35 protein-coding genes and 10 pseudogenes are annotated in these 48,706 nt (G+C 60.3%); 20 read left to right on the top strand and 25 right to left on the bottom strand.

Going from position 1 to position 48,706, the window contains the following annotated elements:
- Window positions 1-22: 22 nt before the first annotated feature.
- Window positions 23-1,082 (top strand): annotated as a pseudogene (locus tag BCA01S_RS38655) (PDDEXK nuclease domain-containing protein).
- A gap of 18 nt (window positions 1,083-1,100) precedes the next feature.
- Here the strand turns inward: BCA01S_RS38655 and BCA01S_RS35915 are convergent.
- Together BCA01S_RS35915 and BCA01S_RS32160 are read right to left on the bottom strand one after the other, a co-directional pair.
- Window positions 1,101-1,346 (bottom strand): annotated as a pseudogene (locus BCA01S_RS35915) (DUF1488 family protein); the annotation flags it as partial.
- Between the two features lie 1,216 nt (window positions 1,347-2,562).
- Complete coding sequence (locus BCA01S_RS32160; RefSeq protein ID WP_027780405.1) at window positions 2,563-3,507, bottom strand: LysR family transcriptional regulator; 945 nt, start codon at window positions 3,505-3,507, stop codon at window positions 2,563-2,565.
- A gap of 152 nt (window positions 3,508-3,659) precedes the next feature.
- On the opposite strand from BCA01S_RS32160, the gene BCA01S_RS32155 reads away from it, so the two are divergent.
- Entirely contained in the window at window positions 3,660-4,724 is a 1,065-nt protein-coding gene (locus BCA01S_RS32155; RefSeq protein ID WP_027780404.1) for an Ldh family oxidoreductase, read from the top strand.
- Between the two features lie 49 nt (window positions 4,725-4,773).
- Here the strand turns inward: BCA01S_RS32155 and BCA01S_RS32150 are convergent, their stop codons facing one another.
- Window positions 4,774-6,126 (bottom strand): MFS transporter, encoded by a 1,353-nt coding sequence (locus tag BCA01S_RS32150; protein WP_027780403.1) that lies wholly within the window; start codon window positions 6,124-6,126, stop codon window positions 4,774-4,776.
- A gap of 764 nt (window positions 6,127-6,890) precedes the next feature.
- Between BCA01S_RS32150 and BCA01S_RS38275 the strand changes: the two are divergent.
- The 3 genes and pseudogenes from BCA01S_RS38275 to BCA01S_RS39335 form a co-directional block, all read left to right on the top strand.
- Window positions 6,891-7,112, top strand: a pseudogene (locus tag BCA01S_RS38275) (IS110 family transposase); the annotation flags it as partial.
- Window positions 7,113-7,451: 339 nt separating this feature from the next.
- The gene (locus BCA01S_RS32140) at window positions 7,452-8,162 is read left to right on the top strand and encodes an IS6 family transposase (protein ID WP_156955154.1); all 711 of its coding nucleotides are present in this window, start codon (window positions 7,452-7,454) and stop codon (window positions 8,160-8,162) included.
- A 55-nt stretch (window positions 8,163-8,217) separates the two neighbouring features.
- Window positions 8,218-8,469 (top strand): annotated as a pseudogene (locus tag BCA01S_RS39335) (type 2 periplasmic-binding domain-containing protein); the annotation flags it as partial.
- Window positions 8,470-8,748: 279 nt separating this feature from the next.
- On the opposite strand, the pseudogene BCA01S_RS35905 reads toward BCA01S_RS39335, so the two are convergent.
- Window positions 8,749-9,117: pseudogene (locus BCA01S_RS35905) on the bottom strand (helix-turn-helix transcriptional regulator); the annotation flags it as partial.
- A gap of 28 nt (window positions 9,118-9,145) precedes the next feature.
- On the opposite strand from BCA01S_RS35905, the gene BCA01S_RS39330 reads away from it, so the two are divergent.
- Window positions 9,146-9,850: a CheR family methyltransferase gene (locus BCA01S_RS39330; RefSeq protein ID WP_244145933.1), complete on the top strand. Its 705-nt coding sequence runs from the start codon at window positions 9,146-9,148 to the stop codon at window positions 9,848-9,850.
- Window positions 9,847-11,679 carry a PAS domain S-box protein gene (locus BCA01S_RS39325; RefSeq protein WP_244145932.1) on the top strand — a complete coding sequence of 611 codons (1,833 nt, stop codon included), beginning with the start codon at window positions 9,847-9,849 and terminating at the stop codon, window positions 11,677-11,679. The genes BCA01S_RS39330 and BCA01S_RS39325 overlap by 4 nt, the downstream gene beginning before the upstream one ends.
- Window positions 11,680-12,015: 336 nt before the next feature.
- Here the strand turns inward: BCA01S_RS39325 and BCA01S_RS35895 are convergent, their stop codons facing one another.
- From BCA01S_RS35895 to BCA01S_RS32105, 4 genes are all read right to left on the bottom strand, one after another.
- The gene (locus BCA01S_RS35895) at window positions 12,016-13,248 is read right to left on the bottom strand and encodes an MFS transporter (protein ID WP_156955149.1); all 1,233 of its coding nucleotides are present in this window, start codon (window positions 13,246-13,248) and stop codon (window positions 12,016-12,018) included.
- A 156-nt stretch (window positions 13,249-13,404) separates the two neighbouring features.
- The gene (locus tag BCA01S_RS35890; protein WP_052369568.1) at window positions 13,405-15,276 is read right to left on the bottom strand and encodes an amidase; all 1,872 of its coding nucleotides are present in this window, start codon (window positions 15,274-15,276) and stop codon (window positions 13,405-13,407) included.
- A 62-nt stretch (window positions 15,277-15,338) separates the two neighbouring features.
- Complete coding sequence (locus tag BCA01S_RS35885; RefSeq protein WP_341807710.1) at window positions 15,339-16,625, bottom strand: D-amino acid dehydrogenase; 1,287 nt, start codon at window positions 16,623-16,625, stop codon at window positions 15,339-15,341.
- 107 nt (window positions 16,626-16,732) lie between these two features.
- Window positions 16,733-17,617 (bottom strand): LysR family transcriptional regulator, encoded by an 885-nt coding sequence (locus BCA01S_RS32105; protein WP_027780398.1) that lies wholly within the window; start codon window positions 17,615-17,617, stop codon window positions 16,733-16,735.
- Window positions 17,618-17,815: 198 nt separating this feature from the next.
- Between BCA01S_RS32105 and BCA01S_RS32100 the strand changes: the two genes are divergently transcribed.
- Both BCA01S_RS32100 and BCA01S_RS35880 read left to right on the top strand, forming a co-directional pair.
- Window positions 17,816-19,282: an N-acyl-D-amino-acid deacylase family protein gene (locus tag BCA01S_RS32100; protein WP_027780397.1), complete on the top strand. Its 1,467-nt coding sequence runs from the start codon at window positions 17,816-17,818 to the stop codon at window positions 19,280-19,282.
- Between the two features lie 309 nt (window positions 19,283-19,591).
- A complete protein-coding gene (locus tag BCA01S_RS35880; RefSeq protein ID WP_156955147.1) occupies window positions 19,592-20,320 on the top strand; it encodes an MBL fold metallo-hydrolase in 729 nt (242 codons plus the stop codon).
- A gap of 191 nt (window positions 20,321-20,511) precedes the next feature.
- On the opposite strand, the gene BCA01S_RS39685 is transcribed toward BCA01S_RS35880, so the two are convergent.
- From BCA01S_RS39685 to BCA01S_RS32065, 6 genes are all read right to left on the bottom strand, one after another.
- A complete protein-coding gene (locus tag BCA01S_RS39685) occupies window positions 20,512-20,736 on the bottom strand; it encodes an ATP-binding protein (protein WP_084167055.1) in 225 nt (74 codons plus the stop codon).
- 966 nt (window positions 20,737-21,702) lie between these two features.
- Window positions 21,703-21,966 carry a CoA transferase gene (locus BCA01S_RS39315; RefSeq protein ID WP_027780395.1) on the bottom strand — a complete coding sequence of 88 codons (264 nt, stop codon included), beginning with the start codon at window positions 21,964-21,966 and terminating at the stop codon, window positions 21,703-21,705.
- Between the two features lie 180 nt (window positions 21,967-22,146).
- The gene (locus tag BCA01S_RS32080) at window positions 22,147-22,983 is read right to left on the bottom strand and encodes an enoyl-CoA hydratase-related protein (RefSeq protein ID WP_062860195.1); all 837 of its coding nucleotides are present in this window, start codon (window positions 22,981-22,983) and stop codon (window positions 22,147-22,149) included.
- Between the two features lie 107 nt (window positions 22,984-23,090).
- A complete protein-coding gene (locus BCA01S_RS32075; protein ID WP_027780393.1) occupies window positions 23,091-24,362 on the bottom strand; it encodes a TRAP transporter large permease in 1,272 nt (423 codons plus the stop codon).
- 11 nt (window positions 24,363-24,373) lie between these two features.
- Window positions 24,374-24,907, bottom strand: a complete 534-nt coding sequence (locus BCA01S_RS32070) for a TRAP transporter small permease (RefSeq protein ID WP_027780392.1) — start codon at window positions 24,905-24,907, stop codon at window positions 24,374-24,376.
- Window positions 24,908-24,919: 12 nt separating this feature from the next.
- Complete coding sequence (locus tag BCA01S_RS32065) at window positions 24,920-25,951, bottom strand: TRAP transporter substrate-binding protein (protein WP_027780391.1); 1,032 nt, start codon at window positions 25,949-25,951, stop codon at window positions 24,920-24,922.
- 422 nt (window positions 25,952-26,373) lie between these two features.
- On the opposite strand from BCA01S_RS32065, the gene BCA01S_RS32060 reads away from it, so the two are divergent.
- From BCA01S_RS32060 to BCA01S_RS35875, 8 genes and pseudogenes are all read left to right on the top strand, one after another.
- A complete protein-coding gene (locus BCA01S_RS32060) occupies window positions 26,374-26,799 on the top strand; it encodes a MaoC family dehydratase (protein ID WP_027780390.1) in 426 nt (141 codons plus the stop codon).
- A gap of 44 nt (window positions 26,800-26,843) precedes the next feature.
- A complete protein-coding gene (locus BCA01S_RS32055; protein ID WP_027780389.1) occupies window positions 26,844-27,989 on the top strand; it encodes an acyl-CoA dehydrogenase family protein in 1,146 nt (381 codons plus the stop codon).
- A gap of 44 nt (window positions 27,990-28,033) precedes the next feature.
- Window positions 28,034-29,227: a CaiB/BaiF CoA transferase family protein gene (locus BCA01S_RS32050; protein WP_027780388.1), complete on the top strand. Its 1,194-nt coding sequence runs from the start codon at window positions 28,034-28,036 to the stop codon at window positions 29,225-29,227.
- On the top strand, window positions 29,224-29,667 hold the full coding sequence (locus BCA01S_RS32045) for a MaoC family dehydratase (protein WP_027780387.1): 444 nt from the start codon (window positions 29,224-29,226) through the stop codon (window positions 29,665-29,667). The genes BCA01S_RS32050 and BCA01S_RS32045 overlap by 4 nt, the downstream gene beginning before the upstream one ends.
- A 198-nt stretch (window positions 29,668-29,865) precedes the next feature.
- Complete coding sequence (locus BCA01S_RS32040; RefSeq protein ID WP_027780386.1) at window positions 29,866-30,759, top strand: helix-turn-helix domain-containing protein; 894 nt, start codon at window positions 29,866-29,868, stop codon at window positions 30,757-30,759.
- A 143-nt stretch (window positions 30,760-30,902) separates the two neighbouring features.
- Window positions 30,903-32,123 carry a glycoside hydrolase family 88 protein gene (locus tag BCA01S_RS32035; RefSeq protein WP_027780385.1) on the top strand — a complete coding sequence of 407 codons (1,221 nt, stop codon included), beginning with the start codon at window positions 30,903-30,905 and terminating at the stop codon, window positions 32,121-32,123.
- A 46-nt stretch (window positions 32,124-32,169) separates the two neighbouring features.
- The gene (locus BCA01S_RS32030; protein ID WP_027780384.1) at window positions 32,170-33,342 is read left to right on the top strand and encodes a fumarylacetoacetate hydrolase family protein; all 1,173 of its coding nucleotides are present in this window, start codon (window positions 32,170-32,172) and stop codon (window positions 33,340-33,342) included.
- Between the two features lie 216 nt (window positions 33,343-33,558).
- Window positions 33,559-34,532 (top strand): annotated as a pseudogene (locus tag BCA01S_RS35875) (LysR family transcriptional regulator).
- Window positions 34,533-34,619: 87 nt separating this feature from the next.
- Here BCA01S_RS35875 and BCA01S_RS39680 read toward each other — a convergent pair.
- The 6 genes from BCA01S_RS39680 to BCA01S_RS35860 all read right to left on the bottom strand — a co-directional run bounded on the left by BCA01S_RS39680 (window position 34,620) and on the right by BCA01S_RS35860 (window position 42,727).
- Window positions 34,620-35,048 (bottom strand): hypothetical protein, encoded by a 429-nt coding sequence (locus BCA01S_RS39680; RefSeq protein WP_027780383.1) that lies wholly within the window; start codon window positions 35,046-35,048, stop codon window positions 34,620-34,622.
- A gap of 37 nt (window positions 35,049-35,085) precedes the next feature.
- Window positions 35,086-36,819: an FAD-binding protein gene (locus BCA01S_RS35870; RefSeq protein ID WP_244145930.1), complete on the bottom strand. Its 1,734-nt coding sequence runs from the start codon at window positions 36,817-36,819 to the stop codon at window positions 35,086-35,088.
- Window positions 36,820-36,910: 91 nt separating this feature from the next.
- Window positions 36,911-38,239, bottom strand: coding sequence for an MFS transporter (locus BCA01S_RS32010; RefSeq protein WP_042320137.1), 1,329 nt, complete (start codon window positions 38,237-38,239; stop codon window positions 36,911-36,913).
- A gap of 115 nt (window positions 38,240-38,354) precedes the next feature.
- A complete protein-coding gene (locus BCA01S_RS32005) occupies window positions 38,355-39,131 on the bottom strand; it encodes an enoyl-CoA hydratase/isomerase family protein (RefSeq protein WP_027780381.1) in 777 nt (258 codons plus the stop codon).
- The gene (locus tag BCA01S_RS35865; protein ID WP_156955145.1) at window positions 39,128-40,756 is read right to left on the bottom strand and encodes an acyl CoA:acetate/3-ketoacid CoA transferase; all 1,629 of its coding nucleotides are present in this window, start codon (window positions 40,754-40,756) and stop codon (window positions 39,128-39,130) included. The genes BCA01S_RS32005 and BCA01S_RS35865 overlap by 4 nt, the downstream gene beginning before the upstream one ends.
- A 285-nt stretch (window positions 40,757-41,041) precedes the next feature.
- Window positions 41,042-42,727, bottom strand: coding sequence for an AMP-binding protein (locus BCA01S_RS35860; protein ID WP_052369566.1), 1,686 nt, complete (start codon window positions 42,725-42,727; stop codon window positions 41,042-41,044).
- Window positions 42,728-42,887: 160 nt separating this feature from the next.
- Between BCA01S_RS35860 and BCA01S_RS35855 the strand changes: the two genes are divergently transcribed.
- Window positions 42,888-43,538 (top strand): TetR/AcrR family transcriptional regulator, encoded by a 651-nt coding sequence (locus tag BCA01S_RS35855; protein WP_169740555.1) that lies wholly within the window; start codon window positions 42,888-42,890, stop codon window positions 43,536-43,538.
- A 96-nt stretch (window positions 43,539-43,634) separates the two neighbouring features.
- Here the strand turns inward: BCA01S_RS35855 and BCA01S_RS35850 are convergent, their stop codons facing one another.
- On the bottom strand, window positions 43,635-43,754 hold the full coding sequence (locus BCA01S_RS35850) for a helix-turn-helix transcriptional regulator (RefSeq protein WP_244145929.1): 120 nt from the start codon (window positions 43,752-43,754) through the stop codon (window positions 43,635-43,637).
- Between the two features lie 168 nt (window positions 43,755-43,922).
- Between BCA01S_RS35850 and BCA01S_RS37590 the strand changes: the two are divergent.
- Window positions 43,923-44,178: pseudogene (locus BCA01S_RS37590) on the top strand (transposase); the annotation flags it as partial.
- 321 nt (window positions 44,179-44,499) lie between these two features.
- Here the strand turns inward: BCA01S_RS37590 and BCA01S_RS35840 are convergent.
- Window positions 44,500-44,809 (bottom strand): annotated as a pseudogene (locus BCA01S_RS35840) (integrase core domain-containing protein); the annotation flags it as partial.
- A gap of 93 nt (window positions 44,810-44,902) precedes the next feature.
- Here BCA01S_RS35840 and BCA01S_RS35835 point away from each other — a divergent pair.
- Window positions 44,903-46,253 (top strand): annotated as a pseudogene (locus tag BCA01S_RS35835) (IS30 family transposase).
- Between the two features lie 5 nt (window positions 46,254-46,258).
- Here BCA01S_RS35835 and BCA01S_RS37585 read toward each other — a convergent pair.
- The 3 genes and pseudogenes from BCA01S_RS37585 to BCA01S_RS38250 all read right to left on the bottom strand — a co-directional run.
- Window positions 46,259-46,795, bottom strand: a pseudogene (locus tag BCA01S_RS37585) (transposase); the annotation flags it as partial.
- A gap of 76 nt (window positions 46,796-46,871) precedes the next feature.
- Window positions 46,872-47,888, bottom strand: coding sequence for an AlbA family DNA-binding domain-containing protein (locus tag BCA01S_RS31965; protein WP_027780379.1), 1,017 nt, complete (start codon window positions 47,886-47,888; stop codon window positions 46,872-46,874).
- 291 nt (window positions 47,889-48,179) lie between these two features.
- A complete protein-coding gene (locus BCA01S_RS38250) occupies window positions 48,180-48,320 on the bottom strand; it encodes a hypothetical protein (protein ID WP_156955139.1) in 141 nt (46 codons plus the stop codon).
- Window positions 48,321-48,706 lie beyond the last annotated feature (386 nt).

The raw sequence follows: 48,706 nt of genomic DNA, 5'->3' as shown, positions 1-48,706 counted from the left end.
TTTGTGTTAGTCCAAAGTTCAGATGTCGTGTTTCCGCCAAATTGAAATGTCGTGTTCGCCGAGCTCAAGCAGCGCCTCGAGCGCGCGGCAACGCGCGCTCGACAGCGCGAATCGCGAACTGGTTGCACTGTACTGGCGGATCGGGCGCGACATTCTTGACAGGCAGCAAAACAGGGCTGGGGCGCGGGCGTTGTCGACCGGCTCGCGCGCGATCTCAAGTGACGTTTCCGGACATGCGCGGCTTCTCGCCGCGGAACCTCAAGTACATGCGTGCCCTCGCGCAAGCCTTTCCGCAGCTGGAAATTGTGCAACAACCCGTTGCACAATTACCGTGGTCGCACGTCGTGACGCTGCTGGACAAGCTGGACGACTCAGCGCAGCGGCTTTGGTATGCGGGAAAATCGCTCGAGCACGGCTGGTCACGCAGTGTGCTTACCGTGCAGATCGAGACCGCCGCCCACGTCCGTACCGGCAAGGCCGTGACGAATTTTGCCGACCGGCTGCCTCCGGCGCAGTTGGGTCTCGCACGCGACGTGCTGAAGGATTCCTTATATCTTTGACTTCCTTGGCCTGACCGAAAGCGCACAGGAGCGTGACATCGAGCGTGCGCTAACCAGCACGTCACGCGTTTCCTGCTCGAACTGGGCGCAGGGTTCGCTTTCGTAGGGCGTCAGTACCGGCTGGAGGTAGGCGGTGACGAGTTTTTTATCGATCTACTTTTCTACCACCTCAAGCTGCGTTGCTACGTCGTTGTCGAACTGAAAACGACGCCGTTCAAACCGGAGTACGCCGGCCAGCTGAACCTCTACCTTTCGGCGATCGACGCGCAGGTGAAGGCACAGGAGGACCAACTGACCATCGGCTTGCTGCTGTGCAAGGAAAAGAACCGGCTGGTGGCGGAATATGCGTTGCGCGGCGTAGCCAAGCCAATGGGTGTCACCGAGTACCAGTGCATGCGCGGAGTACCGGAATCACTGGAGACGGATTTGCCTACCATTGACCAGATTGAGGCGGAATTACGGCCCGATCTTCCTGACCCAGGCACGTCCGAATTGTCAGCGGCCGGCCCTCCTCTCAACTAACCGCGAGACAGTCGCCAGCTACCTGGCCACAAAGTCGTTCGCGGTCAGCCACAGCGGCTCAGCAGGTCGCGCCAGTAATTTTCTTTGTGCAATTGCAACGATGCGGTTGCGACCGTTTTCAAATGCTTTGAGCGTAGGGGCCGGGTCGGCGCTACGCGGTAACCAGAAATGATCTTCGAGTGCGTCACGCGCAATCGCACCTTCGACCTCACGGCCGCGAATCAACGGCATGAAAACGACGGCGCGTCCGTCCGGCGAGACGGCGGGCGCCCGATCAAGAACTTTCCATGACGTGAACGTTCTTCAGGACCAGCGCCGTAAATGGCACGCTGCAGAAACCAGCCCAGATAGGTGACACGCTTCGATTCGATGACACGTCGTGCGTTTACATAACCGCGACGACAGGCAACTAGTGCAACGTGATTTGAAGTACCGCTCGCTTGCCGACGCCCGATTCATCGGCAACTGGCGCGTCTTGGTCGGCGGGTTCTGGCGACGGGGACTCCCGAATGGGTTGGTCCAGAAGACACAGATGCCGACGTTGCGGGAACAGATTGTGGCCAGCCAGACTATGTGGCGGAGAGCCTCGGCTCCCGTCGCGACGAAACACGTGCACCCTCCCCGCCTCTTCGCGCTCCTGAGCATCTTTAATCTAGCCACCGGATTTCGCCCGACGATGGATTGCAGGCCAGTTCCCCTGCTCCTGATAGCATCAGCGGCCCACGTGTTTATAGACGGCTTTTTTTCGAGGTTGTCGGCGAGTAAATTGCGCCAGACCGTTAGTCGCGTTATTTGGCGACATAAAGCACTGATGTCTTTCGGACACACACACAACAGCCACCGAGAGCCGCGTATGGATCTACATGGGCGGCGACTGTCTACGACCTGATCCTTCGTCAGTATGAGCGAGAGCGAACGCTCAAGACTGCTTCCAGAGACGCCGACCGCACAGCGAGTGGCCGCTTTCGAGCGGCGGATTCAACCAGCACGTTGGTGACGTTCGCAGAAACTAGCTGAGGGGCGGGCACGGGTCGGAAGTGCGCGTTGACGACCGGCCGCTTTCGGGAGGCGAAATACCAATGACCGGTTTGCGGCGATGAGTTTGAAGCGCGGATGGTCTCAGCCCGACCCCGCCTAAGCCGTTCGTGCCGGCCGCGCTTAATGGCAGCCGTCGATTGCACAACGGTCGTTGAATCGATTGATGAACGCGCCCGCCTCGTACATGACGAGGGATGGGCTTTCAGCCCGTGCGTCCGCGAAATGCCCGAAGGTTTAGTGCCTATCGGTACGCCGAAAATCGATGCAGCGGTCCCTGTCGCCGACCTCGCGAGCGTCAAAGCCGGACTGCGTTTGGTACCCGGCAGCCAGATGCCGAGACCGTAATCGCCGACTTCAGCAGCGAGCACATAAAGAGCATGCCGACGCTGCCCCTGCTTGCGGAACCGGGAATCGTGCTCTCACAACGGTCACGTCGACTGACCTAGTATTGCGCGGCGATTACCTGGAGGATGGCAACGAATTCGTTCATCGCCTGCGAAGCAGCTTCGTCTTTCCGTGTAATGACACTGTAGTTCGACAATGTCCGCCGTATCGGCACGTCCAGATAGCCTAGAAGGCCATGCGTGACGTACTTGTCCATCGCTGCTCTCGGTTGAAGGGACATCATGTCGGTTGCCTGCAGCAACTCTAACGTCGTAAAAATCGACGGCGTTTCCACGATGCCCATCGGCGCAACCATGCCAGCCGCCGCGAACGTCTCTTCGAACAGCTGCCGCATGGCGGTGCCTTGCGGATACAAGATCCACGGCCACTCGCCCAGTTCGGCGATCTCTATGCGTCGTTGCTTCAGCAACGGATGATGCTTTCCGACGACCACACGCGCCGGCTCCGGTAATAAATCGACCACATCGAAAAGCGCCTCGTGTCGTGGCTCGGTCGGGCGCCCAATCATCACATCGAGCCGCCTTGCCTCAAGCCACGTCGCGAGCTGATCACTGCTTTGCTCGACCAGTTTGATGATGAGTCTCGGGCGCCGGCGCTGGATCTCCTTGATAGCCGCGGTGACGAGTTGCGCGGCGGAAGCCGGAATGAAGCCGACCGTGAGATGACCATAGCCGCCATCTTTTAATGTCGCGAACTCGCTCGAAAACTTGCCCAGATTGGACAGTGTCGTGCTGGCGTAGCGCAGCGACAGCGTACCGAGATCCGTCGGCCGCATTTCGCGCGGTAGCCGTTCGAACAGCGGCGCGCCTAACATCGCCTCCAAGTCGCTCAGGATCTTCGTGGCGGCCGGCTGAGTGATGTGCATCTGCTCAGCCGCGATACGAAGGTTGCGGGTACGACCGAGCAGTTCAAGCAGCTGGAGATGCCTAAAACGCAGCTTGGTCAGCACCTGCGTGATGGAGAGGCTGGAATCTTGCGACATAGGGTAAACACGATCCGATTTATAACCAGATGGAATTGATTTTACTCAATTCGCGATTGGACGGTTATCGCAAGTTCAAACGACAATCCAAAGCGCGTCGGGCATTGCCGGCCCGACTGTCTTCCAACAGAATTCCTCACTGACGCACACCCATGGATACACAGATCCGATACTCCGCCGATGAACTGCAAGCCTTCGCACAGCGTCTACTGGTCAGGGTTGGAATGGAGGACGTCAAAGCGCTTGCAATCGCTCGCACGCTCCTCGACGGCGACCTGATGGGACACGACACGCACGGCCTCGCGTTGCTGCCCGCCTATATCGGTGAGATCGAAAACGGCGCGATGACCTGCTCCGGCGAGCCGGAGGTGGTATCAGACCGGGGCGGCAGTGTGTTGTGGGATGGTCGGCGTCTTCCTGGCCCCTGGCTGGTTCTCAGCGGGATCGAAACACTGGCACCGCGCGCGAAGAAGTACGGCACGGCGACATTGGTGATTCGGCGCAGCCACCACATCGCCTGCCTTGCCAGTTATCTCGAAAGAGCCACTGCCGACGGATTCATGATCTTGCTCAGCAGTTCCGACCCGGCGGGGCAAAGCGTGGCCCCTCACGGCGGCACGCGGTCCGTATTTACACCGAATCCAATCGCGGCGGGCATTCCGACTTCGGGCACACCGTTTTTGATCGATATCTCTTCATCAACGGTGACGCAGGGGATGACCGCGCGCCGACACAAAGCGGGACAACACTTCGACGAAGCGTGCTTCCTCGATGCGGATGGGCAGCCCAGCGGCGATCCCGGCGTGCTCTGCACGGATCCCCCGGGATCCATCCTGCCGATCGGGGGCATGACGGGGGGACATAAAGGCTTCGGGCTGGCGTTGCTGATCGAGGCGTTGACGGGGGGGCTGGCAGGCCACGGCCGGGCCGATCCTGCCGATGGATGGGGCGCTACAGTGTTTCTTTCGCTCTACGATCCGGCGGCTTTTGGCGGTCCCGCGGCGTTCCTGCGGCAGATGGACTGGCTCGGCGATGCATGCCGCGATAATCCGCCACGTCCAGGAACCGCGGGCGTGCGCATGCCGGGCGATCGCGGACTGAGCCTCAAGCGCGAGCAACTGCGCGATGGAGTCGCTCTGCACTCGACAATCGCGCCGGCACTTGAAGCCTGCGCGCGGCGCTATGGCATCCCGCTGCCTTCCGCACTACCCGGCTGACAGCAGGAGCGAGAGCCCAGACTCTCGCCGCGGCAGCATTGTTTTGCTGTTACACGTCGCGGGTGAGCGCGGCCGGCGGAATCGGGCCGCGCACGAGCAACCAGTAGCCGATCACCGCGACAGCGGCAACGGCCGCTCCGACGAACAGCGCGGGCTGGAACGAGTGGGTCTGCTGCACGATGAAGCCCGTGACCACCGGTGCCAGCGCGCCGCCGAAGTAGCCGCCGAAATTTTGCATGGAGCCGATGGAAGCGGTGCAATTGGCGGGCGCGGCAACGGACGCGGTCGCCCAGGCCGCGCTGCTCGAAACGTACAGCAGCAACATCGAGATCGAAATGAAGACGACCGCCAACGTCACATTGTGCGTGAGGCCGGTCAGTACCGTGAACACGGCGACCCCGAAAAGCGAAGCCGCCATGGGATATTTTCGGCTGTTGATCGCCGACACGCCTCGCCGTGCGAGCACGTCGCAAATCTTTCCGCCAGAGAGACTGCCCACCACGCCAAAGAGATAGGGAACCGCGGCCACCCATCCCGACTTCGCAATAGTCAGGTGAAGTTCCATTTGCAGGTAAGACGGCAACCACGCGTTGTAAAGCCACAAGACGTAGATCGTGCCGAAGAATCCGAGCAACATGCCCCACGTGGTGCTGAACTCGAACAGACGGCGCCACTCGCGCCATGTCGGACGGCTCTGCGCCTCCCCATCGACGTCCGACAGATACGCGCGCTCCCGTTGCGTCAACTCGACCTGATGCGGGTCGCGATGCAGGATAAAAAAGCCGAGCGCCACGAGGAGGCCGGCGATTCCCATGACGCCGAACATCCATCGCCATCCCACAGTCAACATTAAGACCGTCAGCAAAGGCGCTGATATTGCAGTACCAAGCGTCGACGAACTGTTCCAGATGCCGGTCGCGGCGCCGCGCTCTTTTTTGCCGAACCAATCGCGAACGACTTTGGCGGCCGTCGGAAACTGCGGCGCCTCGCCTATTCCCAGCACCATGCGAGCAGCGAAGAACTGGCCGAAGTTGCTCACCACACCGCCGAACGCTTGGGCCACCGACCACGTCGCCAGGCTGACGGACAGCATGACGCGCGCGCCGAAGCGATCGACCAACGCGCCCGCGGGCAGTTGCGCGAATGCGTAAGCCCATAGAAACGCCGACAGCAACAGGCCCATTTCCGCGACGGAGAGTCCGAGATCGTGCCGGATCAGCGGATTCGCGATAGACAACGTCGCGCGGTCGATGTAATTGATGACCCCGCTCAGGAGAAGCAGAGCAAGCGCGGTCCGCTGAATTCGCCGCACCCGTGGGGAAGCCTGGTCGTTGGAAGCGATGTTCTGAGCGTTACTGCTGCCCGACTCCGGCACACGCGGCGCCGTAGAGGATTGCTCCATGGGTAAGTCTCCTAGATATTTTGTTCTATCGGCGAGGGCCAGTATCCGATGCAAACGTGCGCATTACAGCATTGGATTGAGCGACGATATGCCCGCGTCCGTTGGAAATCCAATCAATATTCCTCGCAAAGCAATTCCATTTGTTTATGGCGAGATAGGGGCAAACCCGAGCGAAACCATCGAAGGACGGATGAGATCGAAACCAGAATCCAAGCTCTCCATGAACGCCATAAGTAACTGCACGGCTGTCAGTGCTTCAAGGCGACGATTCGGCTGGTAGGGCAAGCGACCGACAAGTAGACGGGCAGATCTCAGCAAAAAAACGAAGCTATCGATCAGCGCCAACGGCGTCGCTGACTTCCCCTTCGAGAGGACAAAGGCGAGATGTGTCGACCACCTTCTTCCGGTGCGGCGGCCCCTCTTTGGCGAGCAGCGGCCCAACGACCGATCTCGAACGCGCTGCAGTCGCATAGATGGCGGTACTGCAGCCGCGACGTATGACGCTTATTGGCCGATAGGGTGAGATCGCCAACGGCAGCTCGCTGGCGCTTCGGTTCGCAAAATATGAGCTCGGCTCAGTGACCGTACATGGACGCCCCCGGTTTTGCCAGGCTTTCAGTACGCGATGACTGGAAGGTAGATTGCAACCGTACATTCGGACTTTCGCTGCGGCTGCGCCGCTGTCCCTGATGGGTTTCGCTGGTCGGTTCCCCGTCGCTTTGACGCACTCGAAGGTGCTCGGTCACTGTCGGGCTTTGCCAACCACGAACCTGCGCACTTTGCTCATTCAAGGCGCGCGAGCGGTGCTGCGATTCGTGAAGTCCAGGACCGACATGCACAGCGTGTGGCTGCAGCAGCTCATAGCGCGACGAGGATATAACTGCACCGCGGTTGCACTGGCCAATCATAACGCGCGAGTTATTCAGGCACTACTCAGCAGCGATGCCAGCTACGTTGGCCGAGGTATCGCCAGCATAGCTGGCTAACTCCAGATTTACACGCGCTCTCCCTCACTCTGGTTTGCGAAGCTTCTGCAAAACGATGACGAAACTGGTTGAACCTGCACTCCGAAACCTGTTTATTGCGACGGCTGTCGTTCGCGGCAAGCCGCGGTTCTGTTAAGGACGGGGTGCGCGGATCGCATCAAGGCTGCGGGCGTGCTTCGGGAATCGCCCATCGGGCAAGCCGGATACATGCGTGCCGACCGTTTTGACATCGCGAAAAGAAGCTTGCAAAAGGCGTCGAGTCCATACATGTCGCATTAACGCGGGCGAGGTAAAATTCGAGGCGGACGAAAACGCTCTGGCCACACGATGAAGAAGACAATGACGCCACGATCGACGCTTGCTCCGGACATCGCCAAGGTTCTGAAGCGATTACACTATCCGCTTGATGTGATCCTGCTGTGCGTGCGATGGTACGTTGCCTACTCGCTGAGTCTTCGCAATCTCGAGGAAATGATGGCCGAGCGCGACATTTGTGTCGATCATTCGACGGTGCATCGCTGGGTGATCAAGATGGTGCCACTGTTCGAAAAAACATTTCATAAGCTCAAGCGTCCGGTCGGCAAGAGCTGGCGGTTTGACGAAACCTATATCAAGGTCAAGGGATCGTGGAAGTATCTTTACCGGGCAGTGGATAAGGCAGGCAATACCATCGATTTTGTGTTCAGAGCCAGGCGGGACAAGGCTGCTGCGCGGCGCTTCTTCGAAAAGGCAATCGGTCAGAACGGCTCGCCCAAGACCGTAACCATCGACAAGAGCGGCGCCAATCTGGCCGCGCTTAACGCGGTGAACGCCGAGCGCGAGACGCCCATCAAGGTTCGTCAGATCAAGTATTTGAACAACATCGTGGAGCAGGACCATCGAGCGATCAAACGCCGAACCCGACCGATGCTCGGGTTCAAGGATTTCAACTGCGCGCGGGTCATTCCGAGTGGCATCGAATTGATGCACATGATCAAGAAAGGACAGGTGAAATGTTCGGGCAGAACTTCGCTGTCTGCCGCCCAGCAATTTTACTCGTTGGTTTCGTAAGCTATCCTTCGCATATCACCTTTGCTTGACCCGCTTTCCTTACAGCGACAGAACCGTCAGAACAAGTGAGGACGTCGATCAGACGCACAACCGCGTCGCGGTCGGCCGGGGCAGCGCGTATGACCTCTTTCTCACGCCGGAGTTGAAGGCGCCGCAGATCGCTCGCGCGCCTAGCTCACCGAACGTCGCGCAGACGTTCCTTGAACAGAACCTGGAAGTCGCAGCGGACGTGAAGCACCAACTGGAAAAAGATACGCACAAAACGCCGGGCCTTCGCCTGCTCCATCAACGCTTCATGGTCGGCCGAAGCACGCGCACGCAAGTGCGCAGAAGCTGCTTATTGACAATCTTTTGTTTAAGGTTTCGGTGATGCACCACCCTTGCATTTCGGCACAGCGCTCGAACGTTGCATCTGGCGAGTGGATTCGTCCGGGTCATACTGTGTACAGAGACTATCGGCGACCGCAGGCAAGCCTTATCCCGCCCTGCCCGAGGCCGTTCACCGTTGAAGGATCGTTCCCCCACTTTTCGTCCGCTTCCATTGATTTTGTGTCAACGACGGAACGGACGCTGGGCCTTCCGCTTTTCAATGCTTCCTGACGGACGTCGTCGCGGGTTGCAGCAACGAGCGATATTGGGTCGGCGTAATCCCCACCGTCGGCTTGAATTGACGCGTGAATGCACTGTGATCGGTGTAGCCGCAACGCGTCGCAATGTCGGTGATGTTAAGGTCACCCGCGAGCAATTGCGAAGCTGCATCCAGCCGCGTTTTCAGCAGCATCTGTCGAGGCGTAAGGTGAAAGACTCTGAAGAAACAGCGCTCGACCTGCGCAACTGACATGTCGATAAGTGCTGCAAGATCCGCTAACTTCAGCGGATGCGCGTAATGATCCTGAATGTGCTTTACTGCAATCGCAACACGTTGATACGAGGGATGTGTACTTGCAGCCGCTCGCTTGGCGCTGCGTCGGGCGCGGCAGGGCGTGTATCAAGCCAGTGCTGGCTCAGCGGTTGGCGAAGCGCGGCTTGCGCAATTCTTCCAGGCGCACAATGATGGATACCAGATCAGGCAGGAACTTCGCGAAACTATACTGTTCACGCCGCAAAATCTGATCGCTGATCCCGCTTTCTCACGTGTCGATCTGGTCAGTTGCCGGAACCTGCTGATCTATCTGGAGCCTGACGCCCAGCAGCGGGTGTTTGAATTATTTCACTTCGCGCTTAATCCGAAGCGCTTCCTTTTTCTTGGCCGCTCGGAGAGTACCGATCCCGACTCTACGCAGTTCGAGCAGGTTTCGCGAGCCTGGCGCATCTATCGGCGCACCCCGGTTCTGACCCGGGCACCCGCTGGCTACCGGTTTTCCACAAAAGCTACACGCGAGGAGTCGCCGCCCGCGAGCCGCGTCGGCACCCGTAACAAAGGCTACGCCGAGCTCGTGAACGCCACGCTACTCGAAGTGCATCATGCCGCATCGGTACTGACCAATTCTGCGCACCAGGTACTCTACCTGAGCGGCGCGACGGATGAATATTTGACGCAACCGGCAGATGAGCCAACAAGCAACATTCTCGATATGGCGCGCGAAGGGCTGCGCTTAAACTGCGCATCGCATTGCGCCGGGCAACCCAGCATCAGACCGGCTCGCCGGTCAGCCAGGTCGTTGCGGACTGGGCAGCGGGCGCTGTGAAAATCACGGTGACGCAGCCGTTCAACACGACGCATGCCGGCAAAGCATTGCTTGTTCTTTTTGCCTGGCTGCCGACAGTTGAGCGGCCTGTGGCCCAGGTTCCTTCCGGTGCGGACTCCGACCTCTGGCACCTCGAGAACGAGCTTCGTACAACGCAGATGGAACTCGGTAGCACGATTGCGGAGCTGGAAGAGAGCAATAGCGAATTGCGGGTGTCAAACGAAGAAATCCTCTCGATGAATGAAGAATTGCGTTCCGCGAACGAAGAACTCGAAACGTCGAAAGAGGAGCTGCAGGCCGTCAATGAGCAGCTCAATAACGCCAATTCCCAGCTTGAGCAAAAGGTCCGTCAGACCGAGGCGGTCAACGCAGACCTCACAAATCTGTTTGCTTGCATCGAGATCGCGACGCTGCTTCTCGACAGGGACGGTCTTGTCAGGCGGTTTACGCCTAGCGCGGCGAGGCTTCTAGGTCTTGCGCCGTCTGACATCGGACGCAGGATAGTGGAGATTGTCGGGAACCTGCTCGGCGAAAACTTGCCAGCAGAGGTCGACCGGATACTTGCAGGCGTGCAACAGCAGTCAGAGAATGAAATCGAAACCGCGACCGCGACCGCCGAATGGTATGTGCGCCGCGTTACGCCCTATATTGCGATTCGCGGAACGACAACCGCAGGCGTCGTGGTGACGTGGACCAATATCACCCACGTCAAAGTGCCTGACGAACGCGCCCGACGGCTGGCCGCGGTGGTTAAGGATTCGAACGACGCGGTGACGTTATTCGACCGCAAAGGCCGCTTTCTTGCCTGGAACAGGGCCGCAAGCGGAATGTATGGCTACAGCGAAGCGGAAGCCTTACGCATGACCGTCTCCGATCTGGTACCAGCTGGCGCGAGGCAGGATCACCTCGACTTTATCCGGCATGCCGAACACGATGAGGCGGCGCATTCCTATGAGACGCAACGCGTTACGAAAGATGGACGGGTCCTCGATATCTGGCTGACGCTGTTTGTCCTGTCTGACGGCAGGGGCAAGGCCTTTGCGGTCGCATCGACTGAGCGCGACCTCGTCAATCGCAGTGTGAGCAATGCCCATCTTCGCGAGCACGCGGAACAGGTTGCGGTCGCTGAGCGGCGAAAGAACGAGTTTCTGGCCACGCTCGGCCATGAGTTGCGCAATCCCCTTGTGGAGCTGGTCTCCGCCGGCAATCTGCTCGTCTCGGAGACGGTCGCACCTTCCCAGAAGGAGTGGGCCGCCGCGGTCGTAAAGCGGCAGAGTCGCGCGATGATGCGTCTTGTGAACGACATGCTCGATATTTCGCGGATAACAAACGGAACCCTCGAGTTGGAGCGGCAGAGGGTTCCAATCGAAACGATTATCCGCCATGTCGTCGAACTTTCCGCGCCCGTCGTCGATGAACACGGTCATACGTTTTCCGTATCCTTGCCGGCACAACCCCTCTGGCTGGATGCGGACCCGGCGCGCCTGTCGCAGGTTATCGAACATATGGTAACAAACGCCGCGAAGTCCACGGCCCCGGGCGGGGCCATACACCTGGTAGGAACCAGGATGGCCCAGCGACTCCTGCTCAGCGTCACTGCCCATGGGGCAGGTATTCGATCTTCAACGCACCCGAATCTTTTTGACATGCTGGTCCAGGCAACTGCGGCCGACCGTCCGTGCGAAAGTGGCCTGGCTGTCGGGTTGTCCGTCGTTCAGAGACTGGTCGAACTCCACGGTGGCTCAATCCGAGCCACCAACGACGGCAGTGAACTGATTGTGGATCTGCCACTCGGCCCCGGGCCCGCCGTCGGGCAACAGGGTGAGTGACAGCGGGCTATGGCCCCGACCCTACCGATCCACATCCTCATTATTGATGAAAACGCCGATGCAAGTCGGGCGCTGGCAATGCTTCCGGGCGGTGCAAGTGATGTCTTTGCGGCACGAAACGGCATCGCGAAACGTGCAAATCGCAGCCCACTATCCCGCGCCCGAACCGTGGCACGCCGAACAGTCTCTCGACGTATGTGGACTCGCCGCGATGTTGCTTTCTCGCGGTTTCGGTTTGCCATGCGGCGGGAGCCCCTTCGTCAGCTTTAATCGGAGGAGTTCCGCGCCGCATAGCAGGACTTGCCGTGAAGCGGAGCATGACCTACGCGTCGGGAATCACGGGTTGGCCAAGGCTGCTGGCGCCGGCTCCTCATTAGCCCCTGGCGTCTTCAACGTGCACGCAATGGCGCTCGCTATCGCCGCTGACAGCACGAGGTAAAGGAAGGCCCCCACGTACGAGCCGTTGAAGGCTCCTATCAGATGACCCATTATCACCGGGGCGATGAATCCGGCCATTTGACCGCCAAAGTTGATCAGACCCGTTGCGCTGCCGACGTGCTCGTTCGGGAAATATTTGAGCGGAACGGTGAAAACGGTTGCGTACACCATCGTGAAGGCGCCGATACACAGCGTCCAGTACAGCACGAGCAGCGGCAGTGACGACGTTGTCATCATCAGGATCAGGAATAGTGCGCAAAGCAGCGCGCCGCATGCCATCAGCGGCCTTGATCGCTGAGCGCCCGCCTTGTCGATCACGTGGCCGACGGCGTTGGTTCCGAAGAATGCCACGATATAGGGGATCATCGACGCAACGCCGATGTGCTGGATATCGATGCCTCGTACCTTGAGCAGATACGATGGCATCCACGATTGAAGCCCGAGGAATAACGTGCTGCTGCAGAACCAGATGAGGCCCACGCGCCAGGTCAGCGGATTACGCAGCAACTGCATGTACTGGGCGCGGTTCTGGGTGCCGCTGCTGTCGCGTTCAACGTGCATGCGCTTGCGCGGCTCAAGCATAAAGACGAATGCGGCGGCGACCAACACACCGCATACGCCCAGCGCAGGAAACGTCCATCGCCAGCCGTAAGCTGCAATAACGGTGGCGACAAAGATGGATCCGGCTGCGTTGCCCAGGAATACCGTGCTCGACATCAGCGATTGCACGCGGCCACGTTCGCGCTTCTCAAAGTTCTCGGCGATTGCCACCGCGTTCGCCGGAGCGAAACCGCCTTCACCGATTCCGAAGAGTAGGCGGATGACGAGAAGCGATGTGAACGACCACGACATCCCGGTGAGTGCGGTGAAGACGGACCACATCACGATACATGCGGTGAGTACACGCTTCGCGCCGTGGCGATCGGCCAGCCAACCTCCGCCAAGCTGCATGAACGCATACGTAAAGTAAAAAGCGCCCAGCACATAGCCGCGCTCCTGGTCGTTGAGTCGAAACTCCTGCGCGATCGGAATCACTGCCGTGCTCATCACGATCCTGTCGGCGTACGCGACCACCCAGGCGACGAAAATGACTGCGATGAGCGCCACTTTGCGCCAGTTCTTTGAACCCATTCTTGATGTCTCCATATAACGTTCTCGCTCTGTCAACCAGCCGAATCGGCCCGAAAGACCACAAGGCTTCAATGTGCGACGGTCAATATGTCAATGCAATTGACGATATGCCACCCGCCTATAAACGCACGTTATGGTTCAGGGAACGACGCCCGGCTAACGCCGCACGCTGGCGGTCGTGTCGGAACATACCGCCACTGCATCCTCGGTGCTATTCGTCGTGGTGAGCCGGAACACAACATCGCCTCTTACCCATCGCGCGAGTTGGTGAGGCGCGAGCGGAAGCGTGTCGGTTCGCTGTCGTTCACCTCTCGCGACCAGGTTGGCGAAGACCGGACCGGTCGACTGATCGCGTGCCGCATGGACGGTGACCGCTATCAATCGATCGACGACGTTCGCCCCCACGGACGCCTCGTACCGCAGTTCTGCCGTCAGCACGTCCAGCGCATAGTCCACGCACACGCGGTCTTGATCGCCGCTTTGCGCGCGAAAGCAAACGCGTGCACGGATCGTACGGCCGGTTGACGACAGCGCGCCAATGGACGGCGTGGAAGCTGGCGCAGCGCGCGTCCATGCCTGGGCTTCCCACTGGCTCGCATAGCTGAGCAGGTCCTGCTCGCGATAGCGCGCACCCATCAGCTCGATGCCAACAGGCAGGCCGTCGCTCGTCCAGCCGGCCGGCATGACGATGGCGGGGAGCCCCGTGCCCGGTGCAAGCTGGCTATTCGCGGCGGGCAGGATTTCCCCGATCATCGTCGGCTTGCGGCGCAGCGCAGGATAGGCGAGCACCTGGACAGCGTGTCGCCCCATGCACGTTTCGACCATGTCGCGCAGTTTCGCTTGTTGCGCAATGGCCTGCCGGTACGCTTCGCTGTCGCGGTGCTGGATCGCATCTCTCGCCCTGAGCACGAATTCGAGCTGCTCGTGGTGCAAACCAGCAGCAATCGCATCGCTCAGTGAGCGTATCGCCGAAGCAGGATAACGGCTCAGGTAGTCAGCCAACGCAAACCGGAACTCGTGCGCGATCACGTTGCTCGCCCGCATCACCTGTTCGAGCTCGGGGATGTCAATGTCGACCAGTTGCGCTCCTAGCCGCTGCATCACTTCCAACGCGTGGCGGCTCAGCGCCGACACATCTTCTTCATCGGCGGCGCTGCCGAACAACTGCGCCACTACTCCAATCCTGAGTCCGGCCAATGCATCGGCGCGAATTCCAGCCAGATAAGAGCGGGGGATATCGGCTCCCGTGCCGACCGTCGAAGCATCCGCGGGATCCGCACCCACGATCGCGTCTAGCGCGATGGCGAGATCATCGACGGTTCGAGCGAGCGGCCCGGGGATGTCCTGTGTCGTCGACAGCGGCATCATGCCTGACCGGCTTGCGAGTCCGCGCGACAAGCGCAGCGTATAGAGGGATTGACACGACGCCGGCACGCGCAGCGAGCCACAGGTATCGCTGCCGATGCCCACGGCGGCGAAGCTCGCCGCAATGGCCGCGGCCGTGCCGCCACTTGAGCCGCCGGGCACCCGACGCAGGTCGTACGGGTTGCGTGTAAAGCCGGTCAAAGACGAGACATTGGTTACCCCCGCGGCGAGTTCGTGCATCGTTGTCTTGCCTAACACAATGGCACCTGCCGCCCTTAGTTTCTGAACGAGAAACGCGTCGGTCTGCGGGTAGAGGTTGGCAAACGCGAGCGAGCCGCCGGACGTCGGCAGGCCCGCGACGTCGATATTGTCTTTGACGAGTACCGGAATACCATGAAGGAAGCCGCGCATGCCCTTCGCGCACCGCTCGGCGTCGAGCGCCACCGCTTCGCGCAAGGCGGACGGGTTGATTGCAACGATCGAGTTCAGTCTGGGACCGGCCCGATCGAACGCTTCGATCCGGTCGATGTAACTCTGCACGAGTTCGACAGCCGTGAGCTGGCCAGAAGCCAGTGCGCGATGCAGCTGCTGCACCGACTTTTCGCTCGCGTCGTAGCTGGTCTCTGGTTTGAAGCCATGGTCTGCTGTATGGTCGATCGTCATACCAGTTCATTCCCTGTTCGCGATCGCGGCGCGAACGCAGCACTTTTATCCTGCGCCCGTGCCTACGATGGCAACGCGAAACCGTCGAGTGGAACGGACGGCCTGCGTCCCGTAACGAGCTCGCTAATGAGCAAACCACTTCCCAAGGCAAGCGTGAAGCCGAGCGCGCCTTGCCCGAGGTTGAGCCAGAGATTGGCGAATCGTGTCGCGCCAATGACCGGTGTGCTCGTGGGCGTTGCCGGCCGCAATCCGCACCACGCCTGCGCTTGCGCATAGTCGCCAGCCAGCGGAAATGCGCGTGCGGCTTCGCTACGCAATGATTCGATCCGTGAGGGATCGGGCTTCGCATCGCGCCCGGCGATGTCAGCCATGCCTGCGATTCGAAGTCGATCGCCCAGCCGCGCGTAAACTATCTTCCGATCGAAATCGGTGACGCTCATGTGCGGGGCCGCATCGCGTGCGCGAATCTGGGCTGTCAGGCTATATCCCTTGAGCGGATAAAGCGGAATTCTGATGCCAAGCGGTCTAAGCAAATCCGGGCTGGCGGCGCCCGCACAGACGACGACCTGATCGGCAGCGATCTCCCAACCGTTGGCATGAACCGTGATGCGATGCGCTCGGCGTCCGCGGTCGGCGCGCAACGAGGTGACTTCCGTGCCGAGCAGCAAGCGAACCTTCCTCGACCTGAGCTTGGCGGCGAGGCCAACACAAAACTTGTAGCAATCGGCCGTCTCCTCGCTCGGCGTCAAAATGCCGCCCGCGAGATTCAACCCCAACCCGTCGAGCGAAGGCTCGGCTGCCGTGCATTCGCGAGCCGTCAGCACGTGTTGCTCGCACCCGAGAGATCGTTGAAAGTGCAGCAAACGGCGAGCCGATGCGAAGCTATCTTCGTTGCGGTACACGACTAACTTGCCCGTTTTCGCGTAATCGAAAGACAGCGTCGGCTCGCGGTTCAGCAGGTCCCGCATAAGGTCACGGCTGAGGAATGACAGCGCCACGAGGCGGCGCGTCGCCAGTTCGCTCTGTGCGCGGGTGCAAGCCAGGACGAATTTCAGTAGCCATCGCCATTGGTCGGGATCGGCACGTGGACGGAATTGCACCGGAGAGTGCGGTTGCGTTAGCCACTGCGGCAATTTCGAAAGCACACCGGGGCCAGCGAGCGGGGCCACGTAGCTGTACGAAAGCTGTCCGCCATTCGCGTAGCTGCTTTCTAGCGCGACCTCGGCATTGCGTTCCACCACCGTGACTTCATGGCCGTCACAGGCCAGGTACCATGCCGTCGCCAGGCCGGTCACTCCGCCGCCCAACACCATCACGTGCATTTGCGTGTCCGTTAAAAGTCTATTCACGCATTGTTGATTGCCTTGCTGATCTCGTCCAATATCGAAACAGCCCGCGGCGATAAACCGAGGTTATAGGCGTCTGGCCAATGCATTCGACCGCGGCTCCCTGCTGGTTACCCGGCGGCTTCGCGCAGGGATTGCAAAAGGCGCTCGCCGAGCTTGAGCGGCGGCCGCGAGCGCTCAGTGACGGCATAGACGTGCAGGGTCTGATCCGATGCGACCGGCCTCGTCTGTACGCTGTACCGCTTGCCTGTCGATCGGGCGGTTAGTGAATCGACGAGCGCGACCCCGACGCGGTTTTCGACGAGCGCATGCGCAAGCGGATAGGTCTGGACGGAGACCCGCGACACGACACCCGGTGTGTCGGCCACCCAGCTTGCGAGCAAGGCGCCCAGGTAGTCGTCCGCATCGATCGAGATCAGTTGCGTGTTGGCGAGCTCACTGGGCTGAACGGGGTAGGTCAGCAATTCCTCCGGCCACCAGCCCGCGGGCGCAATCGCGCACAAGCGGCAATCCAGAATGGGCGTCGCGATCAGGTTGGGGTGCGAGATCGGTCGCATGGTCAGCCCCAATTCCGCTTCGCCGAGCAGCAGTGCCTGCTCGATTTCGCGTGTATGCGCGACGGCGAGCTCACAGTTTGCGTCCGGGAACGCTTCGCACCACGCGGCGACCGCCTGCGGCAACACGGTGTAGGCGATCGCCGGCGTGACCGCGACGGCCAACGGGCGGACAGCGCCGTGAGCCAACGTTGCCGATAACCGTCGAATGCGCCGCAACTGGTCTTCAAGCGGGCCGAGCTCTTCTCTGAGCCTCAATGCCTCCGGCGTGGGCACCAGTTTTCCCTTGTCCCGTATGAACAGCGCAAATCCGAGCGACTGCTCGGCGTGCTTGAGTACCTTGCTGATGGCAGGCTGCGATATATGCAGCAGTTTGGCTGCACCCGCCGCGGAGCCGGTTGAAATGATCGCGCTGAAGACCTCGATATGACGTAGCCTCACGCTGTTTTCCTTATCAGTCGGATTGGTCTGGCCGTCAACTCTACGCCACGCAAGACAAAGCGCGCAGACGCGACGGTGCCCATAAACTTCGGTTATGGCCAACCTACGTAAATTCACTAGACGACGTTTCCATCTCCGGCAATATTTAACACCGACGAAGGCCCGAAGCGCCTTCCCCCACTCGTGGAAGTGAATCGCATGACCCAGCGAAAAGATTTCAAGCTCGATACCTTGATCCGCGGTGGAACGCTGATCGATGGAACAAAACGGCCTCGATACGATTCGGACGTCGGAATAGCGGGCGGCGAGGTGGTCTTTATCGGCGATGCGTCGCATCTGTCCGCCGAGCGGGTTATCGATGCGTTGGGAAAGATCGTCGCCCCTGGATTCATCGATTCGCACAGTCACGATGACGCCGCCCTGCTGCTGGATCCGCAGATGATGCCAAAAATCTCGCAAGGCGTGACAAGCGTCGTCACGGGCAACTGCGGCGTCAGCACGGCCCCATTGACCAGCGGGGCGAAACGTCCGATGCCGCTCAGCCTGATTGCAAGCCGTGAGTTTCACGAAGCCGCCACCTTTGCCCGCTTCGACAGCTATCTGACGGCGCTCGAGCAGTCACCCGCCTCGGTCAACGTCATACCGATGGTCGGACATACGACGTTGCGCGTGTCGACGATGGATGCCCTCGATCGCGAGGCGCGCGCGGACGAGGTGCAGGCGATGCGGGCTCTATTGGCGGAAGCGATGGATGCCGGTGCGGTCGGGCTATCCACTGGGACGTACTATCCGCCCGCAGCAGCCGCTACGACGGATGAAATCGTCAGCGTCTGCAAGCCGCTCGCCGAGAAAGGTGGCATCTACGTGACGCATATGCGGGATGAAGCCGACCGGTGTGTCGAATCGATTGAGGAAACGCTGCGAATTGGGCGGACGCTTGGCATCCCCGTCATCATCTCGCATCACAAGTTGGCGCGCGAGCAGAACTTTGGCAAGTCGCTCGTTACGCTGCCGATGATCGAGGCTGCGATGAGATGCCAATGCGTCGGTCTCGACTGTTACCCTTACGACGCGAGCTCGACGATGCTTCATCAGGACGAAACGCGTCTGCGGGGCCGCGTGCGGATTGCATCGAGCGGAGCCCACCCCGAGTTGGTCGGCCGTGAACTTGCGGATATCGCAGCATTATGGGGCGTCTCACTTGCGGAAGCGTCCAAGCGCTTGCAGCCCGCAAGCGCGATCTATTTCAGCATGGATGAGTCGGACGTCCAACGCATATTGGCGTTCGAGCAAACAATGATCGGCTCGGACGGTCTGCCGAGTAGTGAAAAGCCGCACCCGCGCCTATGGGGCACATTTTCGCGTGTGCTCGGCCGTTATTGCCGGGAACTCAGCCTCTTTCCGCTAGAAACGGCCGTATGGAAAATGACGGGCCTCACGGCGAGAACCTTTGGCATCCAGCGGCGCGGTACGGTCGAACTCGGCAACTACGCCGACCTCGTCGTGTTCGACGCGGCCACGGTCGGTGACCGGGCAACCTACGAAGATCCTGCGCAAGCGTCCGCGGGCATCGAGACCGTTATCGTCAACGGCGAGGTCACGTTCGCAGGCGGCGCCCACACGGGGCAGCGAGCAGGCCGTGTTCTCAGACGACGAACCGCTTGACCGCACCCGGCGGCCTCAACACAGCACTAGCGGAATCGGCGCGGGAAAGTCCGCCGCCGGAGACCCCGGCATTCACAGGCTACTCTGGAGTCGAACCATGAAACTCTTGAAGACCCTATCGAATCTTCTCGGCTTAAGCTTCGCGGCACTTGCTACGGCGGTGGGCGCTTATGGAGGCGACAGTGCGCTCTCTCAGGCACCGTCTTTCTATCGAGGCACCCTTGGCCGGTTCCAGGTAACCGCGCTGTCAGACGGTGTCGCACCGCGTGACTTCGGCGACATCCTGAGCAAAAAAAGGAAGTCCAATCCATCATCGCGAGCTACGATGAGCAGGAACCGATTCCTATCTCGGTCAATGCATACCTAGTCAACACGGGCAGCCACCTGGTGCTCATCGATACGGGCGCCGGCGAACTCTTCGGTCCGGATAGCGGCAAACTTGTTTCCAGCATGAAGGCGGCGGGTTTCAGCCCGGATCAAATCGATACAATCCTTCTGACTCACATCCATGGCGATCACTCCGGCGGGCTGACGGTAGGCGGCCGAATGGTTTTTCCGAACGCGACCGTGTATGTCTCGAAGAAAGACGTCGATTACTGGCTCGACAAAGGCAACAGACTTGAAGCACCAGATGACCGTCGCACAGTCGAGCAATCCAGGGCAACTGTTGGCCCCTACGTCGACGCAAACCGCGTTCACTACCTGACGTCTGATGGCGAGATCTTGCCAGGAATCAAAGGGGTCGCCTCCTCAGGCCACACGCCGGGCCACACCGTCTACTACGTCGAAAGCGACGGACATAAGATGTTGTTTTGGGGGGATACGATCCATTCGTCGGAAGTGCAGTTCGAACATCCCGATGTATCGGTAGCGTATGACGTCGTCCCGGCGCAGGCGGTGATGAGCCGCGAGAAGTTGCTCCGCGAAGCAGCAATTAGCGGGATTGCGGTTGCCTCCGATCACATCTCCTTCCCCGGGGTTGGGTCATGTCAGGAAGGTTCATGGCGCATACCAATGGGCACCGCTTCCCTACAATGATGGTGTCACCGAGCTTGACCCAAGGCCAACGAACTGAACGGACTGCCTGTCCGGGAACACCGCTACGAGCGCCCTTGCCTGGACGACGATAAATGAGGTCTGCGGATCTGCACCGGATCGTGTCCCGCGTGGGTCAGACCAATTCGACGGCTATGCACGGAAAGGCTGGCCCCGGCAGCGACTCACGCTCATCACCGCTCTCGTCGGGCAACTGCCTGCCGCGGCAGGCTCACCGTGAAGACAGTCTCCTGTTCGTCCGATCGCACCTCGATCGTGCCGCCGTGAGCTGCGGCGATCTCCCGGGAAATGTACAGTCCGAGACCGAGGCTGCCATCCTGCGCTGCGCCGGTCTCCGGTCCGCGCTGGAATCCATGCTTGCCGCCGCCGGCAGTAAGGTCACGGCGAACGCCTCCCACTGAGTCAGGATGTCGGCCATATCGCGCAGGATAAAATCAGACAGTCGCATGCCTTTCCTTGGAAGATCCAAAATGCTCTTGGGATTTGCCGGGTGTGGTAGGTCCCGCTGGAATGATCGGTCTGTGGCTGGTGCAGCCACAAGCGGGGACAGCGCTCACGGACTTACCCGCCCGAGGATGGAATTCTATCAAGGCAGACCCCCGCTCACCGTGCGCCTAGCGAACGCATCGCCATCAAGAACAGCCAATCGGATCGGCGATGCGGATTCTGTCCCTGCCATCCGGACGCCCGACCATCAGCAGCACGGGCGGTGTCAGCGAACCGGAAGCGCCGCCGGGGGCTACGTGGCCATGCCCAGCGTGCGGACCAGGTCGGCCAGCCGGTAGGGCTTATGGATAAATGTGAAGTCGTCGAGATGACCGTGTTCGGCCCTCAGGGCAGGAAGCGGGTATCCCGAGGCAAGAACGATCCTGACACCCGGCCGGAGTTCGCATGATGACGCCCTTATCCATAAACCACACACGGATCAGGTTCCATTCTGGTCCATCGATCAGTTGCAGGTAGTTGCAGTATGGCGCACCGGGACCGGCTGGAGGTTCCGCGACTGTTGCGCCGTATCTTGATTGTCGCGCGGAAGGACGGCCCGCTCGATATAGACGGTAACCCACCCCACAATCGCGGCGCTCACTAGATTCAGGCCGCTGGCGCGATAGCGCTGCGCCTCGAATCTTCCGTACAACCGTGCTGAGAATAATCGTCACCAGTCAACACGCGAACGCAAGCGGCGTACGCGACGCTTTCTCGACCCGACGATTGATTTCGTATTCAAATCAGCAGTTTAGACCGAGATGTGGCGGATTTTTCACGAATCCCGGCCATGTCTCATCCAGCGTCTGAAATTCGGGTCTGCGGCGGCTCATGATGCGGCCTGTATCGCAACGAAGCGCGTTAGCAACGTCAGGCTTTCAGTGCGTAACTCGAGCGACCGGATGCGACCGCGATGCAGCAGATCGAAAACGGCCGCCCGGACGAGTGCGGGATCGCCGGTAGGAGAATTCACGCTCTGTCATCATCAGCGATTGGGGCGATGCGACAAACCGCTCGAATGCGCCGTCAACTGGTTCGATCGACATGACTTCGGCCCCGCAATCGGCGACGTGCTGCACGCCTAACGGTCCCATCAGAAAATGATTGAAGCTGAGAATGCGGATACGGTTCAGCCCGTTCATGCAATCTCCGTTAGGTCGTGAGTCCGGCTATCTGGCGAGGGTGCACCGGGGCCCTGCCGAACTCCGCGTCGCCCTGAATACTCGAAAGGCCGCGGCATGGATACTGCCTCGTTGCCGGTCAGAACTGAAGGCAAGCGTTGCCAATGGCCAATAAAAGACGCATGTGCGACGCACCAGCGATCAGCGGCCCTTGAAGTGCGGCGGCCGCTTTTCAACGAATGCGCGGTGGCCTTCGGCGCGATCCTCGGTCTTGAACACGTCGAGATTGACCTGATGCTCGCGCTCCAGGCCTCCTTGAAGGCTGGTCTCGAACGAATCGAGCACCGCGCGCTTGGCCAGTCGGACCGCGAGCGGCGCGCGGGCGGCGATCAGCGATGCGATCTCGATAGCACGCGCGATGCTGCGAGCCGGCGTGACGACCTCGGTCACCAGTCCGTGGCGCTCGGCCTCGGCTGCCGTCAGCGGCTCGCCGGTAAGCACAAGTTTCATCGCCAGTGGCTTGCCGAGCACCCGCGGCAGGCGCTGCGTGGCGCCATCGCCCGGGAGCGCGCCGATCACGATTTCTCGCTGCGAGAAGGCCGCGTCGTCCGCCGCGACGACGATATCGGCCAGCATCACCAGCTCGTGGCCACCGCCGATGGCGAAACCGTTGACTGCCGCGATCAGCGGCTTCGGAAACATTTCGATCGCCTTCCAGCTCGCGAGGCGCACCGGGTCCGCATACGCTGCGACCCCACGCGCCGCCATGTCGGCAATATCGGCCCCCGCGCTGAAGAAGCGCTCACCGCCGGTGAGCACGACAGCCCTAACGTCGTCGCTGACTTCGGCTGCCGCGAGCACGCGCGCCAGTTCCGCCAGCAGCGCCACAGACAGCGCATTGCGCTTGTCGTGATGATTCAACGTGATCAACCAGACGAGCTCGGCGGGTTTTTCCAGCTTAAGGTACTGCAGGTCCTCGCATACCCCCAGCGGGACCGGCGCCGCGCCGCTTCGTTTTTCGGTGTGAGCCGTGTTCATGATGAGCCTCTCGGTAATTCGATCGCTTCGTTGCGTGCGAACAGTCGCCGCACGGAGTCCTTGAGATTGGGCCAGGCGCGTGCAGCCGGCGGCCCATCGTCCTCGTGTTATTTGATTGCCAGCAGGTTCGGCAGGAAGCGTGGGATATGCGGGAAGACAATGATCAGCAGCAGGTCGATCGCCAGCGCGAAGATGAACGGCAGGATCGCCCGAGTCGCTTTTTCGACGGACACGCCGCCGATCGATGCAGCCGTAAAGAGGCAAAAGCCGATCGGTGGCAGGTTGATGCCGATGGCCGAGTTGATCAGTACGATGACGCCGAACACCACTGGGTCGATATGCATCTGCACGACGAGCGGCAGAAACACAGGGATCACCACCGCGATACTCGAGATCGTTTCCAGCACCGTGTGAGCTGCCAGAAGGAAGAGATTGATCAGGATCAGCAACACGAACGCACTCGTCGTCACGGCCAGGAAGCTGTTGGCGACGTGCAACGGGATTTGCGCCTCGATCAGATAGCGGCCGAGCACGAACGCGAGCCCGAGAAGAAACGATACTCGCGTGGTATTGATGGCCGTGCGCGTGAGAATTTCCCTGAAGTGCGACAGCTTGAGCGACTTGAAGACGAAGGCGCTCACCAGCGTCACGTAGACCGCCGCGACGACGCCTGCCTCAACTGGCGTGAAGACGCCGCCGAGAATGCCGCCCAGAATGATCACAGGAGTCAGCAGTGCCAGAATCGCCTGTCTGAAAGTGGCCCACAGCCGTGCGGCGGAAAACGCTTCGACCGCCGTGTAGTTCTGGCGCACGGCAGTCAGGTAGTTCACGAGCATGAAGGAAACGACCACCAGCAGCATCGGCACGATGCCCGCGACAAACATCGTTCCGACCGAGACATTGGCGGTGTACGCATACACCAGCATGCTCATCGACACGGGCGACAGTAGTCCGAGCGAGCCCGCTGCCGACTGCAACGCCACTGCGAACGCGCGTGAATAGCCCTGCTTGACCATCCCCGGAATCATGACAGAGCCGATCGCCGCGGTGTCCGCAGTCGCCGAACCGGAGAGGTCGGCGAAGAACATGCTGGCAACGATCGTCACCTGCCCGATGCCGCCGCGCATAAACCCGACAAGCGCCTGCGAAAAGTCGATGATCCGGCGCGAGACGCCGCCCGCATCCATGATGGCGCCTGTCAACATGAAGAACGGGATGGCCAGCAGGCTGACATTGTTCAGGTTCGCAAACAGCTGCTGCGGAATGACCAGTAGCGGGGTTCCATTCAGCGTCAATGCAATCGTCGCGGCAATGCCGATGCAAATGGCCACCGGTACACCCAAGCCGAGAAATCCGGCGCCTAGAGCGAGTGCCCACATGTTGATTCACCTCAGATATGTTCAGAGACGCCCTGCAACAGAGAGGGCCTCGTTTGCGCGCCGGGCGCGAGATGGGAAACCGCGATTCGCACCGCGGAATGAAAGGCCAGCAGCGCGCCGCAGACGGGAATCGAAAGATATGGGTACACCATCGAGATCGGCAGAGAGGTCGCCGTTTCGGTGCCCATCAGCTCCAGCATGTCGCCGCCATACATGACGAACACCACGCCGAGCCCGAGGACGACACAGTCGGTCAGGTCCGCCAGTATCTGCGCGAAGGCGGGCGGGCAACGATCGGCCAGTACCCTCACTTCCGGATGAACCCGCAGCTTGGCGCCCGCCGCCGCACCGAGACACGTGAGCCACACGAACAGATAAGCCGCGAGCTCGTCGGACCACGACAGCGAGTTGTGCAGGATGAAGCGAAAGACCACCCCGAGGCCGGCGACGAGCACCATCGTGAGAAGCAGTCCACCGCATAGGAACAGCGTGATCTTCAGGACCAGATCGTCGATCAACAGCAGATTACGGGCAAGCTTTTCCATCGCACTCTCCCTTCATTTCGAAGCGACCGCGGGCTTGTCGGCCGCCTCGATTTCCTGATAAAGCGCCTGGCCATCGGGAATGTCGCTGAACAGGCTCTGGCGCGCCTTTTCGGTCGCGGCGACCCAAGGCGCAGTGTTGATCCCGCTCACCTGGGTTCCGTTCTTCTTCATCGTGGCGAGCGCGTCGTCGTATTCGTGCTTGTATTCCTTCACGTCGTAGTCCGCGGCGACGGCGGCAGCGGCCTTGAACGCCTTCTGCTCGTCAGGCGAAAGACGCGTCCAGGCGCTCTTGCTCATTGCCAGCACGACAGGCAAGTAGTTCACGTGGGTCAGGTAGTAATGCTTGGCGACATCGGAAAATTTGTCCTGGATGAACTGTTCCGGGGAGGTATCGCCGCCGTCGACCAGACCTTGCGAAAGCGCCAGAAATAACTGGTTATAAGGCAGCGGCGTCGGGTTTGCGCCCAGAGCCTTATAGCCCGCGATATAGCCGGGGCTCTGCATCACTCGCACTTTCATATCCTTCATGTCACCGAGCGAGCCAACCGGCTTTTTCGCCGTGAAGAGATTGCGTTCGCCCACCGACAGCCACGTCAGGCCGATCACATTGACCGCCGGCATCATGTCGAGGAACTTGCGGCCGACCGGTCCTTGCAGAACCCGGTTGGCGTCGTCGATGCTGCTGAAGAGATAAGGCGTATCGAAGATCTGCCACTGCTTGATCGTGTTTCCGATCGGCGCCTGGGCGGAAATCATGAGCTCCTGGGTGCCGGTGCGCAGCGCTTGCGCCATCTGCACTTCGCCGCCGAGCTGTGACTGCGGGAAGATCTCGATCTTGACCTTGCCGTGGGTTCGCTGCGCGACCTCCTTCGCGAACACCTGGGCCGTCAGCTGATAGTGGTTGTCCGGAGCGAGGGTGTGGCCGAGCTTCATGACGATCGGCTCGTCGGCACGGGCAACGCTTGCGATGACGACGCCTGCTGCGAGCAGCGTACCTACCATCACGGCGCGTCCTGCGCGGCGCGCGATAAACAATGACTTCATTTCGTCTCCTTCCGTACTGGAATGTAATTTTCGCGCCGCATCAGGCCGATCCGTCTGCAGGCGCTTTAAGTATTCGCGAGTGCACGCAGCGGGCGTTAGGACCGGTCGCCCGATTTCTTGTACTTTTTTACGCCGTCTTCGATAGCAAGCGTTTCCCGGACTGTCTGGCGATTTATCCGGCGCACGGGGGGAAGACCCTTGGCGATACTGACAAAGGGCTGAGCGGAGGCTATCCGCGGGCGCCTTGCGGATCGGGCGAAGACTGAAATCACTGCGCGTGTGCGTTCAAAAAAGTACAAGCATTCCCCCAAACCGTCCTAACGGTCAGCAACCCGCACTGATTAAATTTGAGCCATGCCCGCAGGCCCCAATCAACAAGGAACGGGGCGGCTCCTCAACCCACTCTCACTGTCAGGACCACCATGGCCAAACGCCCGCACATGGATTGTTACGTGGTCGGCGACACTGCCGATTTTGCCAAGACCGTAACCGAATTCGATATCTATGGCTTCGCCGGGATCGTCGGCGATTTCTATGCCGTGCATTTGAACGAGGAATTCGCCAAAACCACGCGCTTCGAGAAGCGCATCGCGCAAGGATGTTTGTCGGTCGGCTTCTTATCGACTGTGATGGGCTATATGGCGCAAAGGGCGCCGAGCCCCGGTGCGGTTTCTTATCGCTATGACATCACGTTCAACGCGCCCGTATTTATCGGCGACACGGTCACTGCCCGGCTCACGCTGCGCGAGAAGGACGACGATCGTAACGTATGCGTGTTCAGCGCAGAGGTCACGCGCCAGGACGGCACGGTGGTTGCATCTGGCGATACCTATCTGAAGGTGCTGTAACACAGCGCTACCTTTAACCTCTCCCGCTTTTCACAGAGTCGAACATGCCGCATTGGTTAAACGAACAACACACCGCGATACGTGACGCCGTGCGCCGTTTCGCGGAAAACGAAATCGCTCCTGTCTCGGAGGGGCTTTGGGAAGCGGAAGCCTTTCCTTACGACATTTGGAAGCGTGCCGGCGAGCTCGGCTTCGCCGGCCTGCCCTATCCGGAGAGTTGGGGTGGCGGCGGTGGCGAATGGCTTTCCTATGTGATCGTGCTGGAAGAACTCGCACGGGTGGATTGCGCAATCTCCAACTCGCTCATGGCCAATTCGACGGTCGCGAGTCTGCTCTCTAACTATGGCACCGATGAGCAGAAGGACCGCTATTTGCGCCCTATCCTCGACGGCCGCAAAGTCGGCGCGATCGGATTGTCGGAGCCCAATGCGGGCTCCGACGCGGCCAACATCGCGACGCGCGCTACCCTGGAAGGCGACCGATGGATCATCGATGGATCAAAGACCTTCATTAGCAACTCCGGCACGGAAGTGACCGGACCGGTCGTCATCGCCGCGGTAACGGGTACGCGCCCTGACGGCCGCAAGGAAATTTCCAACTTCATCGTGCCCAACGGCACCCCCGGGTTCAGCTACGGGCGCAAGCTGCGCAAGATCGGTTGGCGCGCATCGAGCACCTACGAGTTGTACTTCGAGCGCTGCGCGATCCCGGCCGCCAACCTGCTCGGCGAACGCGGTGCGGGCTTGCGACAGACGCTCGCCCAGATCAGCACGGGCCGAATCCTGATCGGCGCGCTCGCGCTAGGCATCCTTCAGGGGTCACTGGATCGGTCGATCGCGTACATGAAGGAGCGGCGCGCATTCGGCAAGCCGATCGCCGAGTTCCAGGCGCTGCAGTTCAAGATCGCCGACATGGCGGCCCACGCGCACGCCGCGCGGCTGATGCTCTACGATGCCGCCGCGCAGAAAGATGCGGGCGTTCGCTTCGATCAGCAGGCGTCGATGGCCAAGCTGTTCGCCACCGAGCGCGCGATGGAGGCGGCGCATCAGGCGTTGCAAATACATGGCGGGTACGGCGTGATGAGCGAGTACCCGGTGTCGCGCGCATTCGGCGACGCCAAGGTGCTGGAGATCGTCGAGGGGACCTCGGAGATTCAAAGAATGATCATTTCGCGAAACCTGCTTGCCTGAGCCCTCAGTCAAACAGATACGAACACGCGCTCAGGAGACAAGTCATGCTGGAAGGCATCAAGGTATTGAGTTTTACTCACTTCTTGCAGGGCCCCGCCGCCGTGCAGATGTTAGCCGACGTCGGTGCGGATGTGATCAAGATCGAACCGCCGGGCGGCGCGTTCGAGCGCAGTTGGACCGGCTTCGATGCGTATGTCGAAGGGGTGAGCATGTTCTTCCTGCTCGGCAATCGCAATCAGCGCAGCATCTCGCTGGATCTGCGCGACGAGCGCGCGCGAGAGGTCGTCTGGCGGCTGATCAAGGAAGCCGATGTCCTGATCGAAAACTACCGCCCGGGCGTCCTGCAGCGCATGGGCTTCGGTTACGACGATGTCCGCGAGATCAATCCGCGGCTCGTGTACTGTTCGTGCACCGGCTACGGGTCATCGGGACCCTATCTCAAGCGGCCAGGGCAGGACCTGCTGCTGCAGGCCATCAGCGGCATGACGATGCTCTCCGGCGAAGCAGATTCCCCGCCCACGCCAGTCGGATCCGCGATCGTCGACCAGCACGCGGCGGCGTTGGCAGCCTTCGGCGTCGTCGCGGCCTTGCAGGCGCGTGAACGGACCGGCAAAGGCACGTTGGTCGAAAGCAATCTGCTCAACGCGGCGCTCGATCTTCAGATTGAGCCGTTCACCTACTACCTGAACAAGGGGCCACTCTGGCCGCGCACAAACCCGCCGACCGGCAGCCGGTTCCATCCGGCACCCTACGGGATTTACCGGACTCTCGACGGCTGGATCGCCGTTTCGCTGACACCCACCGGGAAGCTCGCAGCGGCCTTGTCTCAGCCCATGCTCGCCGAGTTTTCGCACCCAAAGGACAATGTGCGCCGCCGCGACGAATTGAACCGCATCGTGTACGACGCGCTGACCACGCGCACGACGGCCGACTGGATGACGACCTTCGACGAGCACGACATCTGGTACGCGCCCGTGAACGATTACGATCGCGTCGAGGCCGACCCGCAAGTGGCGCACAACCGCATCATCATGGAGGTCGAGCATCCGCAGGCCGGGCCGATTCGTTTGCTCGCGCATCCGGTTCGATACGACGGCGCGGCACCACCGCTCACCCGTCAGCCGCCGCGCCAAGGCGAGCACACCCGCGAGGTGCTTGCCGAACTGGGCTACGAGCCGCACGAAATCGATACGCTGGTCGAAGCCGGCACAGCGCTGACCGAGCGGAGAACCGCATGAACACTCATCTGAATCAGAGCCAGGAGATGTTGCGCTTTGACGATATCGCGATTGGCCGCTGCCAGATCCTCGTGCGTACCATTGCGGAAAGTGACGTGAACGCTTTCGGCCATCTGTCGGGCGACCTGAATCCGCTGCACATGGATCAGCACTTCGCGGCCCACACGCCATTCGGCCAGCGCGTGGCGCACGGCCTGCTGACCGCGGCATTGGTGTCGACGACGCACACCGGGTTGACCGGTCCCGGCTTCGTCTACGTCGGACAGGAGTTGCGCTTTCTCGGGCCCGTCTTTATCGACGATACGATCAAAATCCAGGTGACCGTAGTCGAGAAGAAACCCGCCAAGCGCATCCTCGTTATGGACACGATGGTTCGCAATCAGGACGGCAAACCGGTGCTGACAGGACTGTCGGCGCTGAAGGAATTGCGCTTCCAATGAGCTGACACAGACTGAGCTGAAAATCCACACGCGAGGACGAACCCGTGCGGGTTTCGACAACAGCCGTCACGCCGCTTTGCTAGTTGCATTTATACTTTCGATGCCGAACGGCGAAGGAGAAACAGCACGCTCGACTTAACTGGGGAGTCAACTGGCTAAGCGAGCTCATAAGTGCGCTGGATGCAGGAGACAAATCAGATGCCTAGCGGTTGTGGTTGTGAATTGCCGGTCTTCAAGATCGCCCACTACGAGTATGGGTCGCGAATCAAGTCGATCGATTTTCATCTCGCGCCTCTCGAAGATATGAAATCGACGTTACCGTATCCTCATCGACACGAGTTCTATCACATCGTCTGGGTCGAGTCGGGCAGCGGTCACCACATCATCGACTCGATTCGCTATGAGGTGCGGCCCAATACGCTGTTTTTCATGGCGCCCGGCCAGATCCACGATTTCGCGTTGTCCGAAGACGCCATCGGGCACGCGATCAGTTTCTCGTCCGAATTTTTCGCGTTCAAGGTGCAGAACCGACATTCGCAGACCGAGATTCCCGTCTACGATTTCGAGCGAATTCCGAACACGGTTTATATGAGCGATGCACAGGCTCGGGACCTTCGCCGTGTGCTGGATGGAATCAACGCGGAATATCAGGGTGAAGAGGCAGGCTACGAGGACGTGATTTGGTCATATCTGCGGGTTCTCCTAATCAAGTCCGCGCGCCTCGGTGGCGACGCCGTCACTGAGGTCAATTCGTCGCGTAGCGTGCTGTTGTCGCGACGCTTCAAGAGCCTGCTGGAAAAACATTTCACCACGATCCACGACGTCGCCCGCTACGCATTCCTGTTGAACGTCACGGAACGCGCGCTGAACGATGCAACGCGCCAGGCGCTCGGCAGCACCGCGGCCAAGCTGATTCGTGAACGCGTGATGCTGGAAGCGAAGCGTCTGTTGCTGCATTCCGAAGTCAATGTGGCGGAGATCGCAACACAGCTTGCCTTCGACGACCCGGCTTACTTCAGCCGATGTTTTCGCAAGCATACGGGCCGCTCGCCAATCGACTTCCGCCGCAGCCTGGAAAAACTCAGCATCTGAAGCAGTGGCACGACAGACGTCCGGTGGGAGTAGAAAAGTCCAACATTAGCCGCACTTCGTCCTAACTGCCGGAACCGCCGCACTCCTAGAATTTGTGTGTCCCCGTCACTCGGGAAACGTGAAAGTCATCAGGAGAGCAAGGCGTGAATGCTTCGTACCAAGATCAAGGGTTGTCCTCTGAACGGTCCGCCCTCTTCACCAGTATCCTCGACCGCATGGCGGCCAAAGTTGCAGAGGACGAGCCGACGCTCGGCGTCGAATTCCCTCAGATCACTGCGCCCGATGGAAAGTGGGTGCTGCTTCCGGCGTCGCTGTCCGCGGGCTACAGCGGTTCAGCGTGGAGCCACGGCAACTGGTTTTGCGGGTTCTGGGTCGGACTTCTGCTGACGTCGTATTTGCACACCGGCCAGGACAAATACCTCTCGTGGGCCCGCGAGCGCATGCGCCTCGTCGCACAGCGCGCGCAGGACCCTAACACGCACGACATCGGCTTCATCTTCGACAGCAGCGCCGTCCCCGGTTATGACATCACCCGCGACCCGTGGTACGCGCAAATCGCAATGGAAGCCGCGGACAAATTGCGCGCCCGTCTTGTCACCACGCACAGCGGCGCCTATCTAGCTTCCTGGGGCCCGCTTGACGATCCGCGCGGACGCAGCGCCTCGGCTATCGACACGATGGCTAATCTATCGTTGCTTTACTGGGCGGCGAACCATTCCGGAGACGGCAGTTATCGCCTCGCCGCCGAAGCGCACTCCGTCATGACCGCGAAGGCGTTTATACGCCCCGACGATTCGACTTACCACGCGGTCGAGTACGACGTGATAACCGGTGTGGGCCGGCGCGGCTACACGTTTCAGGGCGCATTCGACGAATCGGCGTGGAGTCGGGGCCAGGCGTGGGCCGTCTATGGCTACGTGAACACGGCGCGTGAAACCGGCAAGCGCGTCTGGCTGGATCTTGCAGAGCGGCTGGCGGTGTACTATCTGCGCCGGCTCGATGGACGTCTGGTGCCCCCGTGGGATTTCGACGCCATTGGCGCGGACGCGGAAATCAAGGACACGGCCGCAGCTGCGGTGATGGCCTCAGCGCTGATCGAGATGGGCCGTCTGCATCCCGATCCTGCCGGTGCGGTTCCCTGGCGCGAACACGGACTTGCGATGCTCGAGGCTCTGTGTCGTGACGAGTTTGCCTCCGAACCTGCGCAGCGCGGACTGCTGAGGAATTCCTGCTATTCGAAGCCGCACAATGAAGGCGTCGACGGCGCGACCATGTTCGGCGATTTCTTCTTCGCCGAAGCGCTGAGTCGCGTGATGTTGCCAGGCAAGCTTCGGCCCGGCACGCAACGCGTATCGCTCGCCTGAAGCGACCCTCCCTCGCGGTTCCCAACTCTCGCTAGCCAGTCCGTCCATGATATCGAACGATCTTCCGCATTTTGTACCTGCTGACCTGCCCGATGCCCTGCTGGTCGGACGCATCTGGCGAAACGCGCCAATAGACGGGCCGTCGGTCGTCGTTGTTCGTACCGGTCAGGTCTTCGACATCACGGCATCGGCGCCGACAGCCTCCGATCTGTTCGAGCGCGTGGACCTGTTGGAGTTTGCGCGTCACGTCGAGGGCGAGGCGCTCGGTCCCGTCGAGAACATCGGCCAGGCATTACTCGCGCCATGCGATCTTCAGGCTATCAAGGCATGCGGTGTGACCTTTGCCGTGAGCCTGTTCGAACGGGTCATTGAAGAACAGGCTGCGGGCGACGCGACGCAAGCCGACACGGTGCGCGCGACGATCGCGCAACTGATCGGCACTGATCTCTCCAAGATTCGCCCCGGCACGCCGGCTGCCGACAGTCTGAAGCGGGAACTGGAACGGCGCGGCGCATGGTCGCAATATATGGAGGTCGGCATGGGGCCTGACGCAGAGGTGTTCACCAAGTCTCAGCCGATGTCGGCAGTCGGCTACGGCGCGGACGTCGGGCTTCACCCGGCCTCCCACTGGAACAATCCCGAGCCGGAAATCGTTCTGGCGGTAAACAGCCGCGGAACGATCGTCGGTGCAACCCTTGGCAACGACGTCAATCTGCGCGACATCGAGGGCCGCAGTGCGTTGCTGCTCGGCAAAGCGAAAGACAACAACGGCTCATGCGCAATCGGTCCGTTTATCCGGTTGTTCGATGATCGCTTTACGATGGACTCGGTGCGGGCTGCCAGCGTGTCGCTCAGGATAGAAGGCGCGGACGACGAATTCATTCTCGAAGGCGTGAGCCACATGCGCGAGATCAGCCGTGACCCAGAGGAACTCGTCGCCCAGACTGCCGGGCCGCATCACCAGTATCCCGACGGCTTCATGCTGTTCCTCGGCACGATGTTCTCTCCGATCAAAGACCGGCATGCGCCGGGCAGTGGCTTCACGCATCACCTTGGAGACAAGGTGACGATTGCAACGCCGGCGCTCGGCGCGCTTGTCAATACCGTGCAGTCGTCAACCGGGATCGAGCCCTGGCGATTCGGCGTGCGCGCTCTATACGAGGCACTTGAAAAACGGCGGGCGCTTGCCCACGCCGTGGGGCAGGTAAGCGAGGCGTAAATCAGCGCTGAGCGCGGGAAGAAAGTTTCCGCGAGAGCGTGGGTGACGGTCGGTCGACGGCGGTCGGTCGCGTTGTGCTGACGCGCCGAATCCATCTGCGCTACCCGCCAAACGACTGACAGCCGAAAACGCTCAGGCAACGCGCGGACCTGGTGTGCTTCCTTCAAGATGAAATCGGGTTCGCCGTGGCCACACACGTCGATGTCGTTACACTTGATGTCTGGCCAACGCTCCCTCGCCTCCCCGCTCACGGATCTAAAGCAGATTCAGTATTTCATCGCGCTGTTCGATGATGGCTCCGTAACACGCGCCGCCAAGCGGCTCAATATCGTGCAGCCCGCGCTCAGCATGCAGATTGCGAAGCTGGAAACGGAACTGAACAGCCAGCTCTTCGAGCGCGGCCCGCATGGCATGACGCCGACCGACGCCGCACGGCAGATGTACCGCCTCTACATGCCGATCATGCGCGACATCGACCATGCACGCGAGCAGCTCAGCCGGCACGACGTGATCGTGGCCGGGCGTATCTCGCTCGGGATGGTGGCGTCGGAAGCGGAGAGCGTCCTGCCGGAATGGATCGCGTTATTCAACGCGCTCTATCCGCATGTCGAGGTGTCCGTGGCCGACGGTTTCAGCGCGCAACTGATCGACGCGGCGGAAGCGGGCCGGCTCGACGCGGCCATCATCAACCGGCCCCGCGGGCGCCTGTCGCTCGATACGTCTCCACTAGTAGCCGAAGAAATGGTGCTCGTCACGAGCGCGAAACACGGCCCTGCGCTGCCCGACACCATGACCGCATCCGCGCTGACGGAGTTCGACCTCGTCCTGTCGACGCGCCGCAACGGCCTGCGCGGCATACTCGACGCCGCGCTGCTGAATGCCGACATCGTGATCAAGCCGCAATTCGAGATCGACCTGCTGACCACGATCGTGCAATTTGTCGAACAAAGCAGCATCGCGACGATCATGCCGCGCGTGTCGTGCAGCGGAAGGTCGACGACGGCCTGCTGCGCGCGACTCCGATCTCGGCGCCGCGAATCGTGCGTCACATCGTTTGCGTGAGCCATCCGAAGCGGCCGATCGGTCCCGCCACGACCGAGCTCATCGACATCATCGCCGACCAGATCCGTCGCGTCACAAAGGGCATCGAGATCGCGGACCCCGATCCGGCCAACGGCAACGAGGCGTGAGCCGCTTCGCTGGCGCCGGCCTTCCGCCGGCTAGCGCGCGTCGCTGCGGGCAGCGAACGGCGCGACGCAAGTCGGCCTGTCGCGCGATCAGTGCGGGTCGCGCATCGGCTTGTTGTCGAGCTTGTCGTGCGTCTCCGGCACGACGAACGCGCCGATCAGGCGGCGCCGCTGGATAAAATGCAAGAAATAATTGAAAAGGCCTTCCCAGAACAGCTCGCCGCCGCGCACCACGACAACGGACGGGGCGCCGACCGGTTCCGGCCGCCACACCCGTCCAATCATCAGCGCACGGTCGAGATCATCGGGAAGGCAATGATAGCTAGTAGAGTGCATCGTCAGGCCCCGCCAGTAACGGTTTAAGTTTGATTTAAAGTACCACGAGCCGTAGTCCGGATTAGCGTTGCCATCGCACGCGCAACGCGACAGTCGTGAGGCGCGCTGCGAGCCCGGAATACCGCATCCATGCTTCAATTCGAGCGCGCCGCCACGCATTCCATCAAGGATGGTCGGAATCATTGGGAACACACCTTGCAAGTTGCTCGGGTAGCCAGACTTATATTATGGTATCCGTACCAACCAGTTTTCTGGGGTTGCCTAGGTCGCGCAGGCGCGCGCGCCGGCAACCCAGTGGATCGGCTCGATCAAGGATTACGTTGGTCGCTTGACGCGTATCAGGTTCCGGATAATCCTCTCGGTAATGGCCGCCGCGGCTCTCCTTGCGCTCGCGCGCGGCCGTCGCCATCAGCGCGCCGACCTCGGCAAGATTAGCGAGTTCGAGGGCAAGAATGCGATCATCCGCGGTTTCGATGCGCGTGTCGTTTTCCAGTGCGTCGACCGTCTGCGCGCAAACGTCTAGGAACCGTCGCAGGCCCGTTTCGTTGCGCACAACCAAGAGTGATCGGTCCGCAGCTCGCTGCAGGGCCGCGCGTAACACACTGAGCGACTGCGTGCCGTGGCCGCTGAAACGCTCAACATATGAGCGAAACTCCTCCTCAACGCAGTCAATACGCGCGTGATCGACCGACTTTGCGCGCCGCGCGGCGGCCCTGCCCGCGCGGCGGCCGAACACCTGGCAGGTGAGTGCCATGTTGCCGCCAAGCCGGTCGGCCCCGTGCGGTCCCGCCGCGACCTCGCCCGCGGCGAAAAGGCCTGCGATGTTTGACTGAGCATCCTCGTCGATATACAGCCCGCCATTGACCGCATGCCCCGAGCACGCGATCTGGATCTTGTCGTGGTACAAATCGACGCCGCGTTCCTTGTACCAGGTATAGGTATGCGGCCACATTTTAGCGATGCTCGTGGCCGGATTCGCAAGGATGCGCTCAAAATCGCGCCCCGCGAAATCCATGTAGACGCCCCCTTCCGCCGTGCCACGTCCTTCGTTGATCGTCTTCTGGATCGATATCTCAATGTAGCGTGACACGTCGCTGGAACTGAACGGGAAATGGCGTTCCTTCGCGCACAGCACCTCCTCGAGCGTCAGGCCGCCGGGCAGATAGTCGTCGACAAAAGGGCGCCCGTCCCGGTCTGTCAGATTCGGGCGCGCATCCCACAGATAGTTGCCGAACAGATTGATGAAAGGCGAAATGACGCTCACGCCCGCCTGCATGAACTCCATATTGGTTAGCCACGCGCCCCCGCGATAAGCCATCGCATAACCGTCGCCGGTGATATCGGACGGGTACAGGTTCTTGCCGAACAACTGGCTTGCGCCGCCCGTCGTCAGTATCGTCGATTTCGCGCGTATTACGACGGGGCTGCCGTCGGCGTCAATCGCGTAGACGCCGTGGCATTGCCCGCCGCGCACGATGAGATTGACGACCATTGTCCGGTCGAGCACGCGTACACCTTGCCGTGAAGCCTGGGCGCCCAGCGCTGCGACGATGGGCTTAAAATGATTGAGTAACACATGAGAACGCGGCCGCGATGAGAAGCACGCTCGAAACACGAGATACCGCCCGTCCTCGCGTTCGAAATTGACGCCTGCCTGTTCAAGCTCTGCGAGCGCGCCCTGCGCCTCGTCGGCAAGAATGCGGCAGAGTCGCGCGTCCGCCATCTCTTGTGCCGCAGTCATCATGTCGCCGTAAAAGACGTCAGGGTTATCGTGCGGATCACCGGCGCCGTCGGGGACGTTGAACGCGCCCACTTCTGCCACGCTATGGAAGGTCGCACCGCTTTTGCCAAACTGTCCCTTGATCACGACCAGGACGTCCGCGCCCGCTTCGCGCGCGTCGAGAACCGCCCGCAGGGCGGCCCCGCCGCTGCCGACAACGAGCACGTCTGTCACAATCTCTCGAGGTGTCCAACTTGCCATAAATTGCCTCTCTTCGACTCCCAGTCACGCGCTAACCGACGTGCGGACGGAGGGCCCTAATGAACTAGATGCGCCGAACGGTTTCTCGCTCTGCGCGGCTGTCTAGGTGCGGCGCGGTCTCGCGGCTGAACATCATGGTCAACGCGGCGATAAAGGACGTAATCGCCACGAGGGCGACAACCGACAGGATCGCGCCGTTGGACCAGACCAGCAGCATGCTTGCGAACAACGGCGTAAAGCCGCCGAGCACGATCGACACGACCTGATAAGCGATCGACATTCCGCTGTAGCGCATCGTTGCCGGGAACAATTCGCAGTAGTACGCGGCGATGGGGCCGTACACGATGGCATGACCGAGGCCGAGAGTAAGCACAAGGCCGAGTCCTAGGTACATCACTGAGCCGCTTCCGGCCATGAGGAAAAACGGATACGCCATCATCGTAAGAAATAGCGCGCCGGTGATAATCACCGGGCGTCTGCCAATGCGATCGGAAACGGCGCCCGAGAGCGGAATTAACAAGACATTAACGACACCCGCGAGCATCACGCACAGTAGCGCCGCACTGCGCGTGATGCTCGTGTGCTGCGCGACGTAGGAGAGCACAAACACCGTGTAAATGTAGTAGTTCCCCGCTTCGGCGCAGCGCGAGCCGATGGCTAGCAAGACTTCCTTCCAGTGACAACGCAGCGCTTCGCCCAGCGGATTGCGCAACTGCTTCTTAGTGCGACGAATTTCTTCGAACACTGGCGATTCACCTATTTTGAAACGCACATAGAGTCCGAGCGCGGCGAGCACAATGCTGATCAGAAATGGAATGCGCCAACCGACCGACAGGAAGGTCTCGTTGGACATCACCGACGAGATCAGCGCGAAGGCGCCGGTTCCGAGCACCATCCCCGCAGAGACGCCCGTCTGTGGGAACGCGCCGAAGAAGCCCGCTTTCCCGGACGGCGCACTCTCGACTGCCATTAGGGCGGCACCGCCCCACTCGCCACCGACAGCGAAGCCCTGCACGAGCCGCAGCAACACTAGCAGGACGGGCGCCCAGATGCCAGCCTGCGCGTATGTCGGCAGGCAGCCGATTAGTGCCGTGGCGATGCCCATCGTCATCAGCGTCAGCACGAGCGTTGCCTTGCGCCCTATCTTGTCGCCAAAGTGGCCGGCGACGATTCCACCAAGCGGACGTGCGACGAATCCCACCGCAAAAGTGCCGAACGTCGCAACCGTTCCCACCACTCCGCTCACGTTCGGAAAAAACAGATGGGCGAACACCAGCGCGGCGGCCGTGCCGTAGAGTGAGTAGTCGTACCACTCGATCACGCTGCCAATCCAGCTTGCAAGCAAGATCCGACTCTTCGACTTCGTATCTTGGTAGTCCTTATTTATGTCCATGCCTGTCTCCTTGTTATATGAATTCCAATAGGCCGTGCGTTCAATCTGTGGTGCGAACCCGGGTCTCTTTCCCGGTGTACTTAAGGCGAATCTATGGGCGCCGTCGAGCCTGCCGCTATCTGAAACTCGGCTTGCGTTTTGCGATGAACGCACTCACGCCCTCTTTCGCATCCGCCGAGCAGAATGCGCGGTCCATCAGATCGAGCACGTCGTTCAACGCCACGGCCTCCGGATGATCGAGCGTGTCGGCAATCGCCCGCTTAGCGAGCGACAACCCGCTTGCTGATGCATCGGCAAGACGCACGGCGAGCCTGCGGCTTTCGGCTTGGACCTCCTCTTTAGGCACGACCCAATCGACGAGTCCCCATGCAAGCGCCGTATCCGTGGGCACTACGTCGCCGAGGAAAATCATCTGCTTGGCACGCGAGGGACCGATGCGCCGTGTGACGCGCACCGTGCCACCGCTACCCGGAAAAATGCCGAGCCGCGTTTCGGGCAGTCCGAGGGGCACCCCTTCGGCTGCAATAATGAAATCGCAGCACGCCGCCAGTTCGAGTCCTCCACCAAGCGCGAGGCCATCCACCGCGGCGATCGTCGGCGCGCGGAAGTCGGCAAGCTTCGAATAAACCAGGTTTTCATACCGCAGTTTGTGCTCGATGACCGCCCGCGGTTTCATCATTGCGGTAAACTCCTTGATGTCCGAGCCTCCGCAGAATGCGCGCTCGCCCGCGCCTCTCAAAATGAGCACGCGCACGGCCGCGTTCTCGTCGCACTGACCAAGTACATCGTCGAGCGCGGCGGTCATTTCACGACTGATCAGGTTGAAGGGCGGCGCATCAAGCGTGATGATCGCGATGCCCTCTTCGATGGACAGACGGACGTTTCCACTCATGGGCTGTTCCCCTTTAAAGTTTGACTGCCTTGCCGACGGGCATCGAATTCGGTTTTCCAGCCTAGCGGCGCCTGCCGGTACAGTCGGGCATCCATCGTGCGCAACTCGGGCGAGACGCGTACGTCAAACTCGATTTGCTCAAGCACATCGCGGCGCAGATCGATTCCGGGTGCGATCTCGACGAGCACAAGGCCGTCGCGATCCAATTCGAATACTGCGCGATCAGTGATATAGCGCACGAGCTGTCCGCGCTCGACTGCTAGCCGGCCGTTGAACGTGATCTGGCCGACGTCCTTCACCCACTTGCGAGTGCGACCCTCAGCCTCGATCCTGAGTGCTCCCTCGCCGTCCGGATGCACCGACAGCCCGCCAGTCGTCAGCGTGCCGAGGAACGCGACCCGCTTCGCGCCCTGGCTAATGTTAATGAAGCCGCCCGGTCCGTTGATCATGTCGCCGTAGCGGCTGACGTTGACGTTGCCGTGCCGGTCGACTTCGGCAAACGACAGGAAGGCCTGATCAAGACCGCCGCCGTCGTAGAAATCGAACTGGTCTGGATGACGCGCGAGCATGTCGAAATTGACACCGGCGCCATGATTCTTACCGCCGGCCGGCACGCCACCGATCACGCCCTGCTCCACGGTCAACGTGATGTCACGGTAGATGCCCTCTTCGGCCGCAACCGCGGAGATACCGTTGGACATGCCGAAGCCGAGATTGACGATTGCGCGGGGATACAGTTCCATTGCCGCCCGACGCGCGATGACCTTGCGAATGTCGAACGGCAGCGGGTCGAAACCCGACTCCGGCACCCTGAGATGGCCGGCGAACGCAGGCTCGTATCGCGCGTTATAGGTTTGGCGCTGCTCGGGCGCGACTACGAGATAGTCGACCAGGTGCGCGGGGATCTCGACAGACCGCGGATGAAGGGATCCGGCGGCCGCCATTTGTCGGACCTGCACGATGACTACCCCGCCGTTACGCTTCGCGCCCATTGCGAGGGCAAGATTCTCGCCGAGGAACGCTTCTTCTTCCATGGTTATGTGGCCGTTTTCATCGGCAGTCGTGCCGCGTAGCACGGCGACGTCGACCGGAAACGCGCGGTACAGCAAATATTCGTCGCCGCGTACGTCGACGAGATCGACGAGATCATCCAGCATGTCGCCCGCGCCTTGGCGCCCGCCCGACTGGCGCGGATCGACGAACGTGCCGATGCCCACCTTCGTCAGAACGCCCGGGCGGCCGGCGGCACGCTCGCGCGCCATCTGGGCCAGCACCCCCTGCGGCAGCGTATAACACTCGAGTTCGCCGGCGATCGCCGCAGGCGCCAGCTTTGGGCAATTGTTCATCCCGCCGTTGATGACCCGGCGCAGCAAACCGCGCGCAGCAAGATGATTGAAGCCAGTGTCCTGCCAGTCGCCGATCGACACCGTGCTTGCCGCCGTCAAATCAACCGGGTTGCCGGTGCGCTCGAACCTGTCACGCAGTGCCTCGATAACGCCCTCCGCGACGCCATGCCCGCCACCCGACCCGCCGAAATAGACACAGTCACCGTCGTCAATCAGATCAGCCGCTTGCGAAGCGGTAATCACCCGCGGCCCGAACGGCCGCCCACTGTCATGTTGCACTCGTGTCTCCTTTTTCGCGATGGCTCACCGTTCGCGTCCGTTGCCGCAGCGATAGACAACATGTCCGAGTACTGCGACTGACTGACATGGTAGTAAGTCGTCGGCACGATTGCAATCTTTGTCGCAGAAAAACTTTGGGCAGATTTGGGGCGGCGCGTCGCCTGGAGCGACCAAATGCAACCAAATAGGACGTCATCATTCCCGTGCCGGATCGACAGGTATCGATCGCTCGTCCCGTTAAGAGCAGTTCGCGGCCCAGTTCACGAATTTCTCGTTAAGCGCAGGTCAGTTCGGTGCGACGTCGGATTGGGTGTCGTATAGATCGCGCAGCCGGATGCCAGCTGCCTTCCTATCCCAGGCAGCATCCGAACGCGCGCGGCTTCTGAGTGCGCTCTTTTTGACTTTCTGTGTCGGCGTGCGTGGAATCGACGTAATGAATTCGATAAAGCGCGGCAGCATGAAGTGAGGTAGCTTGCCTGCCAAGTGACGCAGCAAGGCTTCCCCGTCCAGCACCGCGCCGGGTTGCAGGGTGACGAAAAGCTTTATGTCGTCGTCGCCGTCGAACTCGGACGGCACTCCCACTGCCGCCGCGTCAATAACGCCCGGCACGGTCCCCGCCGCCATCTCGATGTCGTACGACGAGATGTTCTCCGATCGGCTGCGGATGCGATCCTTCAAACGCTCCACAAAATAGAGATTACCTTCGCTGTCGAAGTAGCCGGCATCCCCGCTGTGAAACCAGCTGTTGCGCCACGCCTCGACCGTTTTTTCAGGCATTGCCACGTACCCCTGCATCATCGTGAACGGATAGCGAGGACGGACCATGATTTCGCCCACTCCGCCGACCGGCAGGCACTCGTCAGTCTCAGGGTCAGCAATCTGTAACTCGTACCACTCCGAGAGCACCTTGCCCGCCGAACCCAGCGGATGTGGCTCGTCAAGGTTGGTCCATGTCACGCAGCCTGTTTCGGTCATACCCCACATCTCGATGCGGCGAAAACCGAAGCGCGATTCGAGCCGTTGCGTCAGGTGGCGGGGCATCGGACTGCACATAAGGCGCCATAAGCCGTGAGCGCTGTCCTCCGCAGAGGATGGCGTAGCCGCAAGCATCTGTAACATCGGCCCATGCGCAATGCTGACCGTAGCGCCGTACCGGCGGATGCGCGTGAGCCAATGCCGCGCGTCAAAGCGGGTGTCCAGGATCACTTTTCCGCCGGTTGCAAAGGTCGACAACACGCCCATGAACTTCCCGGCAATGTGATTGAGCGGATGCACGCAGTAGAACACGTCAGCCGCGCGCGCTTGCGTCGCTTGCCCGCATACCCGAGCAATCAGGCAGACTTGAGCATGCGGCAAGAGCACGCCCTTCGACGGCCCAGACGTGCCGGAGGTGAGCATCACAGATGCGGGGCTCGATGGCTTGCACACGACGGCAGGCAGGGTTCGCGGAACGGCGACTATGTCGGCGTAGGAGTGGTTTCGTAACCGGGAGAAACGGCTCGCCTTGACCGCGGAAAAGGCGTCGAAATCAACCCACACGACATCGTGGATCACTGGCAGGCTATCAAGGACGTCGGCGAGCGCATCGGCCGAGCGAGAGTCGGCAATCACAACACTAGGGCGCGTCAGCGCCAGCGCATGACGTAGAACTTCTCCGCCGACCATCGGGCGCAACGGCACTTCGACGGCCCCCGCCAACGCAATTGCCATCCACGCATGTAACGCCTCCACGCTATTGGGCAGCAAGATCGCGACGTAAGCGCCTGGCCCAACCCCCAGCGAGGTCAAATGGTGCGCCAACGCTGATGAGCGCCCGAGGAATTCAGTGTAGGTTTCGATCCGGGAGGACTTGGCTCGTGCCGGGCCGGGCTCGTCGCCGACCTCCTCAACGAAAACGCGGTCGCCCGCCTCGCGCCACTGCTTCTCGGCCAGATGAGGGATGGTCAAAAGGGTGCGGTCATCGGAAATCATTCGCCTATACGGAGCGCCTCTGGCGCCGTCTCCTGAATTTATACTGACTTCATGGTAAGTTTCGTTGTTGTGAAAGTCAAACGAGTTGAGCGATGCGATGAGCCGACAGCTTCACCTGCTAAACTCGAGTCACCTACCAATGCTGCGGCAGAGAGTCTCATTGAAAAGCGAAATCAAGGAACTGGCGACGCGTTTTTTGATACGCCAAGGGTACCGAGGACTGCGGTTCTCCGACATTTCGGAGGCGCTGCAAATGACCCGCGCCAATATCCATTACCACTTCGGCACCAAGGACCAGCTGGTCGAGGAGATCATTTGCGACTATGCCGACTCAGTAGTAGACGTTTTGACAGAGATCTGGAGCTCGGATGATTACTACACAAATAAGGTTCTTGCGACAATGGAGTTCAACCGGTCGCGCTATCTCGCGCTCAATCCTACCGGCGAGGCTAACGGCCCGTGGAGCCTGATTTCGCGGATGCGTTTGGAATCCGACATGTTGAGCCCGACGTCAAGAGAGCGGCTGCATCGCTTCTCGGCCCAGGTCGACGCATTGATCGAAGCGGCAATCGCCAAAGCGTGCACTGCGGAAGAGTTCACCAAGAACGCGCCGGTCAAGGACATTCAGTTGCAGATCGTGATCATTATCGACAGTGCAGGGTCCATTACGATGGACGCCGGATCGTTCACGCGCCTTGAACAGCTCTATCTCGCGCATTTGCGTCTGGTTAGTCTCGGATACGGCGGGCCGCGGAGCAGTGTCAGAGCCGATAACGTGACCGAGCCACAACAAGTTCCATCAGCCTCTTGAAGCGACCAAGTGCTCGATGTGCTTGAGCACAGTGAAGAGCTCCGCTACAGCCAGCGGGGCGCCTGATACCTTGCCGGTCCGCACCCACGCCCTCTCTCAGGCGAGTGTTTCTGCACCGCCACCGAAGGCCAGATCGAGCCGTAGCGCCATTTCAGGGGAAATGCCGGCCTTGCCGGTGATCAGGTTCGTCAGCGCCTGCCGGCTGACACCCAGCACGCGGGCACCTTCGGTAACGCCTTGCCCTTGGCCAGACACTCGACTTCCGGTGCATGCAACGCATAAAGCTTGTTCCTGGCATTCGGCTTCTGCGTCAGGATGCGCCTCGTGCGGGCGATCAGCTCCGTTGCTTCAGCGCAGCCTGGGTCGGCCACCTGGGCGACCTGCCGCTTAAAGCGCTGGGAGCATGAGGCCGTCGTTGAAGCGATGCAGCAACGGCTCGACCAGAAGCCGGACATGATGCGCATACGCCGTCAGACCGTCGAGCATCCATTTGGTACGCTGAAGTTCTGGATGGGCGCGGCGCACTTCCTGATGAAAACCCGCGAGCATGTCAGCACTGATATGAGCCTTCATGTGCTGGCGTACAACCAGGCGCGTCATGGCGATCCTCGGCACTGGATCGATGATGCAAAAGATGCGGCCTGAGGACCGACTTGCATCAGGTCCGCTGTGCCGGCGCGCATCAAGGCGCCCAGGCACCTCTGCTTCTCTCAACGTCATCAAAGACCCGATAACCGTCAGACCGGCTCAACGAGGCCGACGACGGCCGTAATGGCTCGTTGGGAAAATCGTCGGGGCGCCCGCGCCGCGTTTCTACACAACCTGGGTCGCCTATGGTCTGATGCGCCAAGAAGTAAGCGGCCACTAAGGGACTCTCGCCTCCCTCCTCGCGGCGTCGTTGGAGCGGCGCCTTCGCTCTCTGAGAGCTGAACCGCCCCGGGAATCGTGGAGGCTGGTTGGTTTAAGTTAATGCGGGTTCAGCGGCAGCTGTTTCAAGTTGCCGATAGTAGTTTGCCTCAGCTTCGGCGGGCGGGATATAGCCGAGGGGTTCCATCAATCGATGATGATTGAACCAGGCCACCCACTCCAGCGTTGCCAGTTCAACGGATTCCCTCGTTTTCCAGGCGCGGCGATGAATCAGTTTCAGCCTTGTACAAGCCGTTGATCGTTTCAGCCAGGGCGTTGTCATAGCTGTCGCCCCGGCTGCCGACCGACGGTTCGATGCCCGCTTCGGCCAGCCGTTCGCTATAGCGAATGCTGACGTATTGGGCGGATTCAACCGGTCCTCGCAACACCTGCAATCGAGGAGGTGTTGCATGGTGTGAAGTGCAAAGCAGGTGTATCGGTGCACCGGTCGAGCAGCGATGTATTCGCCGGGCGCGCCATCACTTGGAAACGAGGTCGAGCGTCGCTTTTGGAGACAGATCGCGACTGGCATTACAAGCGAGAAGGCAGCGGAGGCGGTAGGCGCATCTCAAGCAGTGGGCTCGCGCTGGTTCCGCTATCGTGGCGGCATGCCACTATTCATGTCCAAACCTATCGCTGGTCGATACTTGTCGTTCCTTGAGCGAGAAGAGATAGCATTGCTCTCTGTCCAAGGCCTCGGAGTGCGTGAAATCGCTCGGCGTATCGAACGCAGTCCATCAACCGTTTCGCGAGAACTCACGCGCAATGCTGCAACGCGCAGTGGGTATCTCGAATATCGAGCCTCTGTCGCGCAGTGGAAGGCGGATCGATTCGCTCAGCGACCGAAGCCAGCGAAGCTGGCGACTAATGAACGACTGCGTCAATATGTACAGGAGCGTCTGGAAGGCAAAGTTCATGACGCTGATGGCCGTGCAATTGCTGGGCCGAGGCAGGCACCGTTCAAGGGTCGAAATAAGCCCCATCGCCGCGATCGAACGTGGGTCAATGGCTGGTCGCCTGAGCAAATTGCCAATCGGTTACAGGTAGATTTCCCGGATGATAAATCGATGCGCGTTTCCCACGAAGCCATTTATCAAGCGCTTTATATTCAAAGGCGCGGCGCACTCAAGCGCGAGCTGGTGGGCTGCCTGCGCACCGGGCGCGCGTTGCGCGTTCCTCGAGCGAGAGCGCGTGCCAAGGCGTGGGCGCATGTCAGTGAGCAGGTGATGATTTCCAGTCGGCCTGCAGAGGCGGAAGATCGTGCGGTGCCGGGCCATTGGGAAGGCGACCTCCTCATTGGCCTGAATCGATCCGCGATCGGTACGCTAGTGGAAAGATCAAGCCGTTTCACGATGCTCGTGCATTTACCTCGAGAGAAAGGCTACGGGTTGATTCCGCGCACGAAAAACGGGCCTGCGCTGGCCGGCTATGGGGCCGTCACGATGGCCAACGCACTCAAGAAGACCGTGACTGACTTGCCTGCCGAGTTATGGCGGTCATTGACATGGGATCGCGGCAAGGAGCTTTCCGATCACGCCCGCTTCACTATCGAGTCTGGCGTGAAAGTATTCTTCGCCGACCCGCAAAGCCCGTGGCAGCGTGGTACGAATGAAAACACTAACGGCCTTCTACGACAGTACTTTCCAAAAGGCACAGACCTGTCGCGTTGGAGTGCCCGGGAGATCCGGGCCGTTGCTAATACGTTGAACTCAAGGCCGCGTAAAACTCTTGGATGGAAGACGCCTGCGGAAGCCCTGGACGACTACTTAAAATCTGTTCAACAATGCAGGTGTTGCGAGGACCGGTTGAATCCGCCGTCGCAAGTGTTCAAGCAATTCCTTTTTCAGGGCGCCGCGAGCTTGAATATAAAGGCTCCGATAAATCGTCTCGTGTGACACCAGATGGTCCTTGTTGACGGCATATACATGCCTGAGCCAACCAGAAATCTGCTCAGGAGACCACTGCAGCTTCAGCTTCGCAGCGACGACTCGCGCCAGCGTCTGGTTTCTCACCAATTTGCAAACCTTCGGGCGACGTGCCCGATCCCAGGCGAGCGCGTCCGCCTGACTCGCTCGATAACCTTGCACGCCTCCGTTACGCAGCAGCTCGCGGCTGATCGTGGAAGGAGCACGTCCCAGCCTGGCTGCAATAGATCGCATCGACAATCGGGCTACCACGCAGCGGGAAATTTCCTCGCGTTCCTCAAGCGTCAGTGCCTGCGGTGCGCGGTGCCTTTGCGGTGGTTCGATGCCGCCGGCCTCCGCGAGTATCCGCTGTATCGAAGAGTGGCCCCGATCAAACAGTCTGGCAATCTGATGAATCGTTTCGCCTTTGCGCCAGCGGTCCCACATCAGTGCCTTCTGACTCTCAGAATATTAGATCCTCGGTCTCTGCTTCATTGCAACACCTCCACTGCTCACGCAGATTCTAGTGTGTTGCATCCACCGGTTGAATCCGCCACCGACTATCGACGCCCAGCTCGTATCCGTCGACGCCCACGAGCGCACCCGCTATAACAGCGGGACCGGATATTCCCTGCGTTCGGAAGCTCGTGAAAGCGATTTTCAGGGCATCGCGAAAGAAATTCGACGCCGTTGTTGACGGGATGATCTTGCGGTCGGCAAATGAGTGTCCGGTGAACGTCACCGCTTCGATTGCACCGGAACGGAACACCTGCAGATATGCATAATGACCATCTGCATCGGCGGGTGGGTGGACGACAAGGCCTTCAAGGTTTAATGAACGCGATGCACCAGTCCACCCCGGAAGAATGTATTCCGCATACTTTCCGTCGTGCAAGCTCGCAACGTCCACGGCGGAAGCGTCAATACCCCTCCCCACCGGAATCACATGCAGTAAGCTTTGCGGGCCGGATATCAGTGGCCGAATTGCGTGCCCCTCCCGGATTGCCGCGACCCGCTCTTCCACAAATAGCTTCGCTTGCCCCGCCAATGACGCATTCTTATCGAACGCGCTTCTCAGTTGATCATACGAGAGTTCAGAAGTGTGTGTACCTGTTCGCATGACAAATTTGCTATGTCCGTTGAGGATGTATCGATGCGGGCCATTGAACGATGCTGAAACGCGAACCGCGAGGACATAACCACCGCTCACTGAAATCCCCCGCATTTGGACGCTGACGAGGCGAGGCTCGACGCCGGCGTCCAGCACCTGCGACAGCCTGCGCTGTAGATCGTCCAACGATTCATTCGTAACTGGAACTATGCTCGAAGCTACTCCACCAGACTCGTCGATGCCGTAAAGCAAGTCGCCGCCATTTCCGTTTGCGAACGCGCATACGTCTTTAAGAAACTCGCTTTTGCTGCGATCGTCTTTGCCTGGTATGGTTCGCTTGAAGTCTAGAGTCTGTGACTCAACCGCACGATCTTCGCAGAGCCGCTGGAGATCTTCTTCAGACAAGGACGAAAGCGTGGAGTTAATCATATCCGCGTGTCTCTCCCGACCGTTTTCCGATTTAATACGACACAGGCCTACTTGGAGCAAAATTCGTCGCGTGAACGAGGGCCGTGCTAGCTCGTTGGCATTCTTCCATCTCGACCTTTGAAAGTGTCCCAGCTTCTTTCAGCTGTTCCGTGCACCGCTTATTGGTTGCCCGCGCTTCCGGCAAATTAGCTGCATACCATCCGATGCTATGCGCAAAAGCGCTGAATGGCATGACAGCAGCCACAGAGATAACGGCAATCATCGTATATTTCATCACCGGCTTTTCCGTGGTTACTTCGAGTCGCGCGCGTACTGCGATTGCAGCACGCTCAAATCCTGCATCGCTTCCACGACATGAGGCCGATAGGCCTGTGCCTGCGACGCAAGAATCTTGACGGAGGGAAGCTCACCTGTGTCCATCGACAGAGCCACACGGAGCCGCGCCTTTGCGGCCGACCGACGATGACTTGCAAATGATGCGCGCGCAGCTTGTTTGCGAATCGTTGTCATAGCTTTCCTATGCCTGACCGACATCGATGGCGTCTACCTCGTGGGTCGCTTCTTCGCCGGATGCTGGAGCCGATACATGAGCAGCGCAGAAGCCACAGGTTCGGGCCAATGCGTGCTGCATGATCTCTGCGCCGCTGAGTTGCGGAAAGCACTTCTCCAGCCATTTGCCACGCGTGCCATGCTATTCGCACTGCCATGATTGGCGCATATTTTTAGCCCCGTTTTCCTGTGTGCCGGCGCGGCCGGCTTTTTCCGATTCTGCTTGTACGGCGCTCCTACTTGCCGTTTACGGCGTCTTTGAACTGCGG

This window comes from Paraburkholderia caledonica NBRC 102488, from assembly GCF_000685095.1.
Classification (GTDB): domain Bacteria; phylum Pseudomonadota; class Gammaproteobacteria; order Burkholderiales; family Burkholderiaceae; genus Paraburkholderia; species Paraburkholderia caledonica.
Note: the sequence above shows the minus strand (reverse complement) of the source record. Positions and strands in the feature narration are given on the sequence as shown.

Coding starts and splice junctions, on each gene's coding strand:
- BCA01S_RS32160 (WP_027780405.1), bottom strand. CDS start 3,507: ATGTCGCAAGATTCCAGCCTCTCCATCACGCAGGTGCTGACCAAGCTG.
- BCA01S_RS32010 (WP_042320137.1), bottom strand. CDS start 38,239: ATGGACATAAATAAGGACTACCAAGATACGAAGTCGAAGAGTCGGATC.
- BCA01S_RS32080 (WP_062860195.1), bottom strand. CDS start 22,983: ATGAACACGGCTCACACCGAAAAACGAAGCGGCGCGGCGCCGGTCCCG.
- BCA01S_RS32050 (WP_027780388.1), top strand. CDS start 28,034: ATGCTGGAAGGCATCAAGGTATTGAGTTTTACTCACTTCTTGCAGGGC.
- BCA01S_RS32070 (WP_027780392.1), bottom strand. CDS start 24,907: ATGGAAAAGCTTGCCCGTAATCTGCTGTTGATCGACGATCTGGTCCTG.
- BCA01S_RS32140 (WP_156955154.1), top strand. CDS start 7,452: ATGACGCCACGATCGACGCTTGCTCCGGACATCGCCAAGGTTCTGAAG.
- BCA01S_RS35895 (WP_156955149.1), bottom strand. CDS start 13,248: ATGGGTTCAAAGAACTGGCGCAAAGTGGCGCTCATCGCAGTCATTTTC.
- BCA01S_RS32030 (WP_027780384.1), top strand. CDS start 32,170: ATGATATCGAACGATCTTCCGCATTTTGTACCTGCTGACCTGCCCGAT.
- BCA01S_RS32065 (WP_027780391.1), bottom strand. CDS start 25,951: ATGAAGTCATTGTTTATCGCGCGCCGCGCAGGACGCGCCGTGATGGTA.
- BCA01S_RS39680 (WP_027780383.1), bottom strand. CDS start 35,048: ATGATTCCGACCATCCTTGATGGAATGCGTGGCGGCGCGCTCGAATTG.
- BCA01S_RS32155 (WP_027780404.1), top strand. CDS start 3,660: ATGGATACACAGATCCGATACTCCGCCGATGAACTGCAAGCCTTCGCA.
- BCA01S_RS35890 (WP_052369568.1), bottom strand. CDS start 15,276: ATGACGATCGACCATACAGCAGACCATGGCTTCAAACCAGAGACCAGC.
- BCA01S_RS32075 (WP_027780393.1), bottom strand. CDS start 24,362: ATGTGGGCACTCGCTCTAGGCGCCGGATTTCTCGGCTTGGGTGTACCG.
- BCA01S_RS39315 (WP_027780395.1), bottom strand. CDS start 21,966: ATGAACGGGCTGAACCGTATCCGCATTCTCAGCTTCAATCATTTTCTG.
- BCA01S_RS32045 (WP_027780387.1), top strand. CDS start 29,224: ATGAACACTCATCTGAATCAGAGCCAGGAGATGTTGCGCTTTGACGAT.
- BCA01S_RS32040 (WP_027780386.1), top strand. CDS start 29,866: ATGCCTAGCGGTTGTGGTTGTGAATTGCCGGTCTTCAAGATCGCCCAC.
- BCA01S_RS32150 (WP_027780403.1), bottom strand. CDS start 6,126: ATGGAGCAATCCTCTACGGCGCCGCGTGTGCCGGAGTCGGGCAGCAGT.
- BCA01S_RS35860 (WP_052369566.1), bottom strand. CDS start 42,727: ATGATTTCCGATGACCGCACCCTTTTGACCATCCCTCATCTGGCCGAG.
- BCA01S_RS32100 (WP_027780397.1), top strand. CDS start 17,816: ATGACCCAGCGAAAAGATTTCAAGCTCGATACCTTGATCCGCGGTGGA.
- BCA01S_RS32060 (WP_027780390.1), top strand. CDS start 26,374: ATGGCCAAACGCCCGCACATGGATTGTTACGTGGTCGGCGACACTGCC.
- BCA01S_RS32055 (WP_027780389.1), top strand. CDS start 26,844: ATGCCGCATTGGTTAAACGAACAACACACCGCGATACGTGACGCCGTG.
- BCA01S_RS32005 (WP_027780381.1), bottom strand. CDS start 39,131: ATGAGTGGAAACGTCCGTCTGTCCATCGAAGAGGGCATCGCGATCATC.
- BCA01S_RS31965 (WP_027780379.1), bottom strand. CDS start 47,888: ATGATTAACTCCACGCTTTCGTCCTTGTCTGAAGAAGATCTCCAGCGG.